56 protein-coding genes, 1 tRNA gene and 1 riboswitch (1 of these 58 running past the window's edge) are annotated in these 57,671 nt (G+C 37.0%); of the genes, 25 read left to right on the top strand and 32 right to left on the bottom strand.

The window, feature by feature from the left end:
- On the top strand, positions 1–229 hold the final stretch of the coding sequence (locus G7Y57_RS14675; RefSeq protein ID WP_165025749.1) for a helix-turn-helix domain-containing protein. Its footprint begins 431 nt before the window's first position; 229 of the gene's 660 nt are visible here — the last part of the coding sequence; its start codon lies off the left edge, out of view; its stop codon occupies positions 227–229.
- A gap of 490 nt (positions 230–719) precedes the next feature.
- Here the strand turns inward: G7Y57_RS14675 and G7Y57_RS14670 are convergent, their stop codons facing one another.
- Positions 720–1,307 carry a nucleotidyl transferase AbiEii/AbiGii toxin family protein gene (locus G7Y57_RS14670; protein ID WP_255491476.1) on the bottom strand — a complete coding sequence of 196 codons (588 nt, stop codon included), beginning with the start codon at positions 1,305–1,307 and terminating at the stop codon, positions 720–722.
- A 52-nt stretch (positions 1,308–1,359) separates the two neighbouring features.
- Positions 1,360–1,899 carry a transcriptional regulator gene (locus G7Y57_RS14665; RefSeq protein WP_185153944.1) on the bottom strand — a complete coding sequence of 180 codons (540 nt, stop codon included), beginning with the start codon at positions 1,897–1,899 and terminating at the stop codon, positions 1,360–1,362.
- Positions 1,900–2,043: 144 nt separating this feature from the next.
- Between G7Y57_RS14665 and G7Y57_RS14660 the strand changes: the two genes are divergently transcribed.
- The 7 genes from G7Y57_RS14660 to G7Y57_RS14630 all read left to right on the top strand — a co-directional run bounded on the left by G7Y57_RS14660 (position 2,044) and on the right by G7Y57_RS14630 (position 10,114).
- Positions 2,044–2,313, top strand: coding sequence for a hypothetical protein (locus tag G7Y57_RS14660; RefSeq protein WP_165025743.1), 270 nt, complete (start codon positions 2,044–2,046; stop codon positions 2,311–2,313).
- A gap of 23 nt (positions 2,314–2,336) precedes the next feature.
- Entirely contained in the window at positions 2,337–3,854 is a 1,518-nt protein-coding gene (locus G7Y57_RS14655; protein ID WP_165025740.1) for a Fic family protein, read from the top strand.
- 351 nt (positions 3,855–4,205) lie between these two features.
- Complete coding sequence (locus G7Y57_RS14650) at positions 4,206–4,880, top strand: hypothetical protein (RefSeq protein WP_165025738.1); 675 nt, start codon at positions 4,206–4,208, stop codon at positions 4,878–4,880.
- 149 nt (positions 4,881–5,029) lie between these two features.
- Positions 5,030–5,509, top strand: a complete 480-nt coding sequence (locus G7Y57_RS14645; RefSeq protein ID WP_165025735.1) for a DinB family protein — start codon at positions 5,030–5,032, stop codon at positions 5,507–5,509.
- A 167-nt stretch (positions 5,510–5,676) separates the two neighbouring features.
- The gene (locus G7Y57_RS14640) at positions 5,677–6,441 is read left to right on the top strand and encodes a hypothetical protein (protein WP_255491475.1); all 765 of its coding nucleotides are present in this window, start codon (positions 5,677–5,679) and stop codon (positions 6,439–6,441) included.
- 740 nt (positions 6,442–7,181) lie between these two features.
- Positions 7,182–9,101, top strand: coding sequence for a transcription termination factor Rho (gene rho / locus G7Y57_RS14635; protein ID WP_165025733.1), 1,920 nt, complete (start codon positions 7,182–7,184; stop codon positions 9,099–9,101).
- A 92-nt stretch (positions 9,102–9,193) separates the two neighbouring features.
- The gene (locus tag G7Y57_RS14630) at positions 9,194–10,114 is read left to right on the top strand and encodes a cation diffusion facilitator family transporter (protein ID WP_165025730.1); all 921 of its coding nucleotides are present in this window, start codon (positions 9,194–9,196) and stop codon (positions 10,112–10,114) included.
- On the opposite strand, the gene tilS is transcribed toward G7Y57_RS14630, so the two are convergent.
- From tilS to G7Y57_RS14605, 5 genes are all read right to left on the bottom strand, one after another.
- On the bottom strand, positions 10,111–11,430 hold the full coding sequence (gene tilS, locus G7Y57_RS14625) for a tRNA lysidine(34) synthetase TilS (protein WP_165025727.1): 1,320 nt from the start codon (positions 11,428–11,430) through the stop codon (positions 10,111–10,113). The genes G7Y57_RS14630 and tilS overlap by 4 nt on opposite strands.
- A 51-nt stretch (positions 11,431–11,481) precedes the next feature.
- Complete coding sequence (locus G7Y57_RS14620) at positions 11,482–12,657, bottom strand: class I SAM-dependent methyltransferase (RefSeq protein WP_165025713.1); 1,176 nt, start codon at positions 12,655–12,657, stop codon at positions 11,482–11,484.
- Positions 12,654–17,120, bottom strand: a complete 4,467-nt coding sequence (locus tag G7Y57_RS14615) for a translocation/assembly module TamB domain-containing protein (RefSeq protein WP_255491474.1) — start codon at positions 17,118–17,120, stop codon at positions 12,654–12,656. The genes G7Y57_RS14620 and G7Y57_RS14615 overlap by 4 nt, the downstream gene beginning before the upstream one ends.
- Positions 17,121–17,279: 159 nt before the next feature.
- Positions 17,280–18,536: a DUF5103 domain-containing protein gene (locus G7Y57_RS14610; RefSeq protein WP_165025711.1), complete on the bottom strand. Its 1,257-nt coding sequence runs from the start codon at positions 18,534–18,536 to the stop codon at positions 17,280–17,282.
- A gap of 90 nt (positions 18,537–18,626) precedes the next feature.
- On the bottom strand, positions 18,627–19,352 hold the full coding sequence (locus tag G7Y57_RS14605) for a YebC/PmpR family DNA-binding transcriptional regulator (protein ID WP_165025708.1): 726 nt from the start codon (positions 19,350–19,352) through the stop codon (positions 18,627–18,629).
- A 213-nt stretch (positions 19,353–19,565) separates the two neighbouring features.
- Here G7Y57_RS14605 and G7Y57_RS14600 point away from each other — a divergent pair, with 213 nt between their 5' ends.
- The 5 genes from G7Y57_RS14600 to G7Y57_RS14580 all read left to right on the top strand — a co-directional run bounded on the left by G7Y57_RS14600 (position 19,566) and on the right by G7Y57_RS14580 (position 27,049).
- Positions 19,566–21,929 (top strand): TonB-dependent siderophore receptor, encoded by a 2,364-nt coding sequence (locus tag G7Y57_RS14600; protein ID WP_165025705.1) that lies wholly within the window; start codon positions 19,566–19,568, stop codon positions 21,927–21,929.
- An 8-nt stretch (positions 21,930–21,937) separates the two neighbouring features.
- Positions 21,938–23,101: a PepSY-associated TM helix domain-containing protein gene (locus G7Y57_RS14595; protein ID WP_165025702.1), complete on the top strand. Its 1,164-nt coding sequence runs from the start codon at positions 21,938–21,940 to the stop codon at positions 23,099–23,101.
- A gap of 103 nt (positions 23,102–23,204) precedes the next feature.
- Positions 23,205–24,098 (top strand): PhzF family phenazine biosynthesis protein, encoded by an 894-nt coding sequence (locus G7Y57_RS14590; RefSeq protein WP_165025699.1) that lies wholly within the window; start codon positions 23,205–23,207, stop codon positions 24,096–24,098.
- A 12-nt stretch (positions 24,099–24,110) separates the two neighbouring features.
- Complete coding sequence (locus tag G7Y57_RS14585; RefSeq protein ID WP_255491473.1) at positions 24,111–25,181, top strand: glycosyltransferase family 4 protein; 1,071 nt, start codon at positions 24,111–24,113, stop codon at positions 25,179–25,181.
- Between the two features lie 57 nt (positions 25,182–25,238).
- A riboswitch (cobalamin riboswitch) is annotated at positions 25,239–25,500 on the top strand.
- A 145-nt stretch (positions 25,501–25,645) separates the two neighbouring features.
- Positions 25,646–27,049, top strand: a complete 1,404-nt coding sequence (locus tag G7Y57_RS14580; RefSeq protein WP_165025696.1) for a DUF5074 domain-containing protein — start codon at positions 25,646–25,648, stop codon at positions 27,047–27,049.
- A 103-nt stretch (positions 27,050–27,152) separates the two neighbouring features.
- Here G7Y57_RS14580 and htpG read toward each other — a convergent pair whose 3' ends face one another.
- Positions 27,153–29,042: a molecular chaperone HtpG gene (gene htpG, locus G7Y57_RS14575; protein WP_165025694.1), complete on the bottom strand. Its 1,890-nt coding sequence runs from the start codon at positions 29,040–29,042 to the stop codon at positions 27,153–27,155.
- Between the two features lie 393 nt (positions 29,043–29,435).
- Here htpG and G7Y57_RS14570 point away from each other — a divergent pair, with 393 nt between their 5' ends.
- The 6 genes from G7Y57_RS14570 (at position 29,436) to G7Y57_RS14545 (ending at position 32,833) form a co-directional block, all read left to right on the top strand.
- Entirely contained in the window at positions 29,436–29,972 is a 537-nt protein-coding gene (locus G7Y57_RS14570; protein ID WP_165025691.1) for an RNA polymerase sigma factor, read from the top strand.
- Between the two features lie 162 nt (positions 29,973–30,134).
- Positions 30,135–30,590: a DUF4494 domain-containing protein gene (locus tag G7Y57_RS14565; RefSeq protein ID WP_165025689.1), complete on the top strand. Its 456-nt coding sequence runs from the start codon at positions 30,135–30,137 to the stop codon at positions 30,588–30,590.
- Positions 30,591–30,606: 16 nt separating this feature from the next.
- Entirely contained in the window at positions 30,607–31,275 is a 669-nt protein-coding gene (locus G7Y57_RS14560; RefSeq protein WP_165025686.1) for a YggS family pyridoxal phosphate-dependent enzyme, read from the top strand.
- Positions 31,276–31,295: 20 nt separating this feature from the next.
- The gene (locus G7Y57_RS14555; RefSeq protein ID WP_165025683.1) at positions 31,296–32,237 is read left to right on the top strand and encodes a hydrogen peroxide-inducible genes activator; all 942 of its coding nucleotides are present in this window, start codon (positions 31,296–31,298) and stop codon (positions 32,235–32,237) included.
- Positions 32,238–32,263: 26 nt separating this feature from the next.
- A tRNA-Ala gene (locus tag G7Y57_RS14550) sits at positions 32,264–32,337 on the top strand.
- An 85-nt stretch (positions 32,338–32,422) separates the two neighbouring features.
- Positions 32,423–32,833, top strand: a complete 411-nt coding sequence (locus G7Y57_RS14545) for a hypothetical protein (RefSeq protein WP_165025681.1) — start codon at positions 32,423–32,425, stop codon at positions 32,831–32,833.
- A 534-nt stretch (positions 32,834–33,367) separates the two neighbouring features.
- Here G7Y57_RS14545 and G7Y57_RS14540 read toward each other — a convergent pair.
- From G7Y57_RS14540 to G7Y57_RS14425, 24 genes are all read right to left on the bottom strand, one after another.
- On the bottom strand, positions 33,368–33,829 hold the full coding sequence (locus tag G7Y57_RS14540; protein ID WP_255491472.1) for a GNAT family N-acetyltransferase: 462 nt from the start codon (positions 33,827–33,829) through the stop codon (positions 33,368–33,370).
- An 89-nt stretch (positions 33,830–33,918) separates the two neighbouring features.
- Entirely contained in the window at positions 33,919–34,779 is an 861-nt protein-coding gene (locus G7Y57_RS14535) for a DNA adenine methylase (RefSeq protein ID WP_165025678.1), read from the bottom strand.
- A 188-nt stretch (positions 34,780–34,967) separates the two neighbouring features.
- A complete protein-coding gene (locus G7Y57_RS14530; protein WP_165025676.1) occupies positions 34,968–35,198 on the bottom strand; it encodes a hypothetical protein in 231 nt (76 codons plus the stop codon).
- 4 nt (positions 35,199–35,202) lie between these two features.
- Positions 35,203–37,068 carry a hypothetical protein gene (locus tag G7Y57_RS14525; protein WP_165025674.1) on the bottom strand — a complete coding sequence of 622 codons (1,866 nt, stop codon included), beginning with the start codon at positions 37,066–37,068 and terminating at the stop codon, positions 35,203–35,205.
- A complete protein-coding gene (locus G7Y57_RS14520) occupies positions 37,061–37,261 on the bottom strand; it encodes a hypothetical protein (RefSeq protein WP_165025672.1) in 201 nt (66 codons plus the stop codon). The genes G7Y57_RS14525 and G7Y57_RS14520 overlap by 8 nt, the downstream gene beginning before the upstream one ends.
- 1 nt (position 37,262) lies before the next feature.
- Positions 37,263–37,808 (bottom strand): hypothetical protein, encoded by a 546-nt coding sequence (locus tag G7Y57_RS14515; protein WP_165025670.1) that lies wholly within the window; start codon positions 37,806–37,808, stop codon positions 37,263–37,265.
- A 2-nt stretch (positions 37,809–37,810) separates the two neighbouring features.
- Entirely contained in the window at positions 37,811–38,923 is a 1,113-nt protein-coding gene (locus tag G7Y57_RS14510; RefSeq protein WP_165025606.1) for a hypothetical protein, read from the bottom strand.
- Position 38,924: 1 nt separating this feature from the next.
- Positions 38,925–39,407: a hypothetical protein gene (locus G7Y57_RS14505; protein ID WP_165025667.1), complete on the bottom strand. Its 483-nt coding sequence runs from the start codon at positions 39,405–39,407 to the stop codon at positions 38,925–38,927.
- Entirely contained in the window at positions 39,404–40,279 is an 876-nt protein-coding gene (locus G7Y57_RS14500) for a nucleotidyltransferase (RefSeq protein WP_165025665.1), read from the bottom strand. Before G7Y57_RS14500 ends, G7Y57_RS14505 begins: the two co-directional genes overlap by 4 nt.
- A gap of 4 nt (positions 40,280–40,283) precedes the next feature.
- Positions 40,284–40,556 (bottom strand): LysM domain-containing protein, encoded by a 273-nt coding sequence (locus G7Y57_RS14495; RefSeq protein WP_165025662.1) that lies wholly within the window; start codon positions 40,554–40,556, stop codon positions 40,284–40,286.
- The gene (locus G7Y57_RS14490) at positions 40,541–41,056 is read right to left on the bottom strand and encodes a hypothetical protein (RefSeq protein ID WP_165025659.1); all 516 of its coding nucleotides are present in this window, start codon (positions 41,054–41,056) and stop codon (positions 40,541–40,543) included. Before G7Y57_RS14490 ends, G7Y57_RS14495 begins: the two co-directional genes overlap by 16 nt.
- The gene (locus G7Y57_RS14485) at positions 41,056–41,583 is read right to left on the bottom strand and encodes a glycoside hydrolase family 108 protein (RefSeq protein WP_165025656.1); all 528 of its coding nucleotides are present in this window, start codon (positions 41,581–41,583) and stop codon (positions 41,056–41,058) included. The genes G7Y57_RS14490 and G7Y57_RS14485 overlap by 1 nt, the downstream gene beginning before the upstream one ends.
- Positions 41,570–42,085: a phage holin family protein gene (locus tag G7Y57_RS14480; protein ID WP_165025653.1), complete on the bottom strand. Its 516-nt coding sequence runs from the start codon at positions 42,083–42,085 to the stop codon at positions 41,570–41,572. Before G7Y57_RS14480 ends, G7Y57_RS14485 begins: the two co-directional genes overlap by 14 nt.
- Positions 42,085–42,372, bottom strand: coding sequence for a hypothetical protein (locus G7Y57_RS14475; protein ID WP_165025651.1), 288 nt, complete (start codon positions 42,370–42,372; stop codon positions 42,085–42,087). Before G7Y57_RS14475 ends, G7Y57_RS14480 begins: the two co-directional genes overlap by 1 nt.
- Complete coding sequence (locus G7Y57_RS14470; RefSeq protein WP_165025648.1) at positions 42,372–42,890, bottom strand: hypothetical protein; 519 nt, start codon at positions 42,888–42,890, stop codon at positions 42,372–42,374. Before G7Y57_RS14470 ends, G7Y57_RS14475 begins: the two co-directional genes overlap by 1 nt.
- A 1-nt stretch (position 42,891) precedes the next feature.
- On the bottom strand, positions 42,892–43,854 hold the full coding sequence (locus G7Y57_RS14465; protein WP_165025646.1) for a hypothetical protein: 963 nt from the start codon (positions 43,852–43,854) through the stop codon (positions 42,892–42,894).
- Positions 43,851–44,495 carry a DUF6046 domain-containing protein gene (locus G7Y57_RS14460; RefSeq protein ID WP_165025643.1) on the bottom strand — a complete coding sequence of 215 codons (645 nt, stop codon included), beginning with the start codon at positions 44,493–44,495 and terminating at the stop codon, positions 43,851–43,853. Before G7Y57_RS14460 ends, G7Y57_RS14465 begins: the two co-directional genes overlap by 4 nt.
- An 8-nt stretch (positions 44,496–44,503) precedes the next feature.
- On the bottom strand, positions 44,504–46,540 hold the full coding sequence (locus G7Y57_RS14455) for a phage tail tape measure protein (RefSeq protein ID WP_165025640.1): 2,037 nt from the start codon (positions 46,538–46,540) through the stop codon (positions 44,504–44,506).
- Between the two features lie 207 nt (positions 46,541–46,747).
- Positions 46,748–47,194, bottom strand: coding sequence for a hypothetical protein (locus tag G7Y57_RS14450; protein WP_165025637.1), 447 nt, complete (start codon positions 47,192–47,194; stop codon positions 46,748–46,750).
- A gap of 77 nt (positions 47,195–47,271) precedes the next feature.
- Positions 47,272–47,703 (bottom strand): hypothetical protein, encoded by a 432-nt coding sequence (locus tag G7Y57_RS14445; protein ID WP_165025635.1) that lies wholly within the window; start codon positions 47,701–47,703, stop codon positions 47,272–47,274.
- Between the two features lie 5 nt (positions 47,704–47,708).
- On the bottom strand, positions 47,709–48,932 hold the full coding sequence (locus G7Y57_RS14440; protein ID WP_165025632.1) for a DUF2586 family protein: 1,224 nt from the start codon (positions 48,930–48,932) through the stop codon (positions 47,709–47,711).
- The gene (locus G7Y57_RS14435) at positions 48,929–49,291 is read right to left on the bottom strand and encodes a hypothetical protein (protein ID WP_165025629.1); all 363 of its coding nucleotides are present in this window, start codon (positions 49,289–49,291) and stop codon (positions 48,929–48,931) included. Before G7Y57_RS14435 ends, G7Y57_RS14440 begins: the two co-directional genes overlap by 4 nt.
- A 25-nt stretch (positions 49,292–49,316) precedes the next feature.
- Complete coding sequence (locus tag G7Y57_RS14430; RefSeq protein ID WP_165025626.1) at positions 49,317–50,240, bottom strand: hypothetical protein; 924 nt, start codon at positions 50,238–50,240, stop codon at positions 49,317–49,319.
- 31 nt (positions 50,241–50,271) lie between these two features.
- Entirely contained in the window at positions 50,272–51,360 is a 1,089-nt protein-coding gene (locus tag G7Y57_RS14425) for a Clp protease ClpP (RefSeq protein ID WP_165025625.1), read from the bottom strand.
- A gap of 160 nt (positions 51,361–51,520) precedes the next feature.
- On the opposite strand from G7Y57_RS14425, the gene G7Y57_RS14420 reads away from it, so the two are divergent.
- The 6 genes from G7Y57_RS14420 to G7Y57_RS14395 all read left to right on the top strand — a co-directional run bounded on the left by G7Y57_RS14420 (position 51,521) and on the right by G7Y57_RS14395 (position 57,534).
- Entirely contained in the window at positions 51,521–52,048 is a 528-nt protein-coding gene (locus G7Y57_RS14420; RefSeq protein ID WP_165025622.1) for a hypothetical protein, read from the top strand.
- Positions 52,048–53,589, top strand: a complete 1,542-nt coding sequence (locus G7Y57_RS14415; RefSeq protein ID WP_165025620.1) for a hypothetical protein — start codon at positions 52,048–52,050, stop codon at positions 53,587–53,589. The genes G7Y57_RS14420 and G7Y57_RS14415 overlap by 1 nt, the downstream gene beginning before the upstream one ends.
- Positions 53,586–54,002, top strand: a complete 417-nt coding sequence (locus G7Y57_RS14410) for a phage protein Gp36 family protein (RefSeq protein ID WP_165025617.1) — start codon at positions 53,586–53,588, stop codon at positions 54,000–54,002. Before G7Y57_RS14415 ends, G7Y57_RS14410 begins: the two co-directional genes overlap by 4 nt.
- A gap of 6 nt (positions 54,003–54,008) precedes the next feature.
- Entirely contained in the window at positions 54,009–56,561 is a 2,553-nt protein-coding gene (locus G7Y57_RS14405; RefSeq protein ID WP_165025614.1) for a DUF935 family protein, read from the top strand.
- Between the two features lie 119 nt (positions 56,562–56,680).
- On the top strand, positions 56,681–57,262 hold the full coding sequence (locus G7Y57_RS14400; RefSeq protein ID WP_165025611.1) for a hypothetical protein: 582 nt from the start codon (positions 56,681–56,683) through the stop codon (positions 57,260–57,262).
- Positions 57,263–57,315: 53 nt separating this feature from the next.
- Positions 57,316–57,534, top strand: coding sequence for a hypothetical protein (locus tag G7Y57_RS14395; protein WP_165025609.1), 219 nt, complete (start codon positions 57,316–57,318; stop codon positions 57,532–57,534).
- The last annotated feature ends 137 nt before the right edge of the window (positions 57,535–57,671 follow it).

Raw genomic sequence — 57,671 nt, 5'->3', positions numbered from 1 at the left:
TCCTAAGGATATATCCAAGCTGTTAATGACAAAAGACGAGTTTGACTTTACATCGACTTATTATTACAGTACACGCAAGATGGAAGTACAGGAGGAATTACAGAAGTTTTCTTCTTTCATCAGCAAACATAATATTCCGATAACTGATTCCATAAAGAAAGATATGCAGGAATTAAAAGACCAGATTAAATATTATGAGTCCAAAAGTATTATTGGGACTACTAAATAGATTTATTATATTTACGATTGACTTGATAGTAATATATTGACAGAAAAACAAAGAATCATCGAAATGTTGTCGTTAATGCCATAGGCAAAGAAAAATTACAACATATTTATGATTTAGCGGATCTACACCATGAGCAATAGAGTAAAGAGAAAGACTAACAAAAAGAGAGTGGAGGATGTCAAGAATCATTCAACTTTAACTAAAATCATTTTTGTATTCTTCGTTCTACTGTTTCTTGGATTAATAGGTTTTTGGGCTTTTAAAACAGGCCGATATACCCCATATGGACCTAATAGTTATCCGGGACAACCTTTCTAATTTTCGTGGTAAAACCAAGACTTTTTTATTCGTGGATTTCCCGAAAGATTGAGGATTTTAACAGTAGCTTATACTATGAAAGTCCTGATTATTTATATGAGTCGTATGTGAAAGGAGATGTTCTTTAGATTTTGGCTAAAACTATTCAATCAACTATAAATCAATCCAGTAATCAGCAGTTATCTACTATTTCGATAATATCTTCTTTGATTAATTCCCAATATTTACCCTTTAAACACTTCGGGTCAAAATCAACATCAGCATATTGAAAATCAATCAATTTATCTTTTAGCTCCTTTTGCGTGTGAGAATAAGGATAACGTTCAGCATGAAGCTTCATCATTTGTTCGAGACTAATGTGCTCCATTAATTCGTGGACATCCCAAAAATCTTTCTTCCTGCCATTCTGTCCAATGACTTCCATTTTCATAGCCGAAATTTCTTCAATAGTAGCCATCCGAATAGAATCAATATCTATAATAGGCTGAATAAATGAATCCGTGTAAAACAAATCGACCTTTACTAGATCATCTTTATTTTTACCTACATAATAACTCTTGCCAAAGCTATCGTTACCTGCATATTGCATCTCAACAAAAGGAAATTTCTCTTGCAGCTTTTTATCTATTGCATGAAAATCGATACTATCATATTCTGCATCGGTAAACAAATCAATATCTACAGACATCCGATGTCCCAACTGTAAACTTAATGCTGTACCACCAACAAGCCGAAAGGGAGACAGAATTTTCAGCTTCATTAATTTGTTCAAGACATCCCATAGGATTTTGGAAACAGTTTCAGTATATAAGCTATTTGATCTCATTTGTCGGGATAATATGAATACCTAAATATTTTTCTACATTTTCAGCTAATGAAGGTAAAAACTGAGGAATAGTTTTTACCTCTTCTATTATTAGATCTCTACCATAGAAAGAAATTATTTCTTTTATTTCAAGATCATTACCTCGTTCAAAAATTCTTCGAATAATTGCCTTCTTTTGCTTTTGCCAGTCAATCTTATTAATATCTGTGTCCCAAAATAAAACATTTCGGATTTTGCTTAAATCGGGCTTTTGCTGATTTTTCAATAATGCTTTGCGTTCTTTCTCTATTTCATAATATGCCTGAAGTAACATGAAATATTCTTCATCAGTACCTAAAGCGTGACCTAGCTTAATCGACAAAGCAGGATTAATCCCTCTGCGTTCTTTGCTGATCGCATTGATCGTCTGAGGGTATTCGCCCAAAGAAAGAGCAAACTGCTTACTTTCCCATCCTCTCTTTCTCAACTCTCGGCTGAGAACTGCTCCCGGATGTACGCCTCTTATTTTGGTTATCTCTGGTAACATGGCTTATTTATTTTATAGAGTAAAGATAATACTATTCAATCAGTAAACAAAAATGTTTATCGCAAAATAGAAGTATATTTAAATTTATTTTGCGGTGATAAAATCTGTATAAATAAAATTTTCAAAAATAGATTTTCAAAAATAATGGTAGATGGAAAGGAAATATTACTTTTGCACTTAACACTTGTAATAGCACAACGTACTATACTTGCAATAGCACAACCTATTATACTTGTAATAACACAACGAACTACACTTATAATAGCACAACGTATTACACTTGTAATAGCACAACGTATTACACTTGTAATAGCACAACGTATTATACTTGCAATAGCACAACACGTAATATTTGCAACAACACGACAAGTTATACTTGCAAAGACACTGATGAATATACAGATAGTAGAATAATTAATAATGATGATATAAACAGCATGGCAACAATACAGGAAAGATTAGCAGATTCACTAACCATATTAAAGCAATTCCAAAATAAAAATGGATTAGCCATTGTGAAATCTTCTGACATATCAAGAGTTCATCTGAACCGACTTGTGAATAATGGTTTCCTTCAGGAAGTTGTCCGAGGTTGGTATATTACATCTCGTCCTGATAGTGCACCAGGAGATACTACCAGTTGGTACACTTCATTTTGGTATTTTGTGGCAGAATATGCTTCTATCCGATTTGGTGTGGAATGGTGTTTAACTCCAGAGCAATCGTTGTCTATATACAGTGGAATCAGGACGGTTCCCAGACAAATTATTATACGTTCTATGCAAGGATCAAATAACCTGATACAATTGCCGTACAATACTTCTTTATTTGATTTGAAAGCCTCTGTAGCAGGAAGTATATATAAAGAACCTCAATTCGGGCTCAACATCTACTCGTTGCCGGAAGCATTATTAGAATGTAGTCCTGATTTTTTCAGGATGGACAGCGTAGCTGCCCGTACCTGTTTATCATTAGTTTCCGATATTTCCGATGTATTGAGAATAGTGCTTGAAAAAGGACAAACGGTTAAAGCAGGAAGACTTGCCGGAGCTTTTCGTAATATAGGGAATATAATAGCAGCGGATGAAATCATCAATACAATGAAAAGCCTAGGTTATGATATCCGAGAGGAAGATCCTTTTACTGAGCCAAGTGGTATCAATTATTCGAGAGCATCTTCGCCTTATGCTGTACGGTTAAAACTTATGTGGCACAAGATGCGCGAGGTTGTTATCGACCATTTCCCAAAAACAGAACATATACATACAGACATCAATGCCTGTATGAACGAGATAGAAGCACAGTATAAACTAGATGCCTATCATTCTTTATCCATTGAGGGGTATAAGGTTACAGACGACCTTATTGAAAAAGTAAGGAGTGGAAACTGGAAGCCCGATGAAGATGCTACTGATTCAGAACAACGTAATGCGATGGCAGCTAGAGGTTACTGGCAAGCCTTTCAGGCGGTAAAGGAAAGTGTGGCGAAAATATTAGAGGGAGTGAGTCCAGGAGAAGTGGCCGATAACGGACATCGGATTTGGTATCGTGAGTTATTTGCCCCAAGCGTAGCTATCGGATTATTAAAACCAACAGATTTAGCTGGATATCGCACAAATCAGGTTTATATCCGCGGTTCCATGCACACTCCGTTAAACCCTGAAGCAGTAAGAGATGCAATGCCTGTGCTTTTTGAGTTATTGAATAATGAACCAGATGCAAGGGTACGTGCCGTTTTGGGGCATTTTATTTTTGTATATATTCACCCCTATATGGATGGGAATGGACGGATCGGACGTTTTTTAATGAACACAATGCTCATTTCAGGAGGCTATGACTGGACAATCATTCCGGTAGAAAGGCGCCTGGAATATATGGCTGCTCTAGAAAAAGCTAGCGTAAATGAAGATATTAGTGATTTTACACTCTTCTTGGCATCGCTAGTAAAAATGTAATTTTCAATTTGTTTTACAGTGACAAAAAGAATATTTCTAATTATCTGATTATGAGGCAATTAAAATCACAATAGGGTTTCTTTGGTATTCGAACTAAAAACTATCGTAACTCTTTGTATATATGATATTTATGATTATCTTTGTAGCGTATAAATGTAAAAACCCACTGTTTTACATTTGTTTTACAGTAGCAAACGAAAAATTGAACTATTTCTTTGAAAATAAATAGGTTACATCAGAGCTCAAAGCTCCGCCAGGAACCTCAAACCTTGATAATTTTATTATCAAGGCTTTATTTTTTTCTAAGATCTTTAAAGCTATTTTTTTTCTAAAACTTTAAATTTTAATAAGATGAAAAAGATAATGTTATTTACAGCTTTATTGGTAATTGCTTGTAGAATAGTGGCTCAAAGCCAAGAGATCAACGGATCGTTAACAACAACAGGCGATATTGTGATCGGGAGGCATGTTAATGGAAAATGGGGTGAAGGCTCAAGGTTGTATCTACAGGGAACCGATTATAGTAATGACCCTATATGGTTTGCTAAATATACATCAGAAAGGGAGATTACTGATCTAAAGATAAATATAGGAGATACTACAGATAAAACAGATCGTTTGGTTGTTGGTACAACACGTTGGGATACAAAATATTTTCATGAATGGTTTATTGTTAGGTCAGATGGTAATGTTGGTATTGGAGTTGCCCAACCGTCATCTACACTTGATGTCAACGGTACTATCCGTGCCAAAGAAGTAAAGATCGAAGCAACAGGATGGGCAGACTTTGTTTTCGCTGAAGACTATAAATTACCTACATTGTCAGAAGTAGAAAATCATATAATAGAAAATAAACATCTTCCGGATATTCCTTCTGAAATAGAAGTAAAAGAGAATGGCATTAGTATAGGAGAGATGCAAGCAAAACTTTTACAAAAAATAGAGGAGCTAACTTTGTACATAATAGAGCAGGATAAAAAAAACTCAGAATTGGAGAAACGAGTAAAAGAGTTGGAGGATAAGTAACCAAACTTAAAACTTGCGCATTGTTTGCGCATAAAATTCCAGTTTATATATTTTAGGGTGTGTCAGAAATTATTCAATAATTTCTGACACTACTATTTGTATAGATAATTATATTTGTAGCATAAATTCACTCTCTAATTAATAACAATATGATACAGGAATTTGCAGTAATAACTGAAGGGGTTTTTGAACTGGTTTCGAAATGGGAAATTAAATTATCCGCATTAGATGCAGAAGTTGTAGCGTTGAAAAGAAATTGTCAGAATCGCACAATAAAACAGATTACTGGTCATATGATTGATTCGGCATCTAATAATCTCCATCGTATCATTCATTTGCAGTATAATGAAAATCCTTTAATCTTTCCGAATTATGCTACAAATGGAAATAACGACAGGTGGATTGCAATACAAAATTATCAGAAAGAAGACTGGTTTCTATTAGTACAATTATGGAAATATAGTAATCTGCATATAATACATGTTATGAAGAATGTCGATCCGGATAAACTTGATTGTAAATGGATTTCTGCTCTGGGAAAAGAAGTAAGTCTGAAAGATATGATTATGGACTATCTTAGGCATTTAGAACTTCATCTTGACGAGATTGATGAATTGATCAATAACTGAAACATAATTGGGTATTATAAAAAGACAGCTACTTAGCAGTAGCTGTCTTTTTACATATCTTTATATTTTAAACTTTAAGATTGCATACACTTTTGTACATTGCAGTAAAATTAATTATATATAGCGAGAAAATATCAAGTATAGTACAAACCTTAAATTTTAATGATGTGAAAAAAACGGTAATATTTTTGATTCTTGTGATGGTATGTTTGGTTGGATATGGCCAAAATCAGATAATTAATGGAAATGTACAAGTGAATGGTACTTGGAATAGTAATTATGAAGCAGGAATCATAATAGGACGAAGTGGATGGCAGGAGGGGAATACTCTTGGAAATAGATATGTCCCTGTTGGGGCTAGAAGCGGTACCTTATATTTAGATTTTTCGGGATTCCGGGATAGAGTACAATATCAAGTCGGAGCCCGTATTGCAGGAGAAAGGTATAACATATATGAAGGTGAAAATGCAATGGGAGCTTTGGTGCAAAAAACACACCTAGTTTTTTACACTAATCATTTGGGTGGATGGACTACCGAAACTATAGGATTAGAAGAAAGAATGCGTATTACCCATGATGGCAAAATAGGAATAAATACATCTAAGCCTTTACATGAATTAGATGTCAATGGCACTATCCGAGCCAAAGAAGTGAAAATAGAAGCTACAGGATGGGCTGATTTTGTTTTCAAACCAAATTACGATCTGAAAACTCTTTCTGAAGTGGAGACACACATCAGTAAATACGGACATTTGCCTAATATTCCTTCTGAAGCAGAAGTGGGAGAAACCGGAATCGATGTTGGTAATATGCAAATAAAATTATTGCAAAAAATAGAAGAGTTGACTTTGTATGTGATAGAGATGGATAAGGAAAATAAGTCATTGCGTAAAGAAATAAGTGAAATTAAAGATCAATTAAAAGATAAATAACATGGTTGTTGCACAATATACCGATAATAATAAGTTATATCTGAAAATCGTATATGTTAAACCACAATTTCCATTTATTTAATTCTAATTTATAGCTATTTTACGGAAAGGAACGATTGTTGTGTCGTAAATAACACTCCGGCTAAAGAGCTAAGTATAGAAGTATTACATGTGTAAATTCATTTTTTACAATAATTATAAAGAAAATGTCAAAATTGTCATATTTATAACTAAACATGTTGTGCATTAATTTTGAAATAAGAAAAAAATGTAATAGCTTTGCAATTCCAAATGAATAATTAAACTCCATTATATATATTACCATTACATAAATAATATAAATGAATACTTATAATCATTTGTAATTTGGTAAAGCTAGATATTGTAATTTTAAAGGAGCTATATTCTATTTTGGTGAAAACAGAAGGCTCTCTCATTTATTTTTATCCGAAGATTTAAGTATTGGTTATCAATATCAATTTAGGTAATGCGCTATTTTGATATAGCATAGTACTGAAATTTTATATAAGAACCATAAATACAAAGTTTCTCTTAATGTTCACGAAGTAGTGATCGCTGAGACTTCCTTACAAACTTTTGAGATGAATAGAAATCAATTATAAGATTGTCTCGATTTTAGTCCTTAAATTTTTTGTTCAAATTAATTATATCGTAAGCTTTTACCAAAGTATATCCTCTTTCCCAATAAATGAATCAAATAAATATAAACATAGTTATACATGCGTATATACAATATTCTTGAGCTTAACGAAAAGCTCACCATCGAACTAAGAACTATCGCAAAAGAGCTTGGCATAAGACGTCCTGATGCATACAAAAAGGATGAGCTTATCTATAAAATTCTCGATGAGCAAGCTATTTCTGAAGCTCGCAACAAGAATTCCGAAAGCTATCAAAGTGAAGACAGAATAGAGCAAAAGAAAAAAGCTTTTGCAGCAGGCAAGAATAAGCCTGCAAAACCAGCACCTCAGGAAAAGAAGACACCTGTTGTTGCTGAGAAAAAAGAGGTTAAGACCGAAAATAAAGAAAAAGCAAAGGCTCAACCACAAGCAGAAGCTAAGCCTGTACAGGAAAAAATAATTCAACCGGAGGCTAAAACGGAAATTCAACCAGAAGTTAAAGCTCCTGCTGAAAAATCTGTTCAACCGCAAGAAGCGAAAAAAGCTCAGAAAGATATTATTGTAAAGAAAAATACTTCTGAAGTGAAAGAAAATACTGCACCGGTTTCGACTGTAATAGAGAATAAGCCACAACCGCAACCAGTTCAACCGCAGGTACAACCCCAATCGGGAAGCAAACCAACTCAGCTGGTTTTCCGTTCAAACAAACAAAGAGAACAAGAGCCTGCTCCGATTGTAGAAGGATTGCCTTTATTAGCACCACTCGAAGTCGATCAGGACGTTGCACCGATTGAAATAGTACAAGAACCTGTAAATCAATCGAAGAATAAACAGCAATCGCAAAATAACAACCAACACCAAAGACAAAATAATCAACCTCAAGAAAAGCTATTTGACTTTGAGGGTATTCTTTCTGCTTCGGGTGTGCTTGAGATAATGCAGGAAGGCTATGGTTTCCTTCGCTCATCGGATTACAATTATATGTCTTCGCCTGACGATGTATACATATCACAATCTCAAATCCGTTTATTCGGATTGAAAACTGGTGATGTGGTAGAAGGCCCAATTCGCCCTCCTAAAGAATCAGAGAAGTTTTTCCCGTTGGTTAAAGTAGATAGAATAAACGGACGCACTCCGGACGAAGTTCGCGACCGAGTTCCTTTCGATCATTTGAAACCGCTTTTTCCTGATGAGAAATTCACATTGACAAGTGGACGTAACGATAATTTATCGTGTCGTGTAGTTGATTTGTTTTCTCCGATAGGTAAAGGTCAGCGTGGTTTGATCGTAGCTCAGCCAAAAACAGGTAAGACGACTCTATTGAAAGACGTAGCTAATGCTATTGCAAACAATCACCCGGAAGTATATATGATTGTACTTCTGATCGACGAACGTCCCGAAGAGGTTACTGATATGGAACGTAGCGTGAATGCAGAAGTGATTGCTTCTACATTTGACGAACCGGCCGACCGTCATGTGAAAATTGCAGAGATTGTACTCAATAAAGCAAAACGCATGGTAGAGTGTGGTCATGATGTTGTTATTCTACTTGACTCTATTACACGTCTTGCACGTGCATACAATACAGTACAGCCGGCATCGGGTAAAGTATTGACCGGTGGTGTGGATGCCAATGCATTGCACAAGCCTAAACGCTTTTTCGGAGCAGCACGTAATATCGAAAACGGAGGTTCATTAACGATCATTGCAACAGCATTGACCGAAACAGGATCTAAAATGGATGATGTGATATTCGAAGAATTTAAAGGTACAGGTAATATGGAATTGCAACTTGACCGTAAATTATCGAACAAACGTATATTCCCGGCTGTTGATATAATAGCATCTAGTACACGTCGCGATGATCTGCTGTTGAGTAAAGATACATTAAGCCGTATGTGGGTACTTCGTAACTTCTTGTCTGATATGAATTCTGTAGAAGCAATGCAGTTTTTAGAAAACAGATTGAGAAAGACGATAAATAATGATGAATTCCTTATCTCTATGAACGACGATTAAGAAGATTTCGACTAAAATATTATGGAGAGCAAGGGAAAGGATTATATCTTTACTCTTGCTCTTTTTACTTATAAATAATAAATGAAATTATAATGGGACACAATCACGACCATTCTAGTGGTGGACACAATCATACGCATAATGCAAATAAAAAAGCACTGACAATTAGTTTTATTCTGATTGCAGGTTTTATGGTTGTCGAATTTATTGGAGGATTTTTAACCAATAGCTTGGCTTTGCTGTCTGATGCAGGGCATATGTTGAGTGATGCAGTAGCCTTGGGTTTAAGTTTGAGTGCTTTAATTTTTGGTGCTAGGGCAGCAACCGCTTCTAAAACCTATGGATATAAGCGATTCGAGATTTTAGCAGCATTACTAAATGGAATCGTACTAATCGTACTTTCTGTTTATATTTTCCACGAAGCCATAGGGCGGCTATCAGAACCTCCCAGTGTAATGGGTAAGGGTATGATAATCATTTCTACAATTGGCTTGCTTATTAATATTCTCGTTGCTTGGATTCTATATTCGCAGGGATCGACAAAAGATAACCTAAATGTTCGCAGTGCTTTCTTACATGTACTTGGCGACTTGTTAGGTTCTGTAGGTGCTATTATTGCAGCTGTTCTTATCATTGCATTTGGCTGGTATATTGCTGACCCGATTGCTAGTATGATTGTATCGTTACTCGTACTTTATAGTGGGTGGAATGTCCTGAAAGAGTCGGTAAACATACTGATGGAAGCTAAACCGAGAAGTGTAGATTCGGATAAAGTAATGGATATATTAAAATCGCTAGATGGTGTTATAGAAGTGCACGATTTGCATATCTGGATGATCACTTCCGAGTTTATTTCTATGACAGTTCATTTGCGTGTACAACCTGATGCGGATAGGGATTCTATATTAGAGAGAGCAAAGTATACTATTAATAAAGAGTTTGGAATAAAACATATAACTATTCAGACAGAAGGGCGGGAATTATGCACTGCCGCTGACAAATGTGGTTGCTAAATAAGAGTTATTTTAATTATTTCTGAGGTAGTGGTTGTGATGCGATACCTGTCATCTGAACGATGTCCGATAATCCAGACAATAGCATCCTTAGAACAAAGCAGCCATATATTCTCTTTCTCGAAAAGGCTTAATTTTTGGTCGGTGAAATAATCACTGACCTTTTTTTTGCCTTTCATGCCGAAAGGTATAAACCAATCGCCTTGTTGCCATCGTCTGATAGTGAGAGGAAAATGTAGTTTGTTTTTATCTATATATAAAATATTCTTGTCCTTTTCAATATTGAGATTGGGGCTATTGAAGATAGTTTCTATTTTGAAATTTACCGGAGAGAATAGGGTGGTGGTTGCCTCATTTATTTCAAAGTTGTTATTACTCGTGTTGGTTTCTTCTTTTTCACTTATAACAAGTTGGCCTCTATCTTTTAATACCCTATGGGTATTCGAGTAAAATATTTTTCCGGATATACCATTCAACGCATTGAAAATGCCGTCAATAGTTTCGGAATTGAATTTATAAACGGAAAGTATTTCGAACAGAATTGCTTTAGGCTCATTGTATTTAATGAGCTTTTCTATGTCGATTTTATTCCCGTTAAGAATCTCTGACTTTGCTTTATCTATGTAGTCAAGATAAATATTTTGTACTTGCAGTAAATATTCGGCTGTCTGACTAATCGAATCTTTTACAGATGGATTAATTGTTTCGAGTAGCGGAATTACATTTAACCTGATCTTATTACGTGTGTAAATATCTTCGTTATTAGTACTGTCTGTGACATACGATATATTTCTTTGGCTTAAATAACTTGTTATATCATTTCTTGTCAAGCAGAGTAATGGACGGATAATACTTCCGTTTTGTGCCGAAATACCTGTCAATCCACGAATACCTGTTCCACGGATAAGATTGAGAAGAATGGTTTCTACCGAATCATCCTGATGATGAGCTACCGCTATACTTACAGCTTTATGCTTAATTCTTAATTCTTCAAACCAATTATACCGCAATTCCCTTGCAGCCATTTCAATAGAGATAGCTTTATCTGCCGCGTATTTGTTCGTATCGAAGTCAATACTATCGAATTTCAGATTATAAGTTTTGCATAAGTCTTTTACGAAAAGAGCATCACGATTCGATTCTTCATTACGCAGATGAAAGTTGCAGTGAGCAACAATACATTCGTAGCCAAGTTGATGTAGCATATCGAGTATAGCTACAGAGTCAGCTCCGCCACTTACACCCACAATTATTTTATCTCCTGAATCGAGTAATTGATGATTAAGTATATATTGTTTTACTTTCGATAGAATCATATTCTTGCAAAATTAATAGAATATATTGTATATCGATTAAAATAGTTCTCTCTATAATTTTTTACAGAATATAAGTACTTTTTTATCATCTGCTAGCGTAGTAGCGAAAATGTATAAATCACCTCCATCCTTAAGACCGGTTCGCTTTCTTAGTTCATCGGTCGACAGAGGAAAATTGCGTGTCGTTATATTAGCTTGTTTTATATTTAGCAAATGTTCTTTCAGTTCCTTTTTGTTAAGACTGCACATGCCCGTTATTTCAAATTTACGTCCATAGAAATCTGTATGTAATTCGTCTGATGTGTACAGATGGCTGCTAACATGTAGTTTGTTCAGATCGAAAGCTTTTGCAATGCTTTTGTATGCACCGCCTTTAGTAATGGAACTATTCGGTTCGTAGAGATATTTACCCAATTCGAAAGCAAAGTTTACGGTTGTTGATTCTTCATCCTCTTTACTAAAAATAAATTGATCGATCTTATTGTTTAATATATTGATGCAATGTAGTTGAGTTTTTTTACTTTCATGAGACTTGATAAATAAAAGCTCTTTACATTCATTTGCAACACTGATTATATAGACATCCGATATGTTACGCATCGATCTTATGGCAAGAGATATGTCGAGCATAGGCGACAGCTTGATCATTGTATATTTAGCTTTCTGCTCTAATAGTTCCTCTATTTCTATAATATTGGGAGTGCAATCTTCTATTAAAACCGTTTTCCGTCCGGTAGAACTACGGCGTGCCGGGTCTATATAAATCAAATCTACGGATTGCATTGCTTCCAGATAAGCGATTGCATCTGTATTTACAACATCTGCATTATTTAAGCCTAATTTGGTAAAATTATGCGCAGCAATATCGACAAGTTCAGGTTGTTGTTCTACATATGTAGCCTGCTTGAAATTTTTGGCAATAAATGAAAAATCAATACCGAAACCACCCGTCAGATCTACCATTGTGCCTCCGTGAAATAAATCGGCTTTGAATTGGGCTGTATGTTCTGAGGAACATTGCTCCATAGATATGTGCTTAGGATAAAGCAACTCGTCATTCTTATGCCAATTCGGAATTTTCTCTTTAGCTGTCTGTCTGCCGGCTATTTGTTGAATAGCCATTTGCATATCAATTTCAGGATACCGCTTGGCTTGTAGTGCGAGTTTACGGATATCATCGTTTTCATGCTCTTCGATAAAGAGTTTTGTGGCAGATGACAGATTCATTCTTTTATTTTAATGAAAGGGCTTAATGTGCTTCCTTTTGTTATGGAATCGGGAACGATTATTTTTATTGAATCTTTCTTATTAAGTCTATTTTTAGGTTTGATAAATAAGTCTTTTAATTTGTCGAAGTCTTTTTTGTAGACAATACCTACACCTTGTGTTTGCGATGCGTTACCTGTATAATAGTATTTCTCGTTATAGTGATTATAAGCTTTTACACGCCAACTACCCGAATTGTCCAGTAGATATTCTAAGTCAACATCACCAATAAGTGCAGCCTCACTTTTAATATATGGGTCATCCCGATAACCAAAGTTTCCATTGAGAAGTAGTCTGTCGTTTAACAACTGGCTCGAAAGTATCAATTCGACCTCGGTAGTTGTGAATTCAGAATCACTTGTGCGGATATTAGTGCCCAATTGCCATCTTTTATCTATCTGGTTTACTATTTTACTTAGTTGGTTAGAGAGAGTTGCGGAAGCGACAGCCGCAAAATCGGATGTCTTTTGATCGGTATTAGCAAAATCGGGACTGTAGAATTTAGACAGCAGCAGCAGATATGTTACCTGTTTGTTTATCATATCTTCTGTATTGATAATGCTCTTTACCTGACGCTCTACTTCGGCGTCTGCCGTTGGGAACGATATGTCTAGCCCAACATTCGGATGCTTTAATGGTCCGGATAACTTCAATATACAATTAACAGGGATAGTTGTTTGTCCCGATTGCACAGCTAATTGTCTATCGAGGTCATTTAGACTTGCTGTTATTTTGTATACCGCACTCACGTCCAGAATAGCTTCGAATGGATCACCTCTGAATTGTACACTGCTACCATCCTGAATAGCAAAGTTACGTTCCATCAGTCGTTGGAACGTGAAATTGTAATTTCCACGGTTGATATTATAAGTTCCATAAAGGCGTGGAGATGCGTTACTGTTCCATTGAAACTGCATTGTTCCGTTTCCAACACCGCGAAGAATATCTCCACCAACAGGGTCCATTACTAATTCGACAACAGCATCGGGCGTAGCGTCAATATAGAAATTCATATTTATTTCCATCCCCGATTCTGTTTTGATCGGAGCTAGTAAAATAGGAGCTTCAGCCGTTAGTGAATCGGTAGGTGCATTCTTATCTTTATATGTGATAAATGTATATTCATTTACAATATTATCCATAAAGTTCATACGAACAGCTGTATTTTCTTCAGTTCGCATACTGATATCTATATTCACTGCACTTTCATCACCACTTATAGTTCCTTTACCACTACCAAATACTTTACCAAAAAATAATGGATTTTGTTTTTCGGTAGCATTGTAAACCATAAATTTATTTGCCGATAAATCGACATAGTACATAAAATTAGCAAAGAAATCATGTGCTACTTTTCCTGTTCCTATGGCTGTATTTTTATTATCGTCGGTAAATACTATATCATTAAAATAGATCAAGTCTTTTTTAAGATGGATTGTGTCGGAGAACGAATAGTTCGTATTTAAGAAGGAAATGCCAATATTTCCGTCTTGAATATATGCATCTCCCTCGACTGTAACTTTAGAGAAATTACCGAATAAATGTACTTTCCCTGTTCCCCTGCCACTTATGTTGCTGAATATGGTTTCTGCATATGTCTTTAAAAAGCCGATATCAATACTATCAGCGTCAAAGTTGATAGACAAGGCTTGTTTTATCGGATCGATGGATCCGTCTACATTCGTCGTTTTGTTTTCTTTACTTATTATTGCTCCGCTAAGAATAACTTTATTCGTTTCGTCGTCAAGCTCACTGAATAGTTTCAGTTTACCGAGTTCAGTGCCATTAAATTTGAAATCTTCTACTTCCAGATTCGTATTAGCATAAGGTTTCTTTTCTATGCTCGAAAGAAATAAACTACCCGTTGCTTTTCCGCCAAATTTCAGGACATCGATAGCAAGTGTTTGAAATATATATTCAAGATTAATATTCTTGAGTTCAGTCTTTAAAATTTCTTTAGGACTGTTATTCGAGTACTTCCCGTTGATTTTTATTTCCTGACTACCATCATCATTATATACCAGAAAATTATCAATTCCGACAATGTTTTCCTGTATATGGATGTGTGATTGTTCCATTTTCCAAACGGCATTGTTTAGGACTAGTTCACTCGGTAATACATCTACATCGATTTGCAATGGCTCTTTATTTTCTCTTGTAAACAAAGTTGAGATTGCAAATTCTCCTTTGGCTTTCTGTTTTCCATCGTTTGCAAACGTTATGTTAGTGGTAACAAGATTATTTGATGCAGTTGCTGTAAGTGCAATGTCGTTAATCGAATTATTTTTGCCGGCCATCAGTAGATTCACTTTAGTCGTAATCAAGTTATTCTGATTGTCAGCGACAACATATCCCGATTTTATATTTGATCCTGCAGCTTTAATTGATGGAGCAAATACCTCTACTTTAAATTTATCCTGAACATTATTATAAAATCCTATAATTTTGGCAGGGCTAAGTACCACTACAGGTAAATTGAGAATATTACTCAGGCTCTCTGAATTATTTATCTGAAACTCGAATGTCAGATTATTTTCTTTTTCGTCCGGCTTCTTTTTTTGCGGAGCGTTGATTAATGCTGGTAAATAAGGATGCAGTGTTTGCAATACACTATTAGCCATCGTGGTGAAAGAATACGCCCCCCTAACTTCACCATTTAGTATATCCGATTTTATATTCAATTGATTCATAGCAGAATCTTTCGACGCTTCTATCAAAAACTGATTCATATGGAAATGTTTATCTCCACTCACAAAATCCAACGTATCTATTTTAAGGTAGCCTACTGCATCGTCTATATTTGCTCCTTTGAAATTAGCACGCATAACGAAAGACAGATTAGAGTCTTTTAATTTATCTGCCAACTTCAAATCGTCTAATTCCAGATTGTATGCGTGGGCTTCGAAATTGAGTTCCGGTAAATTTTTATCCGATAAATCGAATAAACCTTTTATATTTAATTCTCCATTGGGCGTGTTTGCATGTAACTTTCCATCCACACGCAGACCATCATAATCCGCGTCGAACGTGATATCTTTATATTCGTAAGTTTTATATGCAAAATCGTGAATTATACCTTGCGCATTGCCCCTTAGCTTTCCGTATTTGGGTTGTTCGAGGTCAACAGTAATATTTAGAGATGTTTTGCCAATATCTTTATTGTCTAATAGCCTGCCTAAATCGAAATTTGAGGTATATACTTTTCCTTTTGCGTATGAGTTTATTCCTTTTGTCGGATTGATTCCAAAAAGTATATCTGTCTTGACGATGCCAAGTTGTGTATCTAGGCTACCAAATGCAGTCAATTGGTTGAGATATCCCGATATATCACCTTGGAACGAGATAGTCCCCAGATTGGTTATTTGCTTTGGCAGTTTATTTTTGTTTTTGGAAAGATTGCCGACTATTTCTTGTATTCCTTCACTACTAACAGTCAGGTTATCTATGCTTCCGAGTATGTACATCTTATCAGACTGTCTTAGATCCTTTATTTCTACATTCGAGATGAGGTGCATCTTATCGCCTAAGTCGAGTGAGAAATCTTCTACTTGTAGATTGTCTATCGTTCCCGATATATGCCCTCTCAATGTCACATAATTGTTGAAGTTTTTCAGAAGCGGTACAAAGGCTGATACATCTTTGGGCGCTATGTACGATGGTGCAATTATAAGATCTAGGTTCGCGTAATCGAGAATGTCTGCATGTATCGAATCCGCAGGTTGAGCAAGATTGACTTCGCATTTGTCGAACTGTAGAAATGATGAAGGCATATCGAGTCTGAACCCTCTCAGGTACGCTTTATTGTCTTGAGTGATAAGCCGACCGGTAAGATTTGTGATTTCAAGTCCGCTTTTCTCCTTTAGGTTTATACTCTTTATCTGGATGTTGAGAGAGTCGGGTAGGAGTGATTTTAGAGCGAGTTTTGCGTTTAGATTCGAAACCTGTATGTGATTTTCATCGAATATATTCTCTTTAGCGGGTTTGTCTTTTACATTGTAATAAAATTGTCCGTTCGAAATATTAACAGCACTCAACTTGATGTCGAGCTGACTTTTAGGTTTATCGTCTTTTGATTTGAATGCTTCGATAATGTACTGAATATTCAATGGCGCATTCGTAGAATCTTTTGATAAATGGACTTCGAAGTCAGACAGCCATGCAGAGGTAATAACTATCTTACTCTTAGCTAAAGCAAAAAGATCGATGCTGGCTGATATTCTATCTGCCATTAATACTTTTTCGTTCGATTGATCGTAAAGGTAAACGCTATCCAACTGGATGGAGTTGAACGGTTGGAAGCTAAGTTTTCCTATGCCTAATTCTGTGCCTATCTTAGCTTTAAGCTCGTCAACAATAATACCTTTGGCATATTCCTGCACTGCCGGCATATTCAGTAATCCGAATACTAACGTGATCAGTCCCAAGATTACACCCAGAAAGGTTAGAAATATATGCTTAAATCGTTTTATAGCGCGATATTTTTAGTACTACAAATTTATTAAAAAAAAGGGTTTGCACCAGTTTATCGCTTGCTATATTTTACTATAATTTAGCTATTAAGAATATTTAAGTACATGAGCTCACTATTTCTCTCTCGATTGTAGCCTTGTTAATCCAATAAGGCTGTCATATCGTTCTCCGATAGGTCGATAATAGACAAAAATAGTGTATTCGTTTTCTGTCTCGAAGTAATTCCCTTCGATTGTGCCTGTTGAATAATTATTCCCCATTTTGGTGAGGTATTGATAATTATACAATCCTTGTTTTAGTAATAAAGTGAGTTTGTATTCTTTTGTATTATAATCGTATTTCATCTCATATTTATCAGAGAATGTATTATTTGTAAAGTCTCCGTTTATATAGATACTTTCAAGTAGAGGTTCGTTCATCGCTAACGTAAAATGAGTGAAGAAATAATCGGCCTCAGTGTCGCTGAAATTGCTTTCTCGGCTACGTATTACGAAACGTCCGTTTTGGTCTTGGTCGTAACTGTAAGAGCGATTTGCCCGTACATTGTCAGTAGCTATATACATCGAATAATAAGGCTTGTCGTATTTGATATGCGCAACATTCATGCCATTAGCTCTGTAACTACCGGTTTCGAATCGGCGATATTCGTTTCCTGCTTCAAATATGAGATCACGACTGTGCTCATAGATCATTCTACTGGTATTTATAAAGCTTGGTTTGGTCAATTGTCGTTCATTATCTATTCTGTTATTCTGTTGAACGAATACTTTTAGTTCAGACAGTGGCTCCCGAATACTTAGATTGGGAAAATTGACGGTGATTCCTAATTGCTGGTGTTCCTTATTTGAATCTATATCTGTATTTGTCGATATCACATAACCGACATTTACCTTTGTGTCGAGTACCGAAAAACATGCCATTAGCAGTATGTTATCAGGATTATCTTCTTCGTATACCTCTACTGCATAATTTCCTGCAAACCTCAATTTCACATCTCTATTTGGAATATCCAGATTGAAATGTGTATATATCATTGTCGTATTTATAGATGGAGCGTCATCTTCTATCGGATTATCGTTAAATCCATCGAGATATTCTATATCGGATAATTCTTTCGATTTTTTCCAATTGGCATCACAGTGTGTAATGCGGTATCTCAGTCTGTGAAACGAATTTTCTGAAATCCGGTCAAACCCAATATGGACATATTCATTGCTGTTTAGCTTCATGATAGGCTCTCTATTCCAATCGCCATTTATATTCACCTCAATAGTATGTATTTCGGGCGATATAGCTAGTGTTCTATAAGCTTGCGACCATGCTGTAATACAGGTCAATAGAAAGATGACAGTAAGTTTGAATCTATTCATTGGGATATAGAAATGGGTATACGCAAATGTAATAAAAAAAACTGCAAGGTGTAATTCTTGCAGTTTTAGTTATATAATTTAACAGAGTTATTATTCCTCTATATCTTCTTTCATATTGTGGAATACATTCTGAACATCTTCGTCATTTTCAAATTTGTCGAGAAGTTTCTGTATTTGCTCTTGTTGTTCTTTATTAAGCTCTTTCAGATCATTCGGGATGCGTTCGAATTCTGCACTATGAATTTCAAATTCATTTTCTTCAAGATATTTTTGAATATCAGAATACGACTTGAATTCTCCGTAAAGAATGATATCCTCGTCATCGTTTTCTATTTCATCTACACCATAATCGATAAGTTCCAGTTCCAGATCTTCGAGCGAAACACCTTCTTTGGGTGCTATTTTGAAAACACATTTATGATCGAACAAGAATTCAAGGCTACCCGATGTCCCTAGCGAACCACCAAGTCTATTGAAGTAGCTGCGTATGTTGGCAACAGTACGGGTCGGATTGTCGGTAGCTGTTTCCACAGCGATAGCAATACCATAAGGGCCATATCCTTCATACAAAACCTCTTTGTAGTCGGCACCGTCTTTGGCTGTAGCTTTCTTTATAGCGCGCTCGACATTTTCCTTCGGCATATTCTCTTTCTTCGCTTGTTGCATCAATACACGAAGACGAGGATTTGTATCAGGTTCAGGACCAGCCTCTTTAGTTGCTATTGTAATTTGTTTACCAAGTTTAGTGAACACACGAGCCATATTGCCCCAGCGTTTCATCTTAGTTGCTTTGCGATATTCAAAAGCTCTTCCCATAGTTTTTCTATATATATATGTACGGTAATAAATTTTCTGTATGCAAAATTATAAAAAATATTCATATACCGCTAAAAAGAATGCACTCACTAATTATAATGATTTTTATTAGTGAATATAGCAATATTTAGGGATTGCCGCAGTGTTGATCTTTCTTTTCCTTTGCGTCGTTTTACCAACGTAAAAATAAATTCAATAAAAACACTCTTAACAATGAAAAAAAATAGCATTTTGCTACTTATTCTGTGCTGTATTACTGTTTTTTGTCAGGCCAAAGATATTCGGGGATCAGTAAAAAGTTCGGACGGTGAAAATCTCGAATATGTAGCTGTTCATATAGTTGGTACCCAGAGTGGTAGCATAACCGACTCTTTAGGTGTATTTATGATCAAAAATATAAATCCCGGTAATTATAAATTGACAGTTTCTTTACTCAATTATAAAACAAGGACAATCGATGTAGCTGTCCGTTCAAATACGGAGATAACGGATGTTCCGGTAATTATATTGGAAGAATCTGCTCAGAATTTGGGTGAGGTTGTTGTCTCGGCTCAAGCTCATAAATATACTACTCAACGTATATCGGGTTCTATTCGTCTCAATGAACCATTGATTCAGATTCCTCAGAATATACAAGTTATCAATAGCGATATAATGCTCGATCAGCAAATAACCAGTATGAGCGACGGTATTACCCGTAATGTCAGCGGGGTAACCCGTCTTGAGCACTGGGGCGATTCGTATACGCGCGTAAACATGCGTGGTAGCCGTGCTGCTGCATTTCGCGAAGGTATGAATGTAACGTCCAACTGGGGGCCTCTAACGGAGGATATGAGCTTTGTAGAACGTATCGAATTTGTAAAAGGACCAGCCGGCTTTATGATGTCGAACGGTGAACCCAGTGGTATTTATAATGTGGTAATGAAGAAACCCACAGGACAGAGAAGAGGACAAGCTTCGTTTATGTTCGGTAGCAACGATCTGTATCGTGCTACATTAGACCTAGATGGTGTAATGGATAAAGAAGGTAAGCTATTATATCGTTTAAACCTGATGGGGCAAACAATGAATTCGATCAGACAATATGAATTCAATAAGAGATATAGCGTTGCTCCGGTTATTACATACGATATAGATGATAAAACGAAGTTGACAGCGGAATATGCTTTACAATATATGCAATCTTCTAATACAGGATCGTTTTACAGTTTCTCTCCAAATGGATATGCCGATCTTCCGTACGATTACTCAATATTAGAACCGGGGCTAGAACCCACAGTTATAAAAGATCATAGCCTTATTCTAAATCTTCAACATGAGTTGAGTAAAAACTGGAAGTTGACTGCTCAGGCTGCATATTTCAATTATAATAAAGAAGGTAGTTCGATGTGGTATGGATCTGTGGCAAGCAATGGTGATATGATCAGAACCGTAAGTATAGGTGATGCTATTAATGAGATGAAGTTTGGTCAGGTCTTCGTAAATGGAGAAGTGAAAACGGGAGCCGTCAACCATCGTATATTAGGAGGTTTGGATATTGGTGATAAACATTTTTGGGGAGACTGGAGCCAAACTCATGCATTGGATTCAGTTGGTACATATAATATTTATGACACAAATCGTAAATCGGGTAATCCATATTGGGGATATCCTCAATTCGACAGAACCCGAAGTATGAAAGAGAGAGCTAATACTACTCAAATTTCGCAATCGTATACAGGATTGTATGTGCAAGACGAATTAGGTTTCTTTGACGAAAGACTAAGATTAACTCTTGCCGGTCGTTACACATTTGTGAAAGATGATTCGTATGGAACTACTGTGACTGATGAGAAACATTTCTCACCCCGTGTCGGTCTTAGTTTCTCTATGGATAAAAACTCGTCAGTGTATGCTCTTTTCGATCAAACTTTCAGTCCGCAAATGGGATTGCTCCGTGGCGGAGATAAAGTGAAACCGATAACCGGTAGTAATTGGGAATTAGGTTTGAAACGTATGTGGTTTGGTGGTCGATGGAATACAAGTCTTTCGGTATATCAAATAATGAAAAATAATGAAACAACTTCTGACCCTGATAACAAAGGAGATGAAACTTACCTTATTCAAGTTGGTCAATCGAAAGCTCAAGGGGTAGAATTCGATATGATGGGCGAAATCGTTAAGGGGTTGAGCGTTGTTGCCAACTATGCTTATACCGATTATAAAGTGACAAAATCGATAAACGAAAAACGACCTGTTGGTATGCGTTTACCAGGACATGCTAAGCATCTTTTCAATATATGGTTGAAATATCAGTTTTCAGAAGGTATTCTTAAAGGCTTCAATATTGGTGGAGGTCAGACATCGATGCTTGATCGTAGTACATGGGGAGGGCTTGTCGATGGCAAGTCGGGTTTACCTGATTATTATAAGTTTGATGCGGTTGCAGGTTGGCGCAAAGGAAATTTGATAATAGGATTGAATGTATTTAATGTCTTCGATAGATATTTATACAGTGGTTCTGTGTCGGGTAATGTATATTATTGGCAGTCCGAACCTAAACGTAACTTCAGAATGGGTATTACCTATAATTTCTGATCGTTGAAATGAAAAAACTATCATTTAGAAAAATAGCTTACTGGTTGCATCTTTGGCTCGGGGCACTTTCGTCACTTGTAATATTTATTGTAGCTGTCACAGGATGTATTTACGTTTTTCAATTAGAATTACGAAGCATTTTTCAACAATCGCAATATGTGGAGATACAAGATAGACCGTTTTTGTCACCTTCGGAGCTAAAAGAAAAAGCTAACCAGTATGTATATGCAGTGGCGGCCGATAGCGCCAATGTTATCTATGGTGTAGCCTATGGCAAGAGGGATAAGGCTGCCACGCTTGCGTATAATCATTACGAGGATGGATATACAATATTAATGTTGAATCCTTACTCGGGAGATTATATTTATAAGCAGACATTGAAAGGCGATTTTTTCAGAATCATTCTTGCAGGACATCGTAGTCTGTGGCTACCTTACGATGTTGGGCGTCCTATTGTGGGTTGGTCGGTTCTGGTATTTGTTATTGTAACTATTTCGGGAATCGTACTTTGGATTCCTAAAAGATGGAATAGAAAATCGTTGAAATCTATTCTTACGATCAAGCGGAAATCAAATTCATATAAGCTCAATTACGATTTGCATAAAGTTATAGGATTCTATGTGGCACTAATCGCTCTTATAATATCTATAACCGGTCTGACATGGAGTTTCAAATGGTTCGCAAATTCTTATTATACTGTTATCTCGGGCGGAGAAGAACTGAAACAATGGAAACCGGCTTTGTCTGATACGACATTGACAGCCTCGACTCTCAACTTGGATGATCGACTATGGCAACAGGTGAAGCAAGAGTATCCGATAGGAGAGCAGGGTACATTTATGTTCGATTTTCCTAACAAGAAAGCGGATGCTTACCGCATTTGCTTCAATCCGGCGAATGATGATACATATTACAAAAGACATTTTCGTTTCTTCGATCAGAATACGCTGGAAGAACTCGAAGGTGGTGGTATCTATGGCACTGCTTACGAAGATTCGTCTGCCGGTGATAAGCTTTATCGTATGACCTACGATATTCATGTTGGAGCTATTGGCGGACTACCGGGTAAGATAATCGTTTTTCTTGCGAGTTTAGGTATTGCCAGTTTGCCGGTCACCGGATATATCATTTGGCATAAGAAAAGAAAGAAATCAAAGAAGGGGAAGAAATAGATATATAAACTTTCTATCGATAAAAAGCAGATATAATTAATATGAATTATATTTGCTTTTTCTTTTATACGAAAATATCTGCGCATAGCTTGAAAACAATGAGATGGAAAAACTTAGATATCTAAAAATAGATGCTTTTATTGCCGGAGAGTCTAATGGGAATCCTGCTGCATGCATATATCTTGAAAAGGATCAGATTTTATCTGAATCTGATATGCAGAATATAGCCAAGGAGCATAAAGGCTTTGTGTCCGAAGTTATTTACTGTGCTATGGTTGATAGCTCTTCGTGTAATTTGAGATATTACTCGTCGGAATGCGAAGTCGATTTTTGTGGACATGGTACAATTGCGTGTATGTACCATTTACTAAAAACGGATGAACAGCTCAAACAACTACCCGAAATAAAAATAAATACAAAGAAAGGCAGTTTAGTAGTTTATAACGAGCTTCAATCTTTAGATGCAGTTTTCATAACAGCTCCAAACCCCGAGTATTTATCGGTGACAGTTGCAGCAGAAGAAATCTCCGAGAATTTAGGCGTTGCAAAAGATGTACTGAACAAGCAGTATCCTATCAATTTTATTAATGCCGGCTTAAGAACTCTTATAGTACCGATTAGCAATCTGGATAACATATTAGCCTTAAATCCAGATGAAGAAACATTGAAAGCTTTCTGTATAACAAATGAGATTGATATTATACTTGTTTTTACTACAGATGTAACTAATGAGAATAATAAGATAAGAACTCGTGTGTTTGCTCCTAAATTCGGTTATCTGGAAGATGTAGCCACAGGATCGGGCAATTCTGCTATGGGTTACTATATGCTTAAGCATAATCTATGGAACAGAGAACCTATTTCTATTGAACAAAACGGAGAGAAAAACGCTTATAATGTAGTTAAATTAAAAATGAGTGAAGGAAAAGTTCTTTTTGGAGGCAGTGCTTCTATGAAAATAGAAGGAACTTATTTTCTTAATACGAGTGATAAGTAAAATAAATACGTAGTGAATAAACCGACTAAGATAAATTTTATTCTACCGTTCAAACCTCGCCGTCCGGCAGGTGGATTTCGGGTAATGTATGAATATGCCAACCGATTAGCAAAGAAAGGATATTCGGTTCATCTTACATATCCTATCCGTACACAGTATATGGAATATCGTTTGCCCTATGTAGCTCGTTATATTTTGTCTAAGGTAGAAGGCTTTCGTAATGATAGGTGGTTTAATTTCGATCCGTCTATTACGATGTCTTATGTTCCCCAAGTAGATGACAGATATGTAGTAGATGCAGATGTTGTAATTGCTACATGGTGGTCTACTGTCTTAGAAATGGGTAAGCTAGGTGCGGCGAAAGGTAAAAAGATAAATCTTATTCAAGGTTTTGAAAACTGGACAGGGCACGAAGACCTATTATATGCTTCGTACGATATGCCTGATACAACAAATGTTGTTGTAGCCTCTTACCTTAAAGAGATTGTAGAGCAGCATACATCTAAGCCTGTTGCATTAATATATAATGCTGTCAATAATAAAGAGTTTTTTGTAAAAGATAAAATAGAAGAGCGAACGCTTGCAACAGTTGCGATGACCTATTCTATACAAGAAATAAAAGGGTCTGAATATGGTCTGAAAGCATTAATGCTTGTGAAAGAAAGATATCCTGAGTTGCAAGCCGATCTATTCGGTGTGTGCCCTCAGCCGGAAGGTTTGCCCGACTGGATCAAGTTTTATCGTGCGCCAGATAATCTTTGCGATATATATAATCGTAATGCGATATTTCTTTCTAATAGTTTTACCGAAGGTTTCCCACTTACACCTGCCGAAGCTTTATTCTGTGGATGCGCATTAATTTGTACCGATATAGCCGGACATCGTGAATTTGCTATTGATGGAGAAACGGCTTTACTTGTTGAGGTGAAAAATGCAGAGCAGATGGCTGAAAGAATTTGTTATTTGATCGATAATAATGAAGAGCGCATCTCATTGGCGCATAGGGGTAATAATTACATTCAACGTTTTAGTTGGGAAAGTGCCATTGAGAAGATGGAAAATTTAATTAAACAGATTGTATAATATATTGAAGATTGTAAATATTTTGCACATTTACTTGTTATCTCTTAAATAATATATATTTTTGTAAACGTATTTGGTTTGGATAATTCATTTCGGATTATCTGATTAAAAGGGAATCAGGTGAAAATCCTGAACAGACCCGCTACTGTAAGTTCTAACGAACAACATTTTGACATTACCCTCGCCACTGTTAGAAACAGTGAGCAGTGAACAGTAAACAACAATTTAGTTGATAACTGATGACTGACAACTGATATGATGGGAAGGCCGTTCAAAATGAGAACAAGTCAGGAGACCTGCCAGACAAAATAAATATTCAGACTTTCGAGGAATAAAGTCTTGAGATCAAATGCACATGGTTGCACGTTTGTATTTATACATTTTGATTATCATTTCATTTCTTCTGTTAAGACTATTCAACTTTAGTCTGGATTAGTATTATACTAAATAAACTGATAATTATAATGAAAAGAAAGTACTTAGGTTTAGTGGCATTTTTTGCTTTGACTTTTACATTCGCATCATGTTCTGATGACGACGATGTAACAAATTCTGATGAAACGGTTGTAATAGAAAATGATAAAGCTCCGGCTACTATGGCTGCCGATGGTTTTTATATTTTGAATGAGGGTAATTTTACTACAGATAATGCCAGTTTAAGTTTCTTCAATAATGACGGAGCTATATCTTATCGCGCGTATGCTGCTGCAAATTCGGGAGAGACTCTAGGTAAAACAGGGCAATTTGCAACAATTTATGGTGATAATGTTTATATAGTATCATTTGGCGGAAATAGGCTCGTAGTAGCAGATGCCAAAACATTGAAAAAGAAGGTGGCTATTGAAAATATTGCGGGAGGCGAAAATGCAGCACGTTCTTTTGTAGGTGTGAATAGTAAGAAAGGTTATATATCTACAAATAGCGGAATTAGCCTCTTTGATATTGAGCAGTTGAAAGTAGGTACAACTATTGCTGGTATTTCCGGCGAAGTTGTTAATATGTGTCTTGCAGGTAAATATGTATTTGCAGCTGTTATCTCGGAAGGTATTTATGTTATAGATACTTCAACCGATAAAGTGGATAAAGTTATAAAAGACAATACAATAAATTCAGTTGCACAAAGCAAGGACGGAAATATTTGGGCTGGTGCTACCAGTAAACTGATTAAGATAAATCCATATACATTTGAAGCAACGACAGAAGTTTCGTTTTCAGATACCCATATCGAATATTCTTGGAATGTAGGGAGTTTTTGTGCCAGTACTCAACAAAATGTTTTGTATTGGAAAGATGGGAATAAAGTTGCTAAATATGATATAAATAGTAAATCGCTTAATTCAGCATTTTATACGCTGGGTAAGCATGATAATGGTGACCAGCTTCTTTTTTATGGTGCAGGATTAAGAGTAGATCCTTTAACCGACAATATAGTTTTGTCAATGACAACAGGTGTATGGGGTAATGATATAAATGTAGTACAGTTATTGACACCTCAAGGAGCATTGAGTAAAACGATAAACGTAAAAGGAGGTGCAGATAATACCGATTACTATTGGTTTCCGGCTATGCCATTCTTTAAAGACGTAAACGCTCCTGCTATATTGACTAATCAAATCGTGTTGAAGCCTAACGAAGAAAAGACTATTGATCTGAATGAAGTAATTGTGGATGCTGATAATGCATCATCATCTATAATTAAGAGTCTGCTTACTTCGTCTGCTGAGGGTGATATTGCTCAATATGAATTGCAAAAAAATATGCTGACCCTGAAATCTTCGGCTAAGACCGGAAAGATGGTTATTAAACTACAAGCAAATTCAAATGGCAAGATCGTAGAAAAAGATATAAGAATAGATGTCAGAAATTGACGCTTGTTTTATTTGTGTATAGGTAAAAGAGAGAGGCTGTCCGTGGTGGGACAGCCTCTCTTAATTTAAGCCCTCTTCGGACTCATTGCTTTACTTAATTTATTTATATCATATCAGTGCTTCTCTTGATGAAATTGTTCAGAGCCTCACCTTTCAACATGCCATTCGACAATAGAGCCAAATCGATAAGCTGACGTACAGTTTTGCTTTCAGCTGCATAAGCTGTTACAGCATCTTTTTCTTTGCCCTCTATATCTGCCATTACCTTTTTGATCAGTGGATGTTCGGTGTTCAGTACCAAATTATAATTATTGGGCATTTCACCATAGAACGACATTCCGGTTTGCATAGCAGACATCTCTCTCATACGACGCATAAACTCGTTTTGAGTGATTTGTATTGGCTGCGCTTTTTCACCTAATGCTTTATAATCGATTGTAAACTCTGTTTTCTCAATTTTAGGAAGTTGAGAAGTGAATGTTTCGCTCAATTCTTCTTTTTGTTTATCGGTGAGATTAACCTCTACTGCGTCTTCCTTTACGATAAGATTGTCAACAGTATCGCTGTCTACACGGACGAAGCGGCTTTTCTCGAATTTTTGTTCGAGCAGTCCTGCCATGTGCACATCTAGCTGACCATCGAATAAAATTACATCATATCCCTTTTCAGTAGCATTGTTAATATAGGTATATTGCTCATCTTTATTGCTTGCATACAAATATATCAGATTGCCTTCTTTATCTGTTTGATCGGCAGATATAAGTGTCTTATATTCTTCGAACGTAAATGCTTTTCCATCTGTATTTTTTAGTAGACAGAATTTTTGAGCACGATCGTAGAATTTCTCGTCAGTCAGCATGCCATATTCGATAAATACTTTCAAGCTATCCCATTTTGCTTCAAATTGGGTGCGATCGTTTTTGAATATTTCCTCTAATCTGTCAGCTACCTTCTTTGTGATGTGATTAGATATCTTTTTCACATTCTGATCGCTTTGCAGATATGAACGGGATACATTCAACGGAATATCCGGAGAATCGATAACACCATGCATCAGTGTTAAGAACTCAGGAACGATTCCTTCTACCGAATCGGTTACGAATACCTGATTGCTGTATAATTGTATCTTATTTTTGTTGAGATCTACATTGCTCTTTATTTGAGGAAAATATAAGATACCTGTCAGTTTGAACGGATAATCGACATTCAGGTGAATCCAGAACATCGGTTCGTCAGACATCGGGTATAGATCCTGATAGAATTTTTTATAATCTTCGTCTTTCAGGTCTGCAGGTTTACGTGTCCAAATTGGATTCGTGTCATTGATTATATTGTCTTCTTCGGTTTCTACCGATTTGCCATCTTTCCATTCAGTCTTTTTACCAAAAGCAACAGGTATAGGTAAGAAGTGACAATATTTCTTTAATAAACGACTGATTTCACCTTCTTCAAGAAAGTTCTTGTTCTCATCATCTATATATAAGATAATGTCGGTACCTCTTTCAGCTTTTTCTACATTCTCCAATGTATATTCGGGAGAACCGTCGCAGCTCCATTTAACAGCCTGAGAATCTTCCCTGAATGATTTAGTAACGATTTCTACCTTTTGTGATACCATAAATGAAGAATAGAAACCTAACCCGAAGTGTCCGATGATAGAATTCGCGTCATTTTTATATTTATCGAGAAACTCATTTGCAGAAGAGAAAGCTATCTGATTGATATATTTTTCAATTTCTTCGGCATTCATTCCTATACCTTTATCCGATATAGTGAGTGTACCTTTCTCTTTATCAATGCTTACACGTACAGTGATATCTCCAAGTTCTCCTTTGAATTCGCCCAAAGAAGAGTATGTTTTTAGCTTTTGTGTAGCATCTACTGCATTCGATACTAATTCACGAAGAAATATTTCGTGATCGCTATACAAGAATTTCTTTATGATGGGGAAAATATTATCGGTTGTAACCCCAATTTTGCCTTTTTGTTCCATAATGATATTTTAAGTTATTAGTTATATTATTTTGATTCTATTAAAGCAAATAAGATGCCAGACAGATCGGACGTGTCATATTGTCTTGTTAGATCCTTAATGTTCTTAAAATGAATAAATTATTGAGGGCTTAAATTGTTAAAAATAGGCTTATTTTGGCTGATAGATTTTTTTTATGTCATATTTAACATGTTTTCTGCATGTGTTAAATATCTATTAATCAATACATTAATTTGTAGCTATTAGTTGTTTTGACAATTGTTTCTTAAAAAAACTATATTTATTTCATTTTAACTAAAAAAACTCGTTACATTTGCTTTATAATTAATAAGAAATAAAGATTCTTATGACTTGAAAACTAATGGATTATTTATCACGCTAAATACTGAAATTATGAACACAACTAATCACAAAAATAATAAAGAGTTTGAAGATAAATTAGTCGATCTTCAAAACAATATGATGAATTTTGCATTAACTCTTACATCTAACAGAGAGGAAGCAAAAGATTTGCTACAAGAAACAACACTAAGAGCGCTGGATAATAAAGAGAAATATTATGAAAACGTAAATTTCAAAGGTTGGGTGTTTACTATTATGCACAATATATTTGTGAATAACTATCGTCGTGTGGTTCGTAGCCAAACAATGATAGACCAAACCGAAAACCTGTACCATTTGAATATGCCTCAGGATTCAGGCTTTGATACTCCTGATGGTGCTTATACAGTGGCTGAGATTACAAAAGTGATCAATAGTTTCTCTGACGAGTACAAGGTGCCTTTTACAATGCATGTTTCAGGGTATAAATATGAAGAGATTGCTCAAAATCTTGTTTTACCTATCGGTACAGTAAAAAGCCGTATTTTCTTTGCAAGAAAAAGACTGCAAGAATTGTTGAAAGATTACAGATATCAAGATAAAGACTAACTTCCGATATAAGTTCGCAAAAGGGTCTGCAATACAATATTGCAGACCCTTTTTATTTTGAGAAATAAAGCTCTTTTAATAAATAAAACAAATGTTATATCACGTTTATTTATTAAGTTTGTACAAGAAATTATAAATAATCACGATTTTAATTAAGTTTATATGCACAATTGGTTTGAATGTAAGGTGAGTTACGAAAAAATGCTCGAAAATGGAATGCAAAAGAAAGTAACAGAACCTTATTTGGTTGATGCTTTATCTTTCACTGAAGCAGAAGCTCGCATTACAGAAGAAATAAGACCATATATCACAGGCGAATTTACAATAGCAGATATAAAAAGAGCAAAGCTATCAGAGTTGTTTTTTAATGATAACGGAGACCGCTTTTTTAAAGCTAAAGTTTTCTTTATCACACTGGATGAAAAAAGCGGATCAGAAAAGAAAACAGCAGTGCAAATGTTGGCTCAGGCTTCTGACCTTAAGGAAGCTCTTCGAGTAGTTGAAAAAGGTATGGAGGGAACGATGGCCGATTATACTATTGGATCATTAGCCGAAACATTGATAATGGATGTTTTTCCATATTCGGAAGATGCCAAGAGGAAAATTATATTGACTTAAGTTTAGTATTTGGTAGATGAGTGTTGCTGAAAATATAATAAAAATAAAAAAAGACTTACCGGCGAATGTAAAGCTTGTTGCTGTATCTAAATTTCACACGGCAGATACTGTCCGCGAAGCTTATGATACCGGGCATCGTATTTTCGGCGAAAGCCGAATGCAAGAACTGAGTGAGAAGCATCAGCAACTACCCGATGATATAGAGTGGCACTTCATAGGCCATTTACAGACAAATAAAGTAAAAGCTATAATTCCATACACTCATACAATACACAGTGTAGATAGCTGGAAGCTATTCGCCGAAATAGAAAAGCAGGCTGCAGTATTTGAGAAGCCTATATGCTGTCTGCTAGAAGTGCATATTGCAAAGGAGGATAGTAAATATGGTTTTTCTTTCAACGATTGTCGGCAATTTATGGAGCAAGGCGAGTGGAAGAAGCACAAATATGCTTATATTGGTGGTTTGATGGCAATGGCTACTAATACTGAAGACGAAACTCTGATACGAAAGGAGTTTAAAAACCTAAAATCTTTCTTTGATGAACTGAAGGCTAACTATTTTTCAGAGGATGATTCGTTCTCCGAAATATCGATGGGAATGTCAGGTGATTATAAAATTGCTGTAGAAGAGGGATCAACTATGGTGCGCATAGGTTCGTCCATTTTCGGAAATCGGGAGTATTAATGCAAAATACAAAATAGATTATGAATATACAACAGTTGGAATATATTATCGCCGTAGATAATCATCGGCATTTCGCTAAGGCTGCTGAAGCGTCTTTTGTGACTCAACCTACCCTGAGTATGATGATTCAGAAGCTTGAGGATGAGTTGGGGGTGAAAATATTCGACCGTAGCCAGCTACCTGTTCAACCGACTGTTATTGGTACGCAGATTATCAATCAGGCACGTGTTATCGTTTCGCAGGTTAAACAAATAAGAGAAATTATTCAGGAAGAAAAAGGTGTTGTGCAAGGGATATTCAAGTTGGGTATAATCCCGACGATTGCTCCTTACCTTTTGCCAAAATTAATGCAGATTCATGACAAGAATGGTTTCGATATAGTACTTGTGATAGAAGAAACTACGACAGGGCAGATAATAGATAAGCTATTGAATGGTGCACTTGATGGCGCTATATTGGCCACACCTTTGAAAAATGATAAGATTAGCGAGCATCCGATTTACTATGAACGATTCTATGCATATGTATCTCCTCGCGAGACTTCACTATATGCCAAGAAAGAATTGGAAGAGGATGATTTGAATGTTAATCGTCTTTGGTTACTCGAAGAGGTTCATTGTTTCCGTAGTCAGATATTACGTATTTGCAACACTCGAAAACGTAAGAGTTCTCATTCTTTGTTTTCGTATGAGGCTGGAAGTATCGGGACTTTGGTAAACATTGTCGACAACAATAGTGGATTGACTATAATACCCGAAATGGCGATTGAAGAACTGTCTGAAAAACAAAAGAAGAATATTCGTCCATTAAAAGGGATGAATCCTGTTCGTGAGATCAGTCTTATTACCCGTCGCGAATTTTTGCGCGAGCGCGTACTTGATATAATTATTTCGGAAGTGAAAGAATCTGTGCCTAAAGAATTATTAAATCCAGATTTGAAGAAATTTGTTGTGGATATTTAATTCTTTATTATCTTTGCATCCGCACCGGGGAATTAGCTCATCTGGCTAGAGCGCAACGCTGGCAGTGTTGAGGTGATCGGTTCGAGTCCGATATTCTCCACAGAATTAGAAATCCTCATACAGAAGTGTTTGAGGATTTTCTTTATTATTGAGAGGATTATTCCTAACCTTAATCTATAATATTTATGAGAAAACTTATTACACTACTTTTATTGATTCCTTTTGTTTTTGCTTGTTCATCAGATGATAATGAAGTTGATTTAACTGTTACATTTAAAAGTTATACTGAAGATGGTAATATAATACCAAGACCTAACTCAAGAATATGGATATATGAGACAAAAGGTGAAGATACGGTTGGATGGATATATCGGGCTCAACCTCAGCGCTGTGTAGAAAAAAAAGATGGTACGATTATTTATCCTAAATATGTCTTTGAAGCAAATGCTAGTGGAGTTATCAACGGAAAGATTGGAGATTACACTTCTTATATTTATGACTTTGAATCACTTTTAGGTGATATGGTAACAGTAGGGATAGATAATTTTGAAACAAAAAGTGAACCTGTAATAATAGAGAAACTTTTTCGTGATTAAGTTGTTTATAATTAACTTGTTATTTGTATAATCGCATATTAAGATTGATACTTTTCCTCGTATTTACTATTTTACTCTTTTAAATTATCTAATTATGTTTTTGGCATTGTTATCCATACATTCACTAGATGAGTCCTAAATTTCGATCTTCATTCCACAAAAAATATAATCTTCAGACAGAATTGTTTGGGGATTTATTATTTTTCAGTTGAGGAAAGTAAAATATAAATAAGCAAGCCCTAATATTATTAGAAATACGATTGGCAAACCTATGAGAGTATTAATACAACCATGACTCAGATTGTTAGCACCATCATCAGAATTACCTCTTAAATAATCTAAGGATTTAGGTACTTTAACAAACCTTAAAAAGCTGTATCTAAAACGAACACCAATGTATTGAGCTAATTCACGTATAAAGCTGCCCATTATTTGAAATTTCCATAAAACTAATAATTTTCTCAAAATCTTTAACAAGAGAGTTCAAGTTTTCAGTGCTATACTCCGTCGTGTAATTATCAATTTGCAAGAATTTTATATTTCTTTTATCATTTCAAACTGCATACCTGTAATTCCAATATTTTTTGATTTTAAGAATTTAGTAATCGAACTACATGAAATATCAGTATTTATAATTTTTACAACATTATTTTCATTGAGTCTGACTATTTCTTTAAGCAGTAGTGATGCAACTCCTTTTCTTCTGTTTTGTTTGTCAACTGCTATTTGAGTAATATCTCCTGAAGTAGGTTCAAAAACGCAATATCCGATGAGTGAGTTTTCGATAAAAACTCCTATACTAACAAAGCCTTTGGCTGTCCTTTTGATGGAATCGAAACTATTTTGCCATGATGGACAAAAATCCCAAAAAGTAGATATTGAATTAAAATTCTCAATATTAATTTGTTGTATTGAATATGGAATGTCAGATGTTTTAAATTTTTTATCAATTAATTGATTTTTCTGTATAATATTATTGAAAAATCCAAATCTCACAATTTTTAAAACGAAATGTACATAAAAACACGCACGCACTAAAACAAACAAAGCCCCGAAAGGGGCTATATTATTGCACAAAATAAAATTTACTTCACAAACTTATACAACATCATATCGGTATAACTTGCACTCTTATTGATTGTAATATTCTGTGTATTCAATACTGAATTTTCAAACGGGTTACCAATACTTCGATTGTCTGCAAACCACTCACATAACTCAATTAATGAACTCTTATTCGAAGTAAAGAATACATAGTTAGAGCCTGTGAGAACGTTCAATACATCCAAATAATCCCGAAGCTTCCAATACTTGTCTGAGAGATAAGTTTTTGTGTCAGTTGATAGGTATGGAGGGTCAACTAAAAACAACACCCCCGGCACATCCTTGTATTGCTCATATAGTTGCTTGTAGTCACACCGAACGATCTCCAAGCCGCCAAGATACTCATCCGCGCTAAAGTCGTAGTCTGTGGCCTTAACATTATTGTATAACGTTTCTTTGTTCAGTTGTGAAAGACTAGTTACATACTGTGCAGAAAATAGGATAGATGATGACAATGTAACATAATCTACATATCCGGTTTTATCTGCTTTTTCAATACATTCAAGAACATGGGCCTTAGATTTATCGTCTAATTTCTTTTCTCTCGGATAATCTGATAATATCAATCTGATATCAGCCAATAATTTATTAGTACGATCTATATTTCTTAGTCTTTCGCTATAATTGTCAAAATCATTGTAGACGACCCTAGTATTAGTAAATATATTCTTTGCCGTATGTGATAGCAAACCACTACCTCCAAACAGATCGACTATTATACTCACTTCCTTATTAGCTTTGAGTTCCTGTAATGCGATTCCAAAACCATTTACAAATCTCCTTTTCTGTCCTTGAAAAGGTAGCGGTGCTACTTTGTAGCTTTTTTGTTTCTTAAATTCCATTTAATTTCTATTTAATTAGTGTTTAAAACTTATCTTTGTATTCTCACCACGTACAAAAAAAACGAAGCAACGTAACTAAAGGCATCAGCCCTCAGTTATGCGTTGCTTCGCATTTATTTTAACGAATACGTTAGTACGTGGTGAGATACTACTAACGACTGAGGGCTTATTTATCCCTCCTATTTTAATTACAAGAACGTACCAAAATTTCTACCAACGGCATCGCCTTTCGTGATTGATATAGTATTTAATTCGCTCAACTCACTAGCTGACTCGAATACACTTGTATTAATACTAACCGCCGTAACTTCATTTCTAACCTCTACATCATTAAAAACCGCTTTGGTTATAGACACACTCGAAACAGATGTGTCCGATATATCGGTTATAGGCGGCAATCCATTTTCATACTCTGCCATAATACTAAATTCTAATAGGGTTTAGCGTTGAAATATCAATGCGATACTGAACAAATGAACCATGTATTGTAAACGATGGAACGATCACGCCGCCATCACCGCCAGCCAGTGCGTAAAAATCATTATGACCAGAGGTCAAGTAATTACCATCAGCCCCGCGCTTCATTTCGTTGGCAAAGTCATTATTATTTTGCATCAGGCATCGCGTATCGTTCGGAACAACATCACACCAAAACGGTTTTTGCCTGTTAGTCCAAAATGCTTTGTCGGTTGCGTCACTTTCTGCATAGTTCTTATTCCAGCATCGGCGCAAATGGCAATTACCAGTAATAGCGAATGTCAATGTAGCACTAGTAACCAAGAATGAACCAAAACACGGATATACAACATTGTTATAAGTTACAGTTCCGCTTGTGTCATTTAAGTTATTCGGAGCAACGAAGTACCAATAATCAGCCTGTAAGTTCCCGCTGGTGATTAAACCGTCGGGTAAGTCATTCACAACGCGCATTTTGACCGTTTGCGCCCGCGCAAGGTCTAACACTTCAAATACTTGTACATTACCGCTAACAACAGCAAAAGAAGCCACACCAGCAACACCGATAAATGTATTATTACGAGTCGTTAATGAAGTCGAATAGGTCGAACCGTTATAGGTTATTGACGCGAATTGCTTATCGGACGAACGCACCAAATAAACCCAGCCCGCGCGAATAACAGTTACAGGCGTTGAGCCTATATCTCGCGTGCCATCACTTGTCACACCTAAATACATCGGTAAATTACCAAATATACCGACCTCGTTTATTTTGTTCTTACCACCCAGCCACATCACATTTGATTCTATATAACCGCTTGCCGCGTCTGTTATATCTACATTCGCGGGTAACTGTAACGAGTTTTCACCAACAAGTAAACCGCTGTTAGGATTTGCCGTACTGATCGAGGCTGGTTTATTTTTAGACAATGTAATCGGTATGCGTTCTATTCGGTTGATTGTGTGTCCTAGAATGATAAATAAACGTTCTTCAAAAAGATGAAAGATAGAACCTTTAATAATCGCACCCTCGATCGTCGATCCGTTATCGAACACCCAGCGCCCAACCTTATTGGTAATATCATAATCGGTCACACTTGGAACGGTCAAACCTTGCGCCTCGCATCTGCTAACAAAATCAGCACGTAACGTCGCCTCTGTATTTCCGATTAATGGCGTAAAACCCAACTCACCGCCTATTTTGAATCGGCATGAATCGAAGCCTTTATAACTTGTATTATAACTCGTTAAATCTGCTTGCGAAACAACAACGTCACATTTATTTACAATCGAAAGATTTGTAAATAATAATGTTTGTATCACCGTATTTGAAAATGTATTGTTTGTTCCGCGCGTACCAACAATACTACTTTGAATTTTGACAAGACATTTGGTTGCATTATTAACCGTTTTGTTAAAACCACTTTCAATCACACAATTGTCAAAGCGATATGTAACCGTTTGTGTTGCAGATACAAGATCGAGAGCGTTTAACGTTAAATCCTTAAACCGTATATGAGTGAAATTATCGGATATAAGCGAGAAGTTTATTTTTGTTGCGTGCATACCCATACCGATAAGATCGCGGTAATGACCATCACCACTTACAGCAAGACGCAAAAGATACTCACCGCCCGAAAGCAGATTACAAGTCTTACCGCCACCATTACCGACATTGAGGTGAGACACTGCAACGTGATAAGGATTATCGCGTGTACCTACACCACTTTTTGAGGTCGCTATCTGACTGAAATAGTAAATATATCTATAATCAACATCATAAATATTTAGCTGATCATAGTTTATATAGTAGTCTTTAAATTTATTATTCATAATCTTCTATTTTATCATTAACTACTATTTTATCAGTACTCAAAACCATCACTTCACAATTATCGAACAGTGCAACATTATATGTACGTTGATTTTCTGAAAAGACTTTTTGAAATTTCGGTGACTGATTGCGAAAAAACACATTGTCGTCTATCTCGAATGTATCTTGATCTTTGTTTATTGTATATATCATATCACATTGTTATTTTGCCAAACAGATAAAGAAACAAATCATTATCAATCGTTTGTCGGGTTACTGAAAATGTTACCAACGCGTTTGCTGGTATTTTAAAGTCAATCGTTTGGTTCACTGCAACGCTTTGAGAGACATTGTTTATTACCAAATCCAACGTATTTACATTGATACCAGCTATTTTATAGATGGTAAGTGCCTCTGCAAAGAACATACTCATTGTATTGTCTTCCATCCCGAAAGATATACGGCGCTCTAATTGCAGACTCGAGGCGGCATTTTCCAATTTTTTGAGGGCTTCACCTACAACCCTGTTAACTTCTGTGAGTGCATCACCTACAACCCTGTTAACTTCAGTGAGTGTATTGTCTAATTGCTGAGTCGTGGCGAAATTGCCTAAAACTTCATCCAGCCGATCAATGTTTTCGATTGGTATAGGCTCGTCTTTATGCCAATACGAATCAAGCCATGCGGCAAATTGAGCCGCCAAAGGTTTAGAGCCACGTGTAAACCAGTTTTTTATAGTATTTATATCCGTTGTTGCCATAATTAGGGTTTTTGATAGATCATATATTCCAAGTAATATTTTGTGCTGGCATTTGTTTGCGTCACATCAAAGCCAAACCGCACAGATTCAGCCATCCCAGTAGCATTTGAGAAACGGAACGACACCGCCGACAACAGATGCTCTTTAGTATTAAAATATAAATCACTATATGTATCATCGGTTTTTTGATACACATAAATATTGGCTATAACGCCAATCTTACCCAGTGCCAACTGTTTATTAATATTAATGCGCGGCCCAGACTGATTATAGACTAGTTCAACAAAGCCTTGTTGGAAAATTGACAGAACGCCAGCAGTAGCAGCAGAAACCATTTTACTTGTTGCTAAAACTTCACTATTCGACACGTTTGGATCGTCGGTCTTAGCATTCGGTAAATTACCAAGTCCTACTTGTGTTTTGGTTACTGCGTGCGGATTACTTTTATTTAAAACGTGAGTGGCAACCGCTTTACTCGTCGCTAAAATATTAGTATCGTTCACCGCTGGGTCGTCGGTCTTAGCGTTCGGCAAATTACCAAGTCCTACTTGTGTTTTGGTTACTCCGTGCGGATTACTTTTATTTAAAACGTGAGTGGCAACCGCTTTACTCGTCGCTAAAATATTAGTATCGTTCACCGCTGGGTCGTCGGTCTTAGCGTTCGGCAAATTACCAAGTCCTACTTGTGTTTTGGTTACTCCGTGCGGATTATCAACCCTAGCGAGGTGATTAGAGATTGTCAACAACGAATTTAAGCGGGTAAGGCTTGACCATGCAATCGCACCAGTTCCCGACCCGAATTGGGCAAAACGACTTATTTCTATTGCTTGTGATGTTGAGTCCTCAAAAATCAAAGTTTCTTTTAATTCCCGAATTACGAATGTTGTTTGTACTCCGGTAGATGAACCGGAAAAAGGCAACAATTCACCATTAACAATAATCCACCCCGCTGTAACATTTTGCCCCGAAACTATACAACCCGAAACTATAACATTATTACCAATCATGGCGGCTAAGCCTCCTGTTATTTCAGAATATGCGGATTGCATAAATTCGAGCGTTTGTTGATCAAATGGGGCACCACCTAGTTGTGAAAAATCATATTTTTTGTGCATATTAATATTCGTTTATTATAAATGTTTTAGTTGGTAATTTATACATCTCTACTATTGCTTCTAACTCAGCCTTATTGTATTGTAGGCCTTTAGGTACATTTACTATAAAATTGAACCGTTCGACACCAACTTCATCTCGTTTTCTTAAATATACCGGCTTGTTTTCTTCACGTTTATATATAAAAACAGGCTTGTTTTCACTCCGGGTATGTATATACAGTTGCCTGTTATATTTCCCACTGCTTATATAAATACGTCGGCCACCAAAATCAAAACGATCATTCAACGCTTTTTCAATGAAACACACCTGAGGTGTTATATTTAAGTGATACAAATTATCATCCCTATTGCGTTGGAATAAACTGTATATGTAACGGATAGGAGAAAGAAAAGCCTCTAAAAATGCCGTTACAGATGAAGTGCGAAAAATAATCGGCAACAATTGTTGTATTAGCCGTGAATAGTTTATAGTAAAATGTTTCATTGCAATATTTCGCTTTGTGCTATATAATTAATACTCAAATCGGCATCACTTATTTGAAAATAACCCGAATAAGGCTGATACTTCACAATTATATTTATCCAATTAAGTGCTCCATATTGATAAGCGGCATAGGATAAATGAGGTATAACAACACCATCAACTCTTTGTAGTGCATCAGTTAGAAACGCAAGTACCAACTCACCATTAAAAGGCAAGACTTTAAGATAAGCCCGAACGGCATCGGGAACCGGCGTAAAAGATGAGCCGTCCAAGCGTTGTCCGTTTGCATTCAGTACCAAAGGATTGTAATAAATGTCAAGTGATAACTTTAGTTTATCCGCCGTTGTACTTAATACTTCAATCTCTACGCCGGCATCGCCAACACGTTCCATATATTCAGAAAATGAAAGTTGTTCGTCATTATTTAAAGGGCCAAGGTTGTCGCCAACATCTTTCGCAACTTTTATTAATAATGGTTTGTCACCTCCCTGCTTGCGGACGGCGGCATACGATACTATTTTACTTTCATCAATTTGTTCCTGTGTTTTACCCTCGTTGTCGTATTGGTCATTATCAGGTAAAAGGTTAAAGCCAAATTGAAAAGCAAGGGCCATGTTGCGATACCACCGGGGTGAGTGAGGCTTAAGATTACTTATTATATCCGCCGTTTCTTGCCGATGTATATCGAAAAGAGTTTCAAGCGTCCATATTGCAAAGGCTACGATATAGAAAAAAATACTTTCTATTCTGACTCTTGGGAACCTTTCATCGAATGATTGCCCCGGTTGCAAATCATATAAGAACATTACGGCTGCATCGGCCATAAATATCTCAGTCATTTGCTGTTTAATTTCGCTTACTGTCCTTGCCATATTTTCAACTTACTATAAAATCATATTCAATTCGCCAAAACTCTATACCCTCCGGCCCTTTCTCTATTTCCGTGGCTGGGATGATACCTCTTACCCTGTAATAATTATATATACTTGCATCTATTGTCACGGGAGCCGTTATTGTTAATCCGGTTACTAATTCGCTGGTAATATCTATTCCATTAGCAATAGCCAATAAAAAAACAGATTCGGCCGAACCTCCCAACTGTATCGCTAAGTCTAAAACACATTGTTTTGCAACTACTTTAGTTTCCATCTTACAAATAATATTATTGCACCAATTACAATTATTATTGCAACTATCTTAATCACCCAATTACTAACCCCGGAATCTATTTTCTTTTCTAACATTGACTTTTTTAGTGTATCACTTCTTATTGTCGTTTTACCTTTATCAATATTCAACTTATTAGATAACTCCGATTTATTAGTATGAGTGGAATCATTAATTGACAGATCAGTAGCTTTGCTTATTTCTATTTCGTTTTCTTCCAAAAGTGGGGGTTTCCCTGTTTCGGGATTTATCGGCTTATCCGTGTCATACTTCTTTTGTTTAATATTTATATTAAGCCGTTCACTTAACACTTGTTTTATAGCACGCTCTATATTTTCATACAAATACCTATCATCCGATGACGTGATGTCATTATCTAAATGAATTTCCTTTTTTTCTGATAATTCGGCCTTGCTATTTTGAAAGGAGCGACAACCGGTAAATACAAAAAATAGAATCAGTATATAAAATAGTTGTTTCATTATGTAGTGTATTTAATATCATTTATTCGTCGCTTCCATCCTTTTTCAAAGCGTTTGTTTGCTGGACGACTTGCAACAATCTCATCTATAAATTTTATACGATCGGCTTTTATCAGATCGAAAAGCATTTTTTGATCGGGATAGTCATTTAGTGCGGATAATGTTTTATTTCCGACAAGACCATCAGCCACAACACCAAGTGATTTTTGCGGTCGTACAATACCATGCTTACCCGATGCCCACACCCAGTCAACAAGTATATTTGCCACTGATTGATTATTTATGCGGTCGGCTTTCCATCTATCCCAATAATGAGGTTTTAAAACTCCTTTAACCACATCATCAACGGTTAACAATTTCAGATCGTCGACATCTATATCGCCGTCGCCGTCTTTATCATAGCCTACTTGTCGCCATGTGGCAATCGTTACACCTTTATTTGTTGCGCCGCCCAAATCGACGGGATCATTAACAAAACCACCCTCCCAACTCAAAATAAATGGGGCTAATAATTCAACTTTCGCCATTATCTTCTTTTTTTTCTTCGTTTAGTAAAATATCACTTAATGTCACATTGTAATGCCGTTCGGCTTTGTTCACCATAATACGTTGAAAGGCTTTTGCAATTTTATTGTCGTTCTCTGAACTCCAATTCTCCGATATACTCCATAATTGGTAAAAGAGGAAAAAACCGACAACCGACCGAACGGCTAGATCAGAATCTTTTATTACATACATATCGGCATACTGAGCAACGATTATTGCGACTAAAGCAATAAGCATTGTTTTCATTATTTTGAACTTGTATTCACTTTTAAATTTACCGTCCGATCGATCGGGGTGCTTTTGGTGTACCCTACGGGCCAAACACAAAGCCGCATATATATCTATTACCGTCAATATTAGGCACGGGATAAAAAACGGGATAGAAGACTCAAAAGCAACTAATAAGCCGCCCGCGATGCTTATAATATATTGCCATATTTTGGCAATCAAATGTGATACTGCATGATTAAATATTCTTACCATTATCTACTTTCTCCATTAATAATTGTATCTATTTGCTCCTTTATGTCTTCATATCTTACTCCGACACGTTCTAATCCTATTTCGACGGCTTTTTTTATCTTTTCTCTATCAAAGCGAGCGCGTATCATTTGTTCGAGATTAACACCCGCAATAGGGTCTTCTTTTAGTTCACCTTGATTGATAGATAGAACCGTGAACGCATCCTGTATTGTACAGTCTGCTATCTTTAGTGTGCCATTGGCAACTGTAAGCTCATTTTCATTGTCAAGTAATATACCTCTACTCATCAGTGTGTTATTATTTTATTTTCTATATCGCTTACCTCTGTTTTTGTTAAGTCTCTGATAGTTGGAGGAATCACAAAGGAGGTTGTCGGGCCTTGTGGGTGTTGGTGATTATGCGATTTGTAATCACTTAATAAGGAATTAAACGCCGTTTCAATAACATTTAATTTATCCGTCAATTCTTTGATCTTGGCCAGCCCCAAATTTTCACCACCATTAAATACAATTTTTGTTCCGGTTATCTCAACTAACTCAACCTCCTCGGCATTGATAAGGAATGTTACCACTTCTTGCCCGTCAATTATACCAATAAGGCAAATCGTGCCTACTTTGGGTTTTATATCAATATATCCGAATCCAAGAATTATATCTAAATAGTCTGAGTCGTCCGCCGTTCCTTTGGCATCCATGGTTTTATTTTCCCAATCCACCGAAATACATTCAACATAGCGCATTTGTGCTTGTTTTGCCCCATTTACCCTTTCTTTTATAGCTTCTGTGAGCCTATCAATTGCATCCATATCAAATAGATTTATTACCGAGTGTAATTTCTTGTCTAATACCACCGGGCGAAAATGTTTTAACTACTTTATCAATATAGTATGTACCCTCAATATTTTTATAAAAGAGGCTTTTAAGATTCACGCGCATACCATGCTCAATCCGTGGAATACCAAATAGAGTAATCGTACCGTCAAATCCTTTGGCCTTTTGCTGCTCAATAATTCTCCGGGCGCGTATCTCTATTTCTGCTCTTGTCAGATACGGCCAATTTCGTATTTGAACTGTGCCGAATTTATCACCTTGTTCAAACGTTATGTATTTGCCATCGCGTTGAAGTGATCTAAAGCGTACAAGTATTTTTTCATCGGCTTTGGCTTTTCGGTTCAAGTTTTCACTAACAGCATTTCTCTCTAACAGTATGTTGACAGTATCACCGCCTTGCGAATTGCCATCAACTGAATGCAGTACCTTACCAATAAAATAGGTATAGATACCTAGTTCTTTTTTTAGGTTTTCCAATATTTCAATAGGAGCAACATTTGTATATTTCACCGTTCCAAGTGGTACATCGGGGCATTCTATTTTATAGCCGGGGGCGATTATCTCTAACAACTGTTTTAAAGTTGTGCCCTTTCTGCTGACTGTAACCGAACCACGTTTAAGTTTGAACATTTCATCTTCACATTTGAGACGGTATGGTACACCGTCGGCAACATCTGAAATGTAGCCCTCAAATTCTATCGGTATTTCTCCGGCATCATATCCAAATTTTATTTGAATGGGGTCGCCCAGCTCAAAAAGTCGATCGGCTTCAATTCGGTTAAAATCGCGGACATTTCGAGGGAGCACAATTTCGGCAATACCTGTAAAATCTTTCCATCCTTTCTCTACCCGAATTTCAGATACACGTTTAAATCCGAATCCAACGCGCCCGCGTGATTCTGTGAATGTGATATCGGCGGCCATGGTTAAGGCACTCATACATTATAAAATTCAATAGGTTCATCACTTAGAGCCTCTATCTGAAAAGGAATAGCATTCCAACGCCCCACAATAGGTTGGATTGATAAGGATTCTATCACAATATTATAAATGCCTTTACCCCTAAATATAGAACCCTGCACACCAATAGAGTCACTTACATTGGACCATCTTACCAATGTTTCAATTTGCTCTTTAGCCGTTGGGCCGCTACCGTTCCTTCTGTTCATGGCAATACCTCTGATCGTTATTCTCCAATCGCCTATGCCATAAAGTTCTTTTACACTTCCTGTACTACCTAACACCTCTGTTTTGGTTAGATTAGCATCGCGCGAAAATTCAACAATACACGAATACGGTAGCGTATAGTCGCCATGCCTCCCTTTTTCTACTGCACCGGTTATACGGTTATACATATTATACTCTCCACCCTCAAAAATTATAGACCCGAAAACAGGTGTGCCAAATTCCGACATCACTCCCTCCGGTTCTTCTTCCGGCAAAAGTTCAATATTAGGATAGTCGGGAGCATAATAATGTGATTTAGTACCCCACGGAATATATATCGGACTGTTTATTCCGAAAATGTTCCGTATTGCATCAGCAACGAATAGGGCCTTGTTTCTTTGTTCTCCTGTCATATTATTATTTATATAGCGGCTAAACCATCCGATAACTTATCACATATCTGTTGTGCTACATCTTGTGCGGAATCGCGTTCACTTCCCGAAAATGTATTTCGCATATTTACAGTCATATTTATTACTTTGCCGGAACCCGAACCACCACCGCCCGATAGCTTAACCCCATCTTTATCATCCTTAGCACCTTTTATACCTTTAGTTCCTCCACTACTAACTTTTGCATCGCTTGTTTTTCCTTGCTGGAAAATAGCAAGCGGACCAATTGCTTTTTGTGATTCGCCTGTATTTCCTTGCTGAACAATAACAATAGGTTCTATCGTTGGTGATTCAAATATGTTTCTTATAGGTGTGGAATCGGGGTCGGCATTATTTACCTTTTGCATGGAATCAGTTTCCGGGCTTGTTAGATTTAGACTTTCCCTAAGTTTGATAATAGCGTTTGCACCATCACCCGCTAAATCACCCAAGCCGGGAACATTGCTTAGCAACTCCAACATTTGTTGGATAGGATAAAGGATAAAATCAAATATCACGATACCTATTCTCTTTATTGCTCCTAGAATACCATCAGATTCAAAAGCCGCCACAACACTATCCCAATTACGTTGGATTGTCATTATTAAATTGACAAACATCCCTATTGGCCCGGATAGCATTAATAACGTTGCGCCGAACTCGTTGTAATTCTCAATAGCTACATATATAATACTGACTAATGCTCCAATAGCTAATATTATTAGGCCTACCGGGTTGGCATCCATAGCGATATTAAGAAGCCATTGAGCGGCGGTTTGCAGATGTGTTACAATTGTTAGGCTTTTGACAAATACAATAAGTTGACTTATGCCGGATGTTGCAGCGGCTAGGTTGGCTATTGTAAATGCGACTGTTCCAAGTCCTGTGACAAAGGGCGTAATACTACCGGCAACATCAAAAAAACTAATCTTAAGATCGTTAATCCAAGCCGTCATGCGTCCAATTTTTTCACTGGTACTTTCCATCACGATAGCGGCACTTTCTGTTGCTGCATTTGTGCCGGTTATTTTCTTGGTCATTTCTTCTTGCGCGTCAATACTGTCGAGTAAAGCCATTGCCGACTTTTCATTTTCAATACCGAATATTTGGGCAATAAGAGTAGCATCGCCTTGTGCTTTTTTCAGTTCGCGCAATCGTTCTGTAAATGGAAGTGTTTTATTAGATACTATATCATAGTCAACCCCTAATTGCTGTAATTTCTCCCGTGCTTTACGTGGAATAATATCTAACCCACCCATTTTCCCAAGAACATTTCGCAAACCAACACCGGCTTCGCTCCCTTTACTCCCGGCTTGTGCCAATGCCTGTAATGCCGAGTTTGTTTCTTCAAATGATAAATTGGCATTCTTTGCTGCAATACCCGAATTTTTCAAAGCCTCGGCCGTATCTGAAACTTCTGAGGCACCCTCATTACCAGCCGCGGCCATAACATGCATCATGCGGGTCATTTCGGCGGCTGCATTTTGAGGGTTAGTAAGATCAACGCCAAATTGAAGCATAGATGTAGTTAAGGCATCCATTGCCCCCACGGCATCATTTTTCATTAATTTACTAAGTGTCGAAACATTATCACCCATAGAGGCCATTGCATCATTATCCTTTGCAATATCGGGTCCAAATCTCGCAATAATTGCTCCGAAACTTTCCAATTGGGCCGAGGCATCACCACCATAAATCAAGGCTAGTTCGCGGGCACTATCACCGAGTTTGTTCATTTCCTCGTCGGCCATCTGGGTAATGGATTGTACTTCTTTCATTTGTACTTCAAAATCCATACCCGGTTGCATAAGTTGCTCAAACTGATTAACCAAATCTTTTATCGCATCGGCCGAGGCTCTTAAATCCATTGCCGACAACTTCTTTATTTCATCGTTGGCACCATTAGCGGCTTTTCCAATATCTTCAACGGCTTCCGATGCTTCGTTAGCGGCATCCGTCACACCATCTACCGGCGATGATATTTCGTCGATAAACTTAGCTACCCATTGTGTTATTATTGTGCCCATCTAATATAATTTTAGTCGCTTTAAGTATCGCTTCTAATGTTGCTGTTACGGCGATTTCCCTGTCTAATTCTTTTAAAAACCTATATTTTGCATAGAAGTTACACCACTCCTCCTCGCTCAACTTATTGGGGTCTATATTGAATGTTTGTTTTATAACTAAATCAATTTGCCCGATATCGTTTTCTTTGAATGATGTATAGGCATCTTCTATGCTTTCGTAAAATCGCTGGAGCCTTGCTTCATTATTTTACCCAACTCGCCCATTAAGCGAGAATAAACAATACCGTCATCCAAACAATCAAGATCGCCCCCGACAACCATATTCTTAATTAGTATATCATTTGATTTTGTAATGTCATTTTTATTGGCCGATACTGCTGATATTATTTCTTTGTTGGGCCGGCGGATAATAAACTGATAGGATTCGTTCTCGTCAATTATTACATTTACAATGTACAAGTGCCTGTATTTGGCTTTTAACTCGTCAAACTTTTCTTGTGGAATCTTAAGGCCGACGACGGTTAATGGTGCAACCGCCAACGCTGCGACACTTTCTTTCGGGTGTAAACAAATTGTTTCGACGGCTGTATCAATTAGTCCGGTTCCCGCGAACATATCCACGGCAATAAAGGATAATACGGCAAAGAATGCCATTAAAATAAATCTTTTCATTTTCTTTTGTTTTTGATTATTGAATTTTGTTTTTACTTACTATTTATTTGGGAATTGTATTAAATCACATTCCACATGATATGTGATACTATAAGATTGAATTTTGTCGCAATCGTTTTGTCGCCTTGCTTCACGGCAACACTCTTTTCGGTAAACTCACAATTGCGAATACGATCTTTGTAAATCATACCCTCATATTCATAGCTTATCGCAATGTCAAAAGGCGCAATATCAGTTATTCTTTTGCCGGGAGGTAGTGATTGTTGCAGTGCAACAACTTCTTCCAAGTATAATGTTATTGCGGATTTTGCGTCATAGTTACCAACACCGCGACCGATGGGAAACATACCAGCCCCACGAGCATTTTCTTTTTCTACACTATCGTCGTATTCAAGTTCTATTATACCCTCAATGTCACGCCCCAGCATTGTTACTGTTACGTTATTCCATCCGGCCATTTGGCCGAACTTATTAATTAATGATACTTGCATATTTGTTAAATTGATTTAGTGAAACCAAGGTCGATTTCAAATTCATGTACAATACCGTCCGCCACCAATTGAATACGGATATTAAAAGGTTTATCGGAGATTGCCGCTTGTTTTGGGTTAATAAATATGTCAAAATCTGCAATGTTGCGTGCTGTCACCATTGGCTCTAATGCCCTACGTACACGTCCGTCCCAATCTGTAATGGTGGTATTTCTGATTAATCCGGTAGTTGCGTCTGACTGAACTTTCGATCTTACACGAGGTAACAATGTATTTCTAACAATACGCGCCGCTTTGTTCCATATAGCGTTGCGTTCTATATAACAATAGTCATCATCACTTTTAGTACATGTGTGTGAGTTCGATAAGAAACAGCCGCCATATCCCGGAAAATAACCAGCATAGATATACCCTAATTCATCTAGTTTTTTTTGATCGGGGCCAGATATCGAACTAAACAAACGACCGTTACTTAAAGCCGCTGATAACCAACGACCCGCCCTTGCATCAGTTAGTGGATAATCTTGTTGTGCCTTACGGGCACGAGGTTTATTCTCAATGTCAACCGAACCTAAATTCTCATGCACATAGCGGGCTAACAACATACCAAGAGCACTACCAACACCGGCATGATATTTATAGGTTATATCTTGTGCGGCAATAGTTGGGTCTTGTGCCCAAATGAGAGAAACATTAGGACAATCCAAAATTCGCAAATCTGCATTGTCTGAAATACTTTCTGCTAGGTAAGAACCTTTACCCTCTAACAACACGGCATCAATATATATAAAGTCATTCGCGAAATTATCAACTAATAGCTGCATGCCCTGTGCCGCTATACCGGCTTCTTCGTCATCGGTTAATCCGGCTACTGCAATAGTGTTTATATCTTCGATAGAACGTAATGCCGGGATAAAGTCGGGCAATGATTTTAGTTCGCTAACCTTGGTTGCTATTGGTACTACAATTAAGTGTACACGTGTTTCGGGAGACAGTCTGAAAATCTCACTGATATGGTAATGAGAAAGTAATTTATTAGCTGAATCACTTTCTGCTGTAATACCTATACTTTCGGCATCCTCTATTTGCAATAGTTCATAAGCCCGGTATAGTTCTAACTTACCAGCTATTGCCGCTCCACCTACGACCAATACTGCGACCCGTTCGGAGGGTTGTCCCCCCGAAAGTCCGCCGTTTAGTTTATTTACTTGTGCGCCTATGAAAGTCATTTCTTAGCTTTTTTAGGTGATTTTTTACTCTTTGCTCCAGCTACTTCAATTGCTTGAACAATGGCCGAGCGCAAGTCATCGTCTGATGTTGTTTCGTCAAATACTATATCCAAAGTATTACTTGTTACAAATGCTTCAAGCTGCATTCTGTCCAGTTCGCCAAGATCAAACGTTGCGCCATCGTCCTTACGAAACATTTCAACATCTAATTCTTTACCGCTCCTGTTTTTTGCTGCATGGTTTTTCGCATCGGCCTCACAAAAAAAGGCTTGACCGTCGGATGTAACAAATACTTTATCTGTATTTGGATAGCGTTTGAAAACACTTTCCGAAATAGTCTTTAAATTTAATTTTGCCATAATTTAAATTGTATTTAAATGTGATTTAACCGTTGTCAGATACAATGGCACCAAAGCCATAATCCACAACACGATTTACAAGACCATAAGTTTGTAATCTAAATTCAGAAGTCGGGTCTGCATTTCGTGTGTCCTCTGTTTCCGACTTATACAGGATTTTCATACCTTCAATATGATAGATTGCATTAGGAGCATAGAAGAACAAAGAGCCTTGTTGATCACCGGTAACCATAACCGCATTTTTAGCCTTTTTCTCTGTATCCGAATTAAATACAGGGGCTTGGTTGTTTTCAAAGAATTTGAAGCCCATTACATTTCTTACTGCACCGGTGGTAGCATCAAAGAATATATTTTTATCTGCAAAATATTGAGCCGAATCACGATCAAGAATAAGGTCTGTACGGTGTTGGTTATTCAAGATCATAAACAATTGATTTTGATCAGGCAAATTTAATCCTTTGACTATCTCCAAATACTCCACAAGGTCTTTAAACAATAAACGTTTACGCCCATTTGTTACTCCACCTGTTGTGCGAACGACCGGCATATTGGCATTTTTGTCGTCGTCAGGGCATAATTTCCACATCACATGGTCACGTAATCCCATTTTCATGGTATCCGCATGCTTTGTTCGCACAACATTACGTTTGTCGTAAAGTAGGTAACGTATTTCTGCATCATCCACGGCTGTTGGGTCTGTATCGTATTTTTCCCATGCAACAAACGTCTTTTCACCCGTCATTCTTTGAGGTGTAAACTCAGCCGTATTGTCTACGAAAAAGTTAACATTGTTGATTAGCTTATTAAACCGAATCCCGTCGGCCGTCAAAGCCTGTTTTGGTGCACCGGGCAAAACGCCAATAAAGTCGTCTTTGAAATTTTTGAACTCTGCTAAGAGTTGCGGGGCAACAAATTGATTAAGCCATTGCCCGTTTGAAGTTGTACTCATATTATATTATTTGAATTATAAGAGTTATTTATTACTTTTTGAGAGAGGCATTATACAAAGCAATAAATGCTTCGGGGTCGTTTTTTTCAAGTTCGGCTAACGCGTCCGGGTCCTCATCTTGCAACTCTGCAAATGTTTTACCTTCATAGGTTGACTTACCACTTTCAGCCGATGATGTAGTTACATTTACTTTTTTCACCGGAGATAATCCAGTCAAAGATGCATTGGCGGTATCAAAATCGGCATTAAGCATTTTTTCCCAGTTCGCACGCATGTCTGCTGTGATGCGCTTGTCTCCGATTGCTTTTTCCAAAGTGGCTTTTATTTTAACCTCTTTGTCCGCTTTTGCCTTTTGCTCATTAACCAACTGCAACGCCTGTAAATCTTCTTGCGCTTTCTTTCCTTTCGCAATAGCGGCGTTAATTTCCACCTCTGTTGCACTTTCGGGCAAACCGAGGTTAAGTGCCATCGTTTTTAAATCCATTTCGTTTACTTCTTTTTTGTTATTTATAATTGGAATTTTGGACTCAGGGCAACCGCATGCCGATATTAAGGCGGTTGTTTCCGCGTCGATTTTTGCTTTTTCTTTTACAATGGTTATAAAACCGTTTGCCTTAGCCTCCTTAGCTGTAAGCCACCAGTCACCGATCTCCCATTGTTTATTTAGTTCGGCTTTATCGGTCGCTTTAGTTGTGTATAAGTCAATATATTGAGATTCAATATTTTTCAAAAGTTTTAGATACGATTCTATTTTTGCTGCTGTACCTCCGGTATATCCGGCCGGCTTATGAATCATAAACATGCCATTTTCGGGCATAGTGAATGTTTCGCATACCATTGCAATACGCGTATAAGCGGAAGCAACGAGCGCACCACCCTCGCCCGTTACTTTGCCTGTAAATACACTTTTAATAATATTGACTATTTCCTCCGCATCAAAACAAGACCCACCGGGACCGTTAAGATATAAATGGGCGTCTGTAATGCCTTGTTGAGCAATAGCGTCTATACGAGCGCGAAATAACTCGCAATCAGTATCCCACCCGATTGTTCCGGTTATGCGTATTAAGGCCGTTTGAGCCTGTGTCGATGCGTGGATATTAAAGGGTATTTTTTCCATTTACATAATGATTGTATTTGTTGTATTGTGCACTTCCTGTGCTATTGTTTATGCAAAGATTATCATTGAATAAGTTCCTGTAAAATAGTTATGTAACCCTTGCATTTATTCTTTTAGAACATGCTCAAAACAGGCATCTTTGTTTAAAATTCAATAGTCAATGGATAAGAAAAAAGGCAAAACAGATAAGCCGGATTACAGCAAATTAAGGCGTTCGGCCTATGAGCTCGTCGTTGAGCAAGGCAAAACACAAAAGGAAGCGGCCTCTTTATTGGGTGTTACTGAAAAAAGTATGTCAGAATGGGCAATGGATGGTAAATGGAAAGAAGCCCGAAAAACAAGGCAATCGGCGGCAAGTACGGCCCGCGAAAACATTCAACGCATCATAAGCCTATTATCTGAAAAACGATTGACCCTCGAATATCAGATAAACGACGCAATTGATAATAGTGATAAAGATTTAGAATTGAGACTCCGAAAAGAAGCAAATCAAATTTCTAATGATATGTCTTATCAAAACAAAGCTATGGCAGAACTCAACAAAGAAAAGGGAGCAACGCTTGGTCTATATGTAGATGTTTTCGATGATATATTCACCGCCTTGCGTTCCTACAATTTTGATTTATTCGAGAAAACTATTGATTTTCAAACGTTGCATTTGCGACGAAAAAGTAATGAACTAGGCTAATGGCTACACAAAAGAAAAGAGATAAGGACAAGGTCGACGAATATTTGAAGCGATTGGATATTGCACGCACGGCTACAACTGTGAATGCCTTTGAATCCCTCGCCGATAAGATGAACCGCATACAACGGGCTAAAACGGATGTGAAGTACATGGTCGAAACTTACTTACCTCATTATGCCACGGCCGAAAGTGCAGCCTTTCAACTTGAATTTGCTAATATGGTAGCACGCGACCCATTATTTAAAGGTTTTGCAGAATGGGGGCGAGGCCTTGCAAAATCGGTGTGGTGTAATGTGATTATACCGCTTTGGTTATGGATTCGTGGAGAAGATGTATTTTTTTGCCTTATGTCTGATAGTAAAGAGAGAGCCGAGGAACTGCTTTCAGATGTACAAGCAGAATTGGAGGGAAACCCACTTTTAATTTCTGACTTTGGAGAACAAAAATGTGAGGGTGATTGGACGGTTGGAAATTTCAAAACAATAGATCAGCGATTTATTGGTATGGCATTCGGTACAAAAAAGAAAGTGCGGGGTATTCGTGTAAAACAACGTCGCCCGACTCTTTGGGTAATTGATGACTTGGAAACGCCCGACACGATATCTAATCATAAACGGATGCGTAAACAAGCCGAAATAATAGAGCGTGATATTATACCGACAATGACAGGACATCATCGCCGTGTATTATATGCAAATAATAAGTTTGCACGGGTAATGACACAAACTATATTACAGGAAAAACACCCTCATTGGAAAGTGCATCAGGTTAAAGCCTATAATAAGGTTACACACAAACCGGCATGGAAGTATTACACGGCTCAATATTATAAGGAGCAAGAGCAGGATATGGGCTTGCCAGCGGCTTATGCTGAATATCTACACGAAACAAAACTAGAGGGTAAAAATTTTAGCGAGGATGATATTCAATGGGCGGAATTGCCCGATTGGCTTGATTTCAAAATGATCATTGTTCATTGGGATATTGCATATACTGATAATGATACAAGTGATTATAATGCAGTTAAAGCATGGGGTGTATGCAAGAATAACAAGTTTTGGAAAATAGACTGCTTTGTCAAACAAGCAAAAATGAAACTCCCATGCGATTGGATGTGTGAGTTTAAAAAGTCTTTACCAATAGGCGTCAATGTCTTATTTCAATATGAGTCACAATTTTGGAATGAAGAAGTACAACGTAACATCGATGAGGCCGAGGACCGAAACGATGTTACTCTAAACATGATGAAAGTAGATACACCCAAAGTCAACAAATTGGGTCGTATGCTTACCATGGTACCGTATTATAAAAACGGACGTATTTATTACAATATCAGGCTTAAAAGCCACAACGACACACAAGTTGCCGTAATGCAATTATGCGCCGTCGAGGAGGGCAGCACTGAGCACGACGATAGCCCCGATGCTGATAGAGAGGCATTATCTGCACTCGAAAAATACGTTGCTCCAGTTCGTAAAACAAAACCCGGTGATAAAACATATCGCACGGGCCGCATGAAACATAAATACAATATGCCATGAGGTACTTAGAAAAAGAAGATATAGTAGAAGTTATTCAAGAAAGACTTTTAGACGAGAGTTTGCAGTTGGATGATAATATACTTACAGGATTGGAAGAAAAGGCGATTGCTTTTGCTACTTCGTATATATCCGGAAGATATAAAACATCAGAAATATTTGGCGACCCGATTTTAAGGCATGCAGTTTTAGTGCAAGCCATTGCAATGATTGTTGTATATCGCGCCGTTCGCCGTAATGCCGCACGTAAAGTCCCCGACGATTACACTGACATCTATAAAGAGGCGAAAGAAATATTGAAGAACATACAAAGTGGGGCGCAAACCTTAGATGGTTTACCCGAAATAACCAGCGACTCCGGTTCTACGGCTAAACTCATGTATGGAAACACTACTAATGATGATTTTTTTATTTGATACAATATGAATATAATTGATAAAGCGTCCACATGGATATTATCCAAGGCCAGCAACTTATATGTTTTTAATGAATACCACAAGCGATCTATTGGTAAAAAGATAGATTATACCCGCCAAGCATCTAACATGTCACGTAAAGAGATAAGGGATTGGTCTAACGCTATCATGGCGGCTACTGACCCCGACAATCCCAGACTTGGTGGTTGGTTGCGATTTCGGCAAAATATGTCGCTAGACGGCCATTTGATGAGTTGTATCGAAAACCGCATCATGCCTGTACAATGCGCCCCTTTTAAATTGGTTGATAGCGATAATAATGAGGATATTCAAGCTAAAAAACTGCTCGAAAGACCGTGGTACCTCGAAATTGCAAAACATATTTTATCATATACATTCGACGGGGTTAAACTTATTGAAATGTACGATATAAACGAAAAGGGCGAACTAGCGAGAGTGTCAGAAATTCCGCAATCTAATTTCATACCTCAAAAGGGTATTATCATAGATAAAGAATATGACACTGAAGGTACAAGTTACAAAGAGGGCGTTTATAAAAACTATTACTTTCAAGTTGGCGGCGATTGGGAACTTGGAATATTATCGGGGCTAGCAACGGTTGTTATTGCTAAAAAATTAGGCCTTGGTTCGTGGATGTCCTATATAGATAAATTCGGGGTACCTCCTATTTTTGCTATTACAGATCGAATGGATTCGACAAGGCGTGATGAACTTTTTGAAATGCTCGAAAATTTCCGAATGAATCATTTTGCAGTTCTACAAGGCAATGAGAAAATAGAAACGCCCCAAGGTTACAATGTGGATGCACATAATACTTTTAAGTCGCTTATGTCTGACATTTGCGATAAAGAAATAAGCAAGCGTATTCTTGGTAGTTCGGGTCTTACAGATGAAAAGTCTTTTGTCGGTGCCGCCGAGGTTCAAGAACGTATTTTGCAGTATCGTTACAAAGTTGATAAACTAATTTTCAAATACTATTTTAATTCAGAGGTAATGCCGCGGCTTGTTAAACTTAGCCCTGTTTATGCTCCATTGGCAAACCTTACTTTTGAATATGATGAGAGCGAAACTTTATCAATGAAAGAAGTATTGGAAGCGGTGGGTACACTATCTCAATATTTTGAATTTAATGTTGAAGAACTTGTCAAAATTACAGGTTTACCAATTACAAAATTAAAGGCCGCTATAGGGCAAGTGCCCCCGGAACCGGAAGACCCCAAAACCGACGACACTCAAAAAAAAAAGAGTAAGGTAAATAGTTTTTCGTCATTAGCCCCTTACGCATGGATGGCTCCTCCTTTGGAGGGCGTGGGGCTTATTTATGCCGCCACATGGGATAATGCTATCAATGATTTGATAGAACAAATACGACGGGGCGAAATCAAGCCGGAAGAACTAAATAAGGATTTTATCCTTAAGACATACGACCGATTGAATAAGGCCGCGCAAAATGGATATGGTAAGGATTACTATACTGATGAGATCGCCCGCAAGATACGTGAGAACTTATTAAGATTTTCAGCCACTAAAACCCATGTGCAACAAAATGAAGTACAAACGCTGAGTGATTCGATAGATAGTAAAAAACTATATGAACAGGAAGCAAAGAAATACCTAGACCTGCAAAACGGGCAATATCTAAATGTACAGGCGGCATGGTCGGCACGTTCGGCACAAGCGGCCCGGCAGTTCCAAGATTGGATTTTAGACAAGGATATTTACCAGCGTGTAAAATTCCGTACAATGAACGATAAAGATGTACGCCCGGCGCATTTTGCGTTGGAGGGTATGGTTGTCGACATCGACGACCCTTTCTTAGATGAACACATGACGCCGCTAGACCCTAATTGTCGTTGTTGGTGGGAGCAAACACGCGAGGTATTAACCAATTTCACACCCGACTATACACCCGACCCGCAATGGTCAGGTAATCCGGGAAAGACCGGCGAGATATTCAACGATAATAATAGTTATAATGAAAAAGTAGAAAGTAAAGAAGTACGTCTCGAAATTCGCAAACAAGCAGAACTCACAAAAGCATATTTACCCTATAACAAAGTCATGAAATCCGGTGATAATAATGTTTATATTAACGACTTTGCCGATGTATCAGATTTAGAACAAAATATTGAAGCCGCACGCAAGTTAGCTAAAGAAATGGGTAAGGATATTTTTATTCGTCATCACATAGAAGGCGGAATTGTTAACGGACAAAAGAATCCGGAACTTGCAATCGGAAAAAGTAAAATGTTAGGTGATCTGAAAACTTTCGACGGAGAGAGTAGCTTTGTGAACTTCATTAAGAATAGATTGAAAAGTGCAAACAAACAAGGTGCACATTATGCTATACTTGATCTAAGTAAACAAAACGATTTTTCAGAACTAAAACGATTGTTAGCTGGTAGCCTTGGTACTCAAAATACCAATATACAAAGAGTGGTTATTATTAATGGAGATAAAGTTGCCGAGATTACACGCAAACAAATTACATCGGGTGATTTTTCGGCTTTGGAAAAGATAAAAGAAAATGAGCAATAAACTTAGGGGCTTATTGCTCATTTTGGAGATTCTCAGTCCTTGCGGGCTTTGAACCGTTTGAATTACAAATGTAATGCTTAATATAACTAATAACAAGCATTTTAAGGAATATTTTCAGAATGTCAAAATTAAACAAAGTACCCAATTTTAAATTGACGGCCAAGAACATCATCCGCCAACGACCAAGAATGGTCGCTATTGAGTCGCAAAAGTTCTTCAAAGAAAGTTTTGTTAAGGGTGGATTTACAGACGATGTGTTTCATCAGTGGTTAGATAGAAAAAGCCCATTAGGTGGTAAAAAGGTACTGATAGGCGGCCAAGGTAGCAATACAATGAATCTAATGCAGAGTGTCCGCCCTTTAGAGGTAAGTGAAAAAAAAGTGCGCGTTGGTTCCGATCTTGAATATTCCGAAATACACAACGATGGTGGAATTATAACAGTCACTGCCAAGATGAAAAAATTCTGGTGGGCTAAATATTTTCAATTTGCTGGTAGCATCAAGAAAACAAAGGGTGGTAAGACTTCAAACTCGGCAAAAAATCAACGCTTAAATGCTAAGGCCGAATATTGCCGGAACATGGCCCTTATGGAAGTTGGTAGTAAAATTAAGATGCCAAAGAGACAATACATCGGTGAAAGCAAAACTCTATTCAAGCAATTTGAAGATTGGTTTGCATCCGAAACTGAAAAACTGAAATGATATTTAATTGATATTTAAACGCTGTTTAATTGACAAACAAATAAATTAATATTATGCAATATTGGACTGAATTATATAAAGAAATAGCCGATAAAATTAAAGGTAATTTACAAGAGGTAAGACACGTTGACCTTTGGCATGATCAGGTAAGTTTTTTAGCTGAAGAACTACCTTTTGATACACCCGCCATATTTATTGGATTTTCTACTGTTAATATTGACGACATGGGTACACTTGTACAGGAATGCGTGTATAATATAATTGAAAAGTAGTCCACTAAAATAATTGAAAAGTATACCACCGGTTAAGTAAAATCCGCTAGAGCTTCTAATAAAGCCCTGCATTTTACTAACAAATATTAACATTATAAATTCCTTTGTGTATGAAACACTAACACAGAGGGTAAAAT

It is taken from the genome of Dysgonomonas sp. ZJ279, assembly GCF_011039205.1.
Lineage (GTDB): Bacteria > Bacteroidota > Bacteroidia > Bacteroidales > Dysgonomonadaceae > Dysgonomonas.
Note: the sequence above shows the minus strand (reverse complement) of the source record. Positions and strands in the feature narration are given on the sequence as shown.

Excerpts from the sequence above, each read along its gene's own strand:
- G7Y57_RS14595 (WP_165025702.1), top strand. The coding sequence starts at position 21,938 with ATGAAAAAACTATCATTTAGAAAAATAGCTTACTGGTTGCATCTTTGG.
- G7Y57_RS14450 (WP_165025637.1), bottom strand. The coding sequence starts at position 47,194 with ATGGCATTCTTTGCCGTATTATCCTTTATTGCCGTGGATATGTTCGCG.
- G7Y57_RS14545 (WP_165025681.1), top strand. The coding sequence starts at position 32,423 with ATGAGAAAACTTATTACACTACTTTTATTGATTCCTTTTGTTTTTGCT.
- G7Y57_RS14605 (WP_165025708.1), bottom strand. The coding sequence starts at position 19,352 with ATGGGAAGAGCTTTTGAATATCGCAAAGCAACTAAGATGAAACGCTGG.
- G7Y57_RS14415 (WP_165025620.1), top strand. The coding sequence starts at position 52,048 with ATGGCTACACAAAAGAAAAGAGATAAGGACAAGGTCGACGAATATTTG.
- G7Y57_RS14645 (WP_165025735.1), top strand. The coding sequence starts at position 5,030 with ATGATACAGGAATTTGCAGTAATAACTGAAGGGGTTTTTGAACTGGTT.
- G7Y57_RS14480 (WP_165025653.1), bottom strand. The coding sequence starts at position 42,085 with ATGGTAAGAATATTTAATCATGCAGTATCACATTTGATTGCCAAAATA.
- G7Y57_RS14555 (WP_165025683.1), top strand. The coding sequence starts at position 31,296 with ATGAATATACAACAGTTGGAATATATTATCGCCGTAGATAATCATCGG.
- G7Y57_RS14580 (WP_165025696.1), top strand. The coding sequence starts at position 25,646 with ATGAAAAGAAAGTACTTAGGTTTAGTGGCATTTTTTGCTTTGACTTTT.
- G7Y57_RS14660 (WP_165025743.1), top strand. The coding sequence starts at position 2,044 with ATGGTAGATGGAAAGGAAATATTACTTTTGCACTTAACACTTGTAATA.
- G7Y57_RS14620 (WP_165025713.1), bottom strand. The coding sequence starts at position 12,657 with ATGAATCTGTCATCTGCCACAAAACTCTTTATCGAAGAGCATGAAAAC.
- G7Y57_RS14665 (WP_185153944.1), bottom strand. The coding sequence starts at position 1,899 with ATGTTACCAGAGATAACCAAAATAAGAGGCGTACATCCGGGAGCAGTT.
- G7Y57_RS14630 (WP_165025730.1), top strand. The coding sequence starts at position 9,194 with ATGGGACACAATCACGACCATTCTAGTGGTGGACACAATCATACGCAT.
- G7Y57_RS14565 (WP_165025689.1), top strand. The coding sequence starts at position 30,135 with ATGCACAATTGGTTTGAATGTAAGGTGAGTTACGAAAAAATGCTCGAA.
- G7Y57_RS14655 (WP_165025740.1), top strand. The coding sequence starts at position 2,337 with ATGGCAACAATACAGGAAAGATTAGCAGATTCACTAACCATATTAAAG.
- G7Y57_RS14485 (WP_165025656.1), bottom strand. The coding sequence starts at position 41,583 with ATGGCGAAAGTTGAATTATTAGCCCCATTTATTTTGAGTTGGGAGGGT.
- G7Y57_RS14670 (WP_255491476.1), bottom strand. The coding sequence starts at position 1,307 with ATGAAGCTGAAAATTCTGTCTCCCTTTCGGCTTGTTGGTGGTACAGCA.
- G7Y57_RS14430 (WP_165025626.1), bottom strand. The coding sequence starts at position 50,240 with ATGAGTACAACTTCAAACGGGCAATGGCTTAATCAATTTGTTGCCCCG.
- G7Y57_RS14535 (WP_165025678.1), bottom strand. The coding sequence starts at position 34,779 with ATGGAATTTAAGAAACAAAAAAGCTACAAAGTAGCACCGCTACCTTTT.
- G7Y57_RS14560 (WP_165025686.1), top strand. The coding sequence starts at position 30,607 with ATGAGTGTTGCTGAAAATATAATAAAAATAAAAAAAGACTTACCGGCG.
- G7Y57_RS14510 (WP_165025606.1), bottom strand. The coding sequence starts at position 38,923 with ATGCACAAAAAATATGATTTTTCACAACTAGGTGGTGCCCCATTTGAT.
- G7Y57_RS14495 (WP_165025662.1), bottom strand. The coding sequence starts at position 40,556 with ATGGAAACTAAAGTAGTTGCAAAACAATGTGTTTTAGACTTAGCGATA.
- G7Y57_RS14570 (WP_165025691.1), top strand. The coding sequence starts at position 29,436 with ATGAACACAACTAATCACAAAAATAATAAAGAGTTTGAAGATAAATTA.
- G7Y57_RS14460 (WP_165025643.1), bottom strand. The coding sequence starts at position 44,495 with ATGACAGGAGAACAAAGAAACAAGGCCCTATTCGTTGCTGATGCAATA.
- G7Y57_RS14465 (WP_165025646.1), bottom strand. The coding sequence starts at position 43,854 with ATGAGTGCCTTAACCATGGCCGCCGATATCACATTCACAGAATCACGC.
- G7Y57_RS14530 (WP_165025676.1), bottom strand. The coding sequence starts at position 35,198 with ATGGCAGAGTATGAAAATGGATTGCCGCCTATAACCGATATATCGGAC.
- G7Y57_RS14515 (WP_165025670.1), bottom strand. The coding sequence starts at position 37,808 with ATGGCAACAACGGATATAAATACTATAAAAAACTGGTTTACACGTGGC.
- rho (WP_165025733.1), top strand. The coding sequence starts at position 7,182 with ATGCGTATATACAATATTCTTGAGCTTAACGAAAAGCTCACCATCGAA.
- G7Y57_RS14440 (WP_165025632.1), bottom strand. The coding sequence starts at position 48,932 with ATGACTTTCATAGGCGCACAAGTAAATAAACTAAACGGCGGACTTTCG.
- G7Y57_RS14490 (WP_165025659.1), bottom strand. The coding sequence starts at position 41,056 with ATGAAACAACTATTTTATATACTGATTCTATTTTTTGTATTTACCGGT.
- G7Y57_RS14470 (WP_165025648.1), bottom strand. The coding sequence starts at position 42,890 with ATGGATGCAATTGATAGGCTCACAGAAGCTATAAAAGAAAGGGTAAAT.
- G7Y57_RS14525 (WP_165025674.1), bottom strand. The coding sequence starts at position 37,068 with ATGAATAATAAATTTAAAGACTACTATATAAACTATGATCAGCTAAAT.
- G7Y57_RS14395 (WP_165025609.1), top strand. The coding sequence starts at position 57,316 with ATGCAATATTGGACTGAATTATATAAAGAAATAGCCGATAAAATTAAA.
- G7Y57_RS14400 (WP_165025611.1), top strand. The coding sequence starts at position 56,681 with ATGTCAAAATTAAACAAAGTACCCAATTTTAAATTGACGGCCAAGAAC.
- htpG (WP_165025694.1), bottom strand. The coding sequence starts at position 29,042 with ATGGAACAAAAAGGCAAAATTGGGGTTACAACCGATAATATTTTCCCC.
- G7Y57_RS14475 (WP_165025651.1), bottom strand. The coding sequence starts at position 42,372 with ATGAGTAGAGGTATATTACTTGACAATGAAAATGAGCTTACAGTTGCC.
- G7Y57_RS14650 (WP_165025738.1), top strand. The coding sequence starts at position 4,206 with ATGAAAAAGATAATGTTATTTACAGCTTTATTGGTAATTGCTTGTAGA.
- G7Y57_RS14455 (WP_165025640.1), bottom strand. The coding sequence starts at position 46,540 with ATGGGCACAATAATAACACAATGGGTAGCTAAGTTTATCGACGAAATA.
- G7Y57_RS14425 (WP_165025625.1), bottom strand. The coding sequence starts at position 51,360 with ATGGAAAAAATACCCTTTAATATCCACGCATCGACACAGGCTCAAACG.
- G7Y57_RS14520 (WP_165025672.1), bottom strand. The coding sequence starts at position 37,261 with ATGATATATACAATAAACAAAGATCAAGATACATTCGAGATAGACGAC.
- G7Y57_RS14600 (WP_165025705.1), top strand. The coding sequence starts at position 19,566 with ATGAAAAAAAATAGCATTTTGCTACTTATTCTGTGCTGTATTACTGTT.
- G7Y57_RS14405 (WP_165025614.1), top strand. The coding sequence starts at position 54,009 with ATGAATATAATTGATAAAGCGTCCACATGGATATTATCCAAGGCCAGC.
- G7Y57_RS14420 (WP_165025622.1), top strand. The coding sequence starts at position 51,521 with ATGGATAAGAAAAAAGGCAAAACAGATAAGCCGGATTACAGCAAATTA.
- G7Y57_RS14505 (WP_165025667.1), bottom strand. The coding sequence starts at position 39,407 with ATGAAACATTTTACTATAAACTATTCACGGCTAATACAACAATTGTTG.
- G7Y57_RS14500 (WP_165025665.1), bottom strand. The coding sequence starts at position 40,279 with ATGGCAAGGACAGTAAGCGAAATTAAACAGCAAATGACTGAGATATTT.
- G7Y57_RS14610 (WP_165025711.1), bottom strand. The coding sequence starts at position 18,536 with ATGAATAGATTCAAACTTACTGTCATCTTTCTATTGACCTGTATTACA.
- tilS (WP_165025727.1), bottom strand. The coding sequence starts at position 11,430 with ATGATTCTATCGAAAGTAAAACAATATATACTTAATCATCAATTACTC.
- G7Y57_RS14410 (WP_165025617.1), top strand. The coding sequence starts at position 53,586 with ATGAGGTACTTAGAAAAAGAAGATATAGTAGAAGTTATTCAAGAAAGA.
- G7Y57_RS14445 (WP_165025635.1), bottom strand. The coding sequence starts at position 47,703 with ATGCAAGTATCATTAATTAATAAGTTCGGCCAAATGGCCGGATGGAAT.
- G7Y57_RS14590 (WP_165025699.1), top strand. The coding sequence starts at position 23,205 with ATGGAAAAACTTAGATATCTAAAAATAGATGCTTTTATTGCCGGAGAG.
- G7Y57_RS14435 (WP_165025629.1), bottom strand. The coding sequence starts at position 49,291 with ATGGCAAAATTAAATTTAAAGACTATTTCGGAAAGTGTTTTCAAACGC.